We start from the raw sequence: 56,286 nt of genomic DNA, 5'->3' as shown, positions 1-56,286 counted from the left end.
GCACGGGCGATCAGTTCCTTCGCCTCGTTGCTGATCTGGCTCAGCGACTTGCGGTCGGCATTGCGGATGATCGGCGTGATCAGCCCGTCTGGCACCGACACTGCGACCGAGATATCGACATCGTCATACAGGATGGTCGCATCTTCGGTGTAGGACGCATTGACCTTCGGCACCCGCCGCAGCGTGACGGCGACGGCCTTGATCAGCAGGTCGTTGACCGACAGCTTGAACGCCCCCGGCCCTTCCGCCGGCGAGGACGCATTGAGCTGCGCGCGCAGGGCCAGCAGCGCATCCAGTTCCACGTCCATCGCGACGTAGAAATGCGGAATGGTAGATTTCGCCTCGGTCAACCGGCGGGCGATGACCTTGCGTACCGACGAATTCGGCACGGCGGTATGCGGCACGTCGATCGCCACCGCCAGCTGCGGCGCGGGCTTGGGCGCGGCTGGTGCGGCAGCCGGCGCAGCCAAGGCGGCTTCGACGTCACGACGCACGATACGGCCATTCGGGCCGCTGCCCTTCACCGCACCCAGATCGACGCCCTTCTGGGCCGCGATGCGCCGGGCGAGCGGCGAGGCAAAGACCCGCCCCGCCTTGGGCGCGGCCTCGACGACCGGGGCGGGCGCGATTGCCGGCGCGGCCGCTGCCACGGCCGGCGTCGCCGCAGGGGCGGCAGGAGCCGCTTCCGGTGCCGCGGCGGCCGGCGCCGCATCGGGCACCGCCTCGCCTTCCGCCACCAGAATGGCGATCGGCGCATTCACCTTCACGCCTTCGGTCCCGGCCTCGACCAGGATCCGCCCCAGCGTCCCCTCATCGACGGCCTCGACCTCCATGGTCGCCTTGTCGGTCTCGATCTCGGCGATCACGTCGCCGGAGGCGATGGCCTCGCCTTCCTTCTTCAGCCAGCGGGCCAGCTTGCCCTCGGTCATGGTCGGCGACAAAGCCGGCATCAGGATGTTCACGGACATGGCGCGTGTTCCTCAGACCAGCTTGCGGACCGCATCCACCACCCAGGTCGGGTTCGGGAGGGCCAGCTTTTCCAGATTGGCGGCGAAAGGCATCGGCACGTCGGCCCCGGCGACCCGCGCCGGCGGCGCGTCGAGATAATCGAACGCATGTTCGATGACCTGCATCGCCACTTCCGCGCCGATGCCGGCGAAGGGCCAGCCTTCCTCGACACAGACCAGACGGCTGGTCTTCTTCACGCTGGCGACGATCGTCTCGGTATCGAGCGGACGGATGGTCCGCAGATTGATCACCTCGGCCGAAATTCCCTGCTCGGCCAGAATCGCGGCGGCTTCCAGCGCCGTGCCGACCATGATCGAGAAGGCGACGATGGTCACGTCGGTGCCCTCGCGCTCGATCTTGGCGCGGCCGATCGGCAGGATGAAATCGTCATCGACCGGGCACGGGAATTTCTGGCCGTACAGGATCTCGTTTTCCAGCACGATGACCGGGTTCGGATCGCGGATCGCGGCCCGCAGCAGGCCCTTGGCATCGGCCGAGGACCAGGGTGCCACCACCTTCAGGCCGGGCACATGGCCGTACCAGCTCGCATAGCACTGCGAATGCTGGGCACCGACGCGGGCGGCGGCGCCGTTCGGGCCACGGAACACGATCGGGCAGGAAATCTGGCCGCCCGACATATAGCGCGTCTTGGCGGCCGAATTGATGATGTGGTCGATCGCCTGCATCGCGAAATTCATGGTCATGAATTCCACGATCGGCTTCAGCCCCGTCAGCGCGGCGCCGACCGCCATGCCGGTGAAGCCATGTTCGGTGATCGGCGTGTCGATCACGCGCTTCTCGCCGAATTCGTCCAGCAGCCCCTGCGAGACCTTGTAGGCCCCCTGGTACTGCGCGACTTCCTCGCCGATCAGGAACACGTCCTCGTCCCGCCGCAGCTCGGCGGCCATCGCGTCGCGCAGGGCTTCGCGCACGGTAATCTCGACCGTCTCGCCCCATTCCTTTTCGGGCGCAACCGCCGGTGCCGCCGGCGCGGCCTGGGCCGGGGCAGCCTGCTGTGCCACCTGCGGCGCAGCCGCTTTCGGCGCCGCAGGTGCGGCTTCCGTGCCATCCGATTGCAGGTTCGCGATCGGCGTATTCACCGCGACATGCTCCGTGCCTTCCGGCACCAGGATATCGCCCAGCGTGCCTTCATCGACGGCTTCGACTTCCATCGTCGCCTTGTCGGTCTCGATCTCGGCGATCACGTCACCGGCGGCGATATGGTCGCCGGGGGTCTTCAGCCAGCGGGCCAGCTTGCCCTCGGTCATGGTCGGCGACAGGGCGGGCATCAGAATCTGCGTGGTCATCGTTCAGCCCTCCACCAGCACGTCGGTCCACAGTTCCGACGGATCGGGTTCCGGGCTGCTCTGCGCGAAATCGGCCGCATCGACCACAATTGCCTTCACCTTGTCCTCGATCGCTTTCAGTTCCGCCTCCTCGACACCGACGGACAGCAATTCACGGCGCACCCGGTCAATCGGGTCATGGTTCTTGCGCATCTCGTCCACTTCACTGCGCGGACGATATTTCGCCGGGTCGGACATGGAATGGCCGCGATAGCGATAGGTCGCCATTTCCAGCAGGAATGGTCCCTTGCCCGCACGGCAATATTCCACCGCTTCGCGCGCCGCCTGGCGCACGGCCTCGACATCCATGCCGTCGACCTTGCGCCCCGGAATCCCCCAGGGCTCGCCATTGCGCCACAGTTCCTTCGAGGCCGAGGCCCGCTCGACGCTGGTGCCCATGCCGTAATGATTGTTCTCGATCACGAACACGCAGGGCAGCTTGTGCAGCGCCGCCAGATTGAAGCTCTCATAGACCTGGCCCTGGTTGGACGCCCCCTCGCCGAAATAGGCGATCGAGACCTCGTCGGTGCCGCGATATTTGTTCGCGAAGGCCAGCCCGATCCCGAGTGCCACCTGCGCGCCGACGATCCCGTGCCCGCCATAGAAATTCTTCTCGCGCGAGAACATGTGCATCGACCCGCCCTTGCCGCGGGAATAGCCGCCCTCGCGCCCGGTCAGCTCGGCCATGACGCCGCGCGGGTCCATGCCGGCAACCAGCATCTGCCCATGATCGCGGTAGGAGGTGATGAGCTTGTCGCCCTGCTTCAGCTCCATCTGGATGCCGACGACCACGGCCTCCTGGCCGATATACAGATGGCAGAAGCCGCCGATCAGGCCCATGCCGTACAACTGGCCGGCGCGTTCCTCGAACCGGCGGATCAGTACCATGTCGTAAAAGGCGTGCTTCAGTTCGTCCGTGGTGAAGATCGCATTGTTCCGGGCGGGACTGGAAACGCCCGCGTCAGTGCCGGACGGTTTTTTATCGTCCATGGTTTTTCTCCCTTTTTCGCGCACCGCGACGCCGGAGCGGGATGATGTTCCCGCCCTCTGGCGCTCCGGTCTGGTGATGTTCACTCAATTTGCCGTGTTTACGGATCGGGAATGCGGCTTTCCCGATAAACCGACCTGCGACGGCAATGGCGGAATCCGACGGCAGATTTACGATTTTCGCTACCTTTTTATCGTGCTGGGAGCCGTCCTCAAAGGCGGAAAGAGGTGTAAGGTCGGAAACAAACCGAACGCATTTGGTAAACGGAGTGAACGTGAGCGACAGCAGCGGCCGAAAGATGTTCTGCGGCAACAGGGTGCGCGCACTGCGCACCGCGAATGCGATCTCGCAGAGGATGATGGCCCAGCGCCTCGCCATTTCCGCGAGCTACCTCAACCAGATCGAAAACAACGCCAAGCCGGTCCCGACGCGGCTGCTGGTGGCGCTATGCGACATGTTCTCCGTCGCCCCGAGCTATTTTGGCGATGACGGCGAGATCCGAATGCTCCGGCTTCTGCGCGAGGCATCCAGCGACCCGATGTTCCGGTCCTCGCTGCCGGAACGCGAGATCCATGGCGCCATCCGGGACAATCCCGCCTTCGTGAAGATGTTTCTCGAACTCTATCGTTCGGTCAGGACCATGCATGAGCAGGGAAGCGAGATTCAGCCCGACAAACGCACGGAAGCCGAGCGCGCCTCCGCATGGTCCAAACTCTCGTCGGCCTACGAGATCGTCGGCGACTGGGTGCAGGCGGAAAGGAATTATTTCGACACGCTCGACCGCACTGCCGAACATTTGTACGAAACCGCGCGGCTCGATGCGGATACGATCGGAACGGGGCTGGAACGCTATCTTCGCGACCGCTTCGGCGTCACGATCTCCACCACGACCGTCGCGCCCGCCGTCGCCAACAGCAGCCCATGCCACTTCGACAGTGCTGAAAAAACCGCCCGCTTCGTTCCCGGCCTGCCCGGCCCGACCCGGACCTTCTGCATGGCCCGGCTGGTCGCCCATCTGGGATATTCCACGCTGATCGACGAGGCGGCCCGTCACCCGCTCCTGTCCGACGAGAACACACGTTCGATCGCCCGTGCCGCGATGGCCAATTATTTCGCGGGGGGGCTGATCATGCCGTATGAATTGTTCGCGGCAAAAGCCAAGGCGTTCAAGCACGATCTCGACCGCCTGCAAATGAGCTTCTCGGCCAGTTTCGAGCAGGTGTGCCAGCGGCTTTCGTCCCTCCAGCGTCCGGGCGCGGAAGGGGTTCCATTCTATTTCATCAAGGCCGACGTGGCGGGCAACGTACTGAAAAGCTACAGCGCCAACCGCTTCAGCCGCGCCCGCTTCGGGGCGCTGTGCCCACGCTGGAACGTCTTCGAAAGCTTCTCGGCCGCGGGGAAGCTGATCATCCAGATTTCGCAGGATACCGAAGGCGGCCTGTTCATCAGCGTGGCGCGGGCCGTTCCCTCCCACCCCCAGTCATTCTTCGACCGCCAGCCGAAACGCGCGATCGTCCTGGGCTGCTCCGTCGCCCATGCGGACGAAGTCGTCTATTCGTCGATGCTCAACCTGCACGATCCGCGCACATTCATCTCGATCGGCCCTGGCTGCCGGTCGTGCGTCCGGGCCGATTGCGAGCATCGTGCGATGCCGCAGAGCGGCTTCTTCTTTCAGCCGGCGGCAAACGCCTGAACGGGCGTCTTATTGGCGTGCGTCTGCTGGTGCTTACGCCCGCTGATATGTCCCGGAACGTCCACCGGATTTATGGATCAGGCGGACCTGGTCGATGGTCATGTCCCGATCCACCGCCTTGCACATGTCATAAAGGGTGAGCGCGCAGACGCTGACCGCCGTCAGGGCCTCCATCTCCACCCCGGTCTGGGCGGTGGTGCCGACACTGGCCTCGATCTCTATCCCGCTGCCATCTTCGGCAGGCGTCAGTTCGAGGCGTACGGAACTCAGGGCCAGCAGGTGGCAGAGCGGAATGAGGTCTGATGTCTTCTTGGCCGCCATGATGCCCGCGATACGGGCAACCGCCAGCACATCCCCCTTCTTCATGCCGCCGGAGAGAATCAGCCCCAGCGTCTCAGGCCGCATTGCCACCAGCCCCCGCGCGACGGCCCGCCGCCCGGTCACCGGCTTGCCGGCTACATCCACCATCACGGCATGACCGTTCGCGTCGAGATGGGTCAGGTCACCCGCAACCGGCACGGTTCAGGCCGTGCCCAGCAGAATTCGCGCAGCAGCACCCGGCGACGGATTGCGCAGCAGGCTTTCGCCCACCAGGAAACCACTGGCCCCGACGGCATTGAGCCGCATGACGTCATCATGCGTGCGGATGCCACTTTCGGAAACCACGATCCGATCCGGCGGGACCAGCGGCGCAAGCTGGAGCGTCGTCTCAAGATCAGTCTTCAACGTCTTGAGATTGCGGTTATTAATCCCGATCAGCGACGTATCCAGGGCGAGTGCCCGGTTCAGTTCGGCCTCGTCATGCACCTCGACCAGAACGTCCATGTCCAGCCCGCGCGCGATATCCAGCAGTTCCGCCGCCTCGCTGTCGGTCAGCACCGCCAGGATCAGCAGGATGCAATCCGCACCAATGATGCGGCTTTCATGTACCTGCCAGGGGTCGAGGATGAAATCCTTGCGCAGGATCGGCAGCGAACAGGCATCGCGTACCCGCTGGAGGTCTTCCGTGCAGCCATGGAAGCACGATCCCTCGGTCAGCACCGAGATACAGGCGGCCCCCGCCTTCTCGTATTCGGCCGCGATGCCCGCCGGATCGTAGTCGGGGCGCAGAATGCCCGCCGAGGGCGAGGCTTTCTTGATTTCCGCGATCAACCCGATCTGCCGATCCGCCGTCCGCTGTTTCAGCGCCTGGCCAAAACCACGGGTGGGCGTGCTGACTTCACGGGCACGGGCCGTAATCTCTTTCAGAGGCGTCACGGTCGCCCGTTGCGCGACATCGACCCTGGTCCGGGCGCAGATGCGCGCAAGGACGTCCGGAAGCCCATCCGGGTCCGAGGCGGTGCCGCACTCGTTCTGAGCGGGATTCGTCGCGGTATCGTTCATGATCAACCCTGTATGAATTCGTCCCGCACGGACGGCCTGCCGACACGCGCGGATTTCAAGACAGCCAGTGCAGACCCGTCATCCAGAACACGGGCCGCGTCGGCGACCAATGCCCGCAGCAATGCGGGCTGCACTTCCCCTTCTTTCAGAATGTCTCCACGGCCGGCCACATGCAGCGCTGCCGCCGCGTTCAGCAGAACGGTGTCCCGATAGGCCCCTCGGGCACCGGCCAGCAAGTCTTCCAGGGCGGCGGCATTTTCCGCTGGCCCTCCGCCCGTAATCGCCGAAATCGGTGCCGGGCGCAGACCGGCATCGCCGGGTTCCAGCACCAGATCATACAGAACGCCGTCCTGTAACGCCACGATTGCAGTGGGGCCGGCCAGCGTCAGTTCGTCAACGCCCTGCCCTACGCCGCACGCGCCATGGACGGCCCATGCGCGCTCCGAGCTCAGAAGCTGCAACGTCTCCACGACCGGCCGCAGCCAGGCCGGATCGAACACCCCGACCAGTTGGCGCGTCACGCCGGCCGGATTGCACAGCGGGCCGATCAGGTTGAACAGCGTCCGCATTCCCAAGGCCGAACGCGCGGGTGCCGCGAAGCGCATCGCCGGATGGTGCGAGGGTGCCGCCATGAAGGCCAGGCCGCCCTCGTTCAGCCGCGCCGCGATCACGGCCGGATCGTCCGACAGTGCCACGCCCAGCGCCCCCAGCACGTCGGTCGCCCCCGAACGCGATGACAGCGCCTTGTTGCCATGCTTGGCCACCGGCACGCCCAGCGCCGCCAGCACGAAGGCAACGGCGGTCGAGATATTCAGCGTGCCCAGACCGTCGCCGCCGGTTCCGCAGACATCGATCGTGCCCGCCGGTACCGGCGCCACCCGCCGCATGCGCGACCGCACGGCGCGCACGGCGCCCAGCAGTTCGGCCCGCTGCTCGCCCCGCACCCGCAGCGCCATCAGGAACGCCGCAATCAGCATGTCCGGAATGCCGCCATCCATGATCAGGCCGAAAGCCTGTTCGGCATCGGCCTCGTTCAGGGTCTCGCCAGCCGCCAGCCGGCCCAGAATGGCCCGGAAAGCGTCGGTCGGAGCGACAGTCAGGGCCGGTGTGCCATCCATCTTCTATCAGGCCGCCTTTCGCGGCGTATTGAGGCCGCGCGCGATCGCCAGGAAATTGGCCAGAATGGCGTGCCCGTGCTCCGACGCGATGCTTTCCGGATGAAACTGGACCCCGAACACCGGAAGCGTCCGGTGACGAAGCCCCATGATCACGCCGTCCTCGGTATGCGCGGTGGCCACGAGGTCGGGCGGCAGGGTATCGGGGGCGACCGTCAGGCTGTGATAGCGGGTCGCCAGGAAGGGATCGGGCAACCCCTCGAACACACCGCTGCCGTCATGAAAGACGGGGCTGACCTTGCCATGCATGGGAACCGGCGCCCGGACCACGGTGCCCCCGAAAACCTGCCCGATGGCCTGATGGCCCAGGCAGACACCGAAAATCGGTACATGGCCGGCCGCGCGGCGGATCAGGTCGCAGCAGATCCCGGCCTCGTTCGGCGAACGCGGGCCGGGCGACAGCACGATCGCCTCGGGCTTCAGCGCCATCGCCTCATCGACCGTCAGCGCATCGTTGCGGCGCACGTCGCTGCGTTCCCCCAGATCGCCCAGATAATGGACGAGATTGAAGGTGAAACTGTCGTAATTATCGATCAGCAGGATCATGGCGACATGATGGCCTGCTGTTCCAGCCCGGTCAAACAACAGTTCAGAATTTCATCGAAATAATACGTACCGTCTAAAATTGGATCGTTTGTTACGAAAACCAGCCAGGAACGTATAATTTTATGACTAAAATAGACGGAGCGGTCAGTCCGCGTTGCCTCCGCGCGCGAACCGCACCGCCGCTTCGGCCGCACGGAACAACGCGCGGGCCTTGTGCTGGGTTTCCTCGTACTCCGCCTCGGGCACGCTGTCGGCAACCACGCCGCATCCGGCCTGCACGTGCATCTGCCCGTCCTTGATCACGGCCATCCGCAGGCCGATGCAGGTATCCATCTCGCCATTCGCGCCGAAATAGCCGATGCAGCCGGCATAGGTGGCGCGCCGGGTCGGCTCGACCTCGTCGATGATCTCCATCGCCCGGATCTTCGGCGCGCCGGTCAGCGTGCCGGCCGGGAAGCCCGCGATCAGCGCATCCAGTGCCTCCAGCTCCGGCCGCAATTCGCCTTCGACATTCGACGAGATATGCATGACGTGGCTGAACCGCTCGATCACGAATTTCTCCGTCACCTTCACGCTGCCGACCGAACAGACCCGCCCGACGTCGTTGCGGCCCAGATCGATCAGCATCAGATGCTCGGCCAGTTCCTTGGGGTCGGCCAGCAGATCCCGCTCCAGCGCCAGATCCTCCTCCGCCGTGCGGCCGCGCGGCCGGGTGCCGGCCAGCGGCCGCACCGTCATCCGCCCGTCGCGCAGGCGCACCAGGATCTCGGGCGACGACCCGACGAGCGTGAATCCGTCGAAGGCCAGTTGGAACAGGAACGGCGCGGGGTTGATGCGGCGCAGCGACCGATACAGCGCCAGCGGCGGCAGGGTGAACGGGGTCGAGAAACGCTGGCTGGGTACGACCTGAAAGGCATCGCCAGCCGCGATATAGTCCTGGATATGCCGGACCATCGCGCAGAACGCCTCGCGCGTGAAGTTCGAGCGCGCGGGTTCCAGCGGGCCGGTATAGTCCGGCCGGGTCTCATGCAGCGCCAGCGGTTCCGACAGAGTCCGCCGCGCCAGCGCGATCAGGTCTTCCGCCGCCTGCCACACCTGCTCGGGCGCGCGATCCGGGCGCGGGCGCACCGGCGCCGCCAGGATCAGTTCATCCCGCACCGTATCGAAGATGGCGAACAGGCCGGGGCGGATCATCACGCCCTCGGGCAGGTCCAGATCGTCGGGCGGGCAATTGGGCAGATGTTCCATCTGCCGCACCATGTCGTATCCCAGATAGCCGAACAGGCCGGCCGTCATCGGCGGCAGCCCCGCCGGCAGCACCATCCGGCTGTCGCGAATGATCGCGCGCAGCGTGTCCAGCGGCGCCTCCGTGACCGGGGTGAACCCATCGGGATCACGGCCGGGCGCGCCGTTGATCGCCGCCTTCCCGCCATGGCAGCGCCAGATCAGATCCGGCAGCAGGCCGATCACCGAATAACGGCCGCGCGCCACCCCGCCCTCGACGCTTTCCAGCAGAAAGGCGTTGCGCGCCGGCGTGGTATCGGTCGCGCCGGCCAGCCGGGACAGCCGCATATAGGCCGAGACCGGCGTCAGCAGGTCGGCGGCCTCCACGCTCCAGACCACGCTGCCCTCTCCCAGTCGCAGGGCGGACAGCGCCGCCTCGCGCTCCTCAAGGGTCGGCGCGGCGGGAATGGTCTGAACGAGGGTCGTCACGGGCTGGTCTCTCCGGCGCCGCCGGCCCCGGTCACCGAGGACAGGGCCGATTTCAGGGCACCCATATTGGTCTTGGGCTTGACCACCTGCTGAAGGGCCGCGGCGTAGGACATCCCGATATCATCCGCCAGGGCCTGCGACATGGCGCTGCGGATACGGCCGATGCGCATCGCCTGCGTCTCCGGCGCGGGATGGGTTATCGCGGTCAGCGTCGCGACATAAAAGCCGTCGGGGCCGTCCAGCATCATTGTCTGTCCCGCCTTGTCGAAGCGGAAGGCCAGTTGTGCCAGTTCCTCGGGCACGCCCTCGACCGCCTGCCCACGCGCCAGCGGCGCCGGATGCTCGACCTGCTGGCCGGTCGCGGCAGCCGAGACGCCGCCATGGTCCTTGGCAGCCACATACAGCGTGGTGGCCGCGACATTGGCCGCATGGCGGCGGGCCTCGTCGTCCCACGCGGCGCGCACCTGCGCGGCGGCGGCATCGAAGGGCTGGATCTGGGCGGGCACGATACTGTCGACCGCGACCGCGAACCAGCCATTCTCCGGTCCCTGGACCAGGGCGGGATTAGCCCCCTTCGCCTGGCTGAAGATTTTCGCGATGATCGCCTGGCGCAGCGCGGGCGATGCCGGGATCGGCGCGGCCTCCCCGCCCTGGGTCATGCCCTGCGCGTTCAGCGTGCCGGCGATGGCCGCCGCCCCCAGATTGTCGGGAATATGGTCCAGCCCGCCGCCGGCGATCGCATCCTGGAGCTTCTGCACGCGCTGGCCGATCAGTTCCACGGCCTGGCCACGGGCGATCTGCTCGCGCAGTTCCTGCCGGGCGGTGTCGAACGTGGTCACGTGCGGCGGCGTCACCAGCGTGACCTTGAAGACGACCCAGCCGGTATCGACCTGCGCCGGCCCCTGAAGGTCGGCGAGCGGAGCGGCGAAGACCAGCTTGGCCAGACCCGCCGAGGGAATGCCCACCTGGCGGACGCTATCCATCTGCACCGTGGCGGAATCCTTGGCGTCGGCCTGGATGCGGCCCCAGTCGGCGCCGGCTTTCCACTGGTCGGCGATAGCCTGCGCGCGCGCCTGGCTGGGCGCCGTCACGATCTGCACGGTGCGGGTTTCCGGGACGTTATATTTCGTCGCCTCGGCCTCATACAGCCGCTTCAGATCGGCATCGGGGATCTCGACCGACTGCGCCACGCTCTCGCGCGACAGCACGACGATGCGCGCATGGCGATATTCAGGCGTCTGGAACAGCCAGGAATGATTATCATAGAAACGATGCAGTTGCGCCGCGTCGGGTGCCGGCGCCGCCTGGGCGGTCAGCGGAAAGCGGACCAGGTCGATGGTCCGGGTCTGGGCATCGAAATCAAACACATGGCGGATCATGGTTTCCGGCGCGCGGGCACCGTTCTGGACCGGTTCGATCAGCGCGCGCACCGCCAGGTCGGCGCGGATCAGGTCCAGCAGCCGCTTTTCCGTCATGCCGATCTGCTGAAGGCGCGAATCGAACAGCTTGCGATCGAATCGTCCGTCCAGCCCCTTGAAGGCCTGCAGCCCGAACACTTCCTCGCGCAGCGCGTCATCCGGCACGGTCACGCCCAGCCGTTCCGCCGACAGCGTGATCTCGGACTGCATCAGCAGCCGCTGCAACACCTGCTCCGCCGCCTGGCGCCGGGTCGCGACCGGCAACTGCGCCGGGTCGTTCATGCCCGACTGGCGGGCGACCTGCTGCAATTCGTTCTGCACGGCGGAGAGGAAATCCTCGGTGGTCACGGTCTGACCGCCCACCCGCACGATGACATCGGCGCGCTCGCTGCCGATATTCGACAGGACATCGCTCACACCCCAGCCGACAAAGGCCAGGAACAGCAGGCCGGCGATAACGCGCCCCAGCCAGGAATCGACGAAGACGTGACGCAGGAAGGAAATCATGAACGGCAATATCCGGGCGAAGGCGGCACAAGCGACTATGGCGACCGGCTGGCCGCCTTATTCGGCCGGGCACCATAAGGATACGGCCCGCGATTGACCAGAACCCTCTGCGCGGGTGCCGCGTCGGCGCGTGGCCATTGTGCTGGCGCGGCACGCATGGTGTACGGTATCGGCGACCGGGCGGCGCACATGGCCCCACAATACAAGCAAGGGATCAAGCCACATGAGGCAGATGATCGTCGGCAACTGGAAGATGAACGGGCTCAGCGCCCCGTCGCGCGACCTCGTAAGCGCGATCGCACAGGGTCTGGAAGCCATTCCCAACCCGCCGCCGGTCGTGGTCTGCCCGCCCTTCACCCAACTGGCGGCCATAGCTCCCCTGCTGAAGGGCACCGGCATCGCGCTGGGCGCCCAGAACTGCCATCACGCGCCGTCGGGCGCGCATACCGGCGACATCTCGGCCGCCATGCTGGCCGAACTGGGCGTGGAATACGTCATTCTCGGCCATTCCGAACGGCGGCAGGAACATGGCGAGCTTGACGAGACGGTGCGCGAGAAGGCCGTGGCCGCGATGGAAGCCGGCCTGACCCCGATCGTCTGCATCGGCGAGAGCGCCGACCAGCGCGCCGCCGGCGAATATCAGGATGCCGTCGGCTGGCAGATCAAGGGCTCGCTGCCCGACAATTTCAACGGCATCGTGGCCTACGAGCCGATCTGGGCCATCGGCTCGGGCGTGCCGGCCTCGGCGCAGGACATCGCGGACATGATGGGCTTCATCCGCGCCGAGCTCACGCGCCAGTTCGGCGAGGCCGGAAAGACCATGCGGATTCTCTATGGCGGGTCGGTCAATGGGCGCGAGGCCCCCACCATTCTGCCGATCGCGGAGGTCGGCGGCGCGCTGGTGGGTGGCGCCAGCCTGAAGGCGGACGCATTTCTGCCGATTGTCCGCGCCGCCATTGACCTGTAAACGGTCGGTCTGCGTCGCCCTATCGGAAGTCGAGAATGATCACCGTCCTGCTTTTTCTGCACCTGTTCGTCACCCTGGCCCTGATCGGAACCGTCCTGATCCAGCGCAGCGAAGGCGGCGGCCTGGGAATCGGCAGCAGCCAGGGCATGGGCAGCTTCATGTCCGGGCGCGGCACGGCCAATCTGCTGACGCGCACCACCTCGGTCCTGGCCGGCATCTTCATGGTGCTGTCGCTGACCCTGGCGGTCATGAACCGGGGTGCCGCCACCGGTGGCGGCCATGACATCCTGGCCCAGCCACCGGCCCCGGCGGCCGCCACGCCCGCTCCGGCCGCCCCCCCGGCCCTGCCCGCGGCGCCAGCGGCCACGCACTGAAGAACGGGCTGCCTTCCCCACGGAAGGCAGCCTTTTTTTATCTCGGCAAACGCGACGGTTATTCGCTTTGCCCGGCAGGTCGAAACGGTGTAGGGAGGCCATCCATGACGCGGTTTGTATTCATCACTGGCGGCGTGGTCTCCTCTCTCGGTAAAGGCATTGCCTCCGCAGCCCTCGCGGCGCTGCTGCAGGCACGCGGCTACCGGGTCCGGCTACGCAAGCTCGATCCCTATCTCAACGTCGATCCGGGCACCATGAGCCCGTATCAGCACGGCGAGGTCTTCGTAACCGACGACGGCGCGGAGACCGACCTCGACCTTGGGCATTATGAACGCTTTACAGGCGTGCATGCCACAAGGGCCGACAACGCCACCACCGGCCAGATCTACTCGGACGTGATCGCGCGCGAGCGGCGCGGCGATTATCTGGGCGCCACGGTGCAGGTCATCCCCCACATCACGGACGCCATCAAGGAAGCCGTGGTCGCGGGCACGGAAGACCTCGATTTCGTGCTGGTGGAAATCGGCGGCACGGTCGGCGACATCGAAAGCCTGCCCTTCCTCGAAGCCATTCGCCAGTTGCGCAATGACCTGGGCGCCGGGCAGACGATGTTCGTCCACCTGACCCTGCTGCCGTGGATTCCCTCGGCCGGCGAACTGAAGACGAAGCCGACCCAGCATTCCGTCAAGGAACTGCAGAATGTCGGCATCCAGCCCCAGATGCTGCTCTGCCGCTCGGACCGGCCGATTCCCGACGCCGAACGGCGCAAGATCGCCAATTTCTGCAATGTGCGCTCCGAGGCCGTGATCGCGGCGCTGGATGTCGACACGATCTATGCCTGCCCGATCTCCTACCATGCCGAAGGCATGGACAATGAGGTGCTGCGCCATTTCGGCCTGCCCTTCGACCAGGAGCCCGACCTGTCGCGCTGGCACCGGACGCTGGACGCGATTCGCCACCCGGAAGGCGAGGTCCGCATTGCGGTCGTCGGCAAATACACCGCTCTGCTCGATGCCTATAAATCCCTGATCGAAGCCCTGCTGCATGGCGGCATCGCCAACCGGGTACGGGTCAAGCTGGACTGGGTCGAGGCCGAGACGTTCGAAAAGTCGGAAGACGCGCTCGAGGCGCTGCACAACGTGCATGCGATTCTGGTGCCCGGCGGATTCGGCGAGCGTGGCGCGGAAGGCAAGATCCAGGCCGTGCGATTCGCCCGCGAGCACAATATCCCGTTCCTGGGCATCTGCTTCGGCATGCAGATGGCGGTCATCGAGTGCGCCCGCAATCTCGCCGGCCTGCCCGATGCCTCCTCCACCGAATTCGGTCCGACCGACGAGCCGCTGGTCGGCCTGATGACCGAATGGGCTCGTGGCAATGAATTGCTGCGCCGGCGCGAAGGCGGGGAGATGGGCGGGACGATGCGCCTGGGTGCCTACCCCGCCAAGCTGGCGGAAGGATCGCGGGTCGCCGAGATCTACGGCCGGACCGACATCCGCGAGCGCCATCGCCATCGCTACGAGGTCAATGTCCATTACCGCGAGAAGCTGGAGCAGACCGGCATGCGATTCTCGGGCATGTCGCCCGACGATATCCTGCCGGAAGTGGTCGAATATCCCGATCACCCCTGGTTCATCGGCGTGCAGTACCATCCCGAGCTGCTTTCCAAGCCGTTCGATCCGCATCCGCTGTTCTCCGGCTTCGTCGGTGCGGCGGTGAAGAAGATGCGCCTGGTATGACAGCGCCCCGCTCGCTCGCGATCGGCGACCTCGCGGTCGGCAATCACCGGCCGTTCGTCCTGATCGCCGGCCCGTGCCAGATCGAATCCGAAGCCCACACCATGGAAATGGCCGAGGCACTGTGCGCGGTCGCGCGCGAGACCGGGGTCGGGCTGATCTATAAAAGCTCGTTCGACAAGGCCAACCGCACCAGTATCGGCGCGGCGCGCGGCGTCGGCATGGCCAAGGGGCTGGAGATCCTGGCCCGGGTGCGCGAGCGATTCGGCGTGCCGGTCCTGACCGACGTGCATGCGGCCGAACAGTGCGCGGCGGTAGCCGAAGCCGTCGACGTGCTCCAGATCCCGGCCTTCCTGTGCCGCCAGACGGACCTCCTGCTGGCGGCGGGCGAGACCGGGGCCGCGATCAACGTCAAGAAGGGGCAGTTCCTGGCACCGTGGGACATGAAGAATGTCGCGGCCAAGATCGCCTCGACCGGCAACGAGCGGATCATGCTGTGCGAGCGCGGCACCAGCTTCGGCTACAACACGCTGGTCAACGACATGCGCGGCCTGCCGATCATGGCCGAGACCGGCTACCCGGTGGTGTATGACGCCACCCATTCGGTCCAGCAGCCCGGCGGCCTCGGCGGATCGTCGGGCGGCCAGCGTGAATATGCCCCTATCCTGGCCCGCGCGGCGCTGGCGATCGGGGTGGCGGCCGTCTTCATCGAAACCCATCAGGACCCGGACCGCGCGCCCAGCGACGGCCCGAACATGATCCCGATCGGCGAGATGAAGCCCCTGATCGAGCGCCTGGCCAGCTACGACCGCCTGACCAAAAATTCCTGAGCAATCCGGTCGGCACTGCGCGCGGACGGCAATCCCGCGCGCAGTGCCGAAATCCCATCAAGCCAGACTGACCAGCATCGCCAGCCCCAGGCAGGCCATGAAGACGGCGGTCAGCCATAGCCGGAGGGCCAGATAGCCCGAAGGCAGTTCTCCCCGGCGCCACGCGGCTCGCTCCGCGAGGAACAGCCCGAAAAATCCCGCCAGCAGCACGGCCAGCCCGATTGGCACATGGCCGAGGAAGGTTGCATGGCAGGCCAGCCAGCCGACTGGCAGCGGCAATGCACCCGTCATCAGCCGCCGATTGTCCCGCCCCACGTCCAGGCGTGTTCCCGTGATCAGCGTCGGCCGGTCCAGCGCCAGCCCCCAATGCACGGCACCGCTGAAGACCAGCACCAGGGCGGCATATTCCACCAGCCCCATGGTCATGCCCGGCACCGCGTCGGAGGAAAACAGTCCTCCCACCGCAAGGACGATGGCTGGAATCGGGCTGACAATTCCCATCAGAACCGTTGGAAGCGGCAGGCGTTTCATGTTCATCTTCCTCCTGCCCTGCTATTATCGCGTGGCTCGCCGCCTGCCCATGATACCGATCACAGGCGGCAGGAGAATTTTGCCTGGCATGTCGGGATGACCGCGAGGACATCCCGATCGCCGTTGCATGTCGCGGCCGACCTGCAACGGGCCCAATAGTCATAAACCGAGGAAGCAGACCCATGAGTGCTATCGTCGATATCGTCGCGCGCGAGATCCTGGACAGTCGCGGCAATCCGACCGTGGAGGTCGATGTCGAACTGGCGTCCGGCGCGAAGGGCCGGGCTGCCGTCCCGTCCGGCGCATCGACTGGCGCGCACGAGGCGGTCGAACTGCGTGACGGCGACAAGTCCCGCTATGGCGGCAAGGGCGTGCTGAAGGCGCTGGAGAATGTCGAGGGCGAGATCCTCGAAGCCCTGCAAGGCGCCGAATCGGCCGATCAGGTCGCGATCGACGAAGCGATGATCGACCTCGACGGCACTCCCAACAAGGCCCGGCTGGGTGCCAACGCGATCCTGGCGGTCTCGCTGGCGGTGGCCAAGGCATCGGCCGAGGAATTGCAGGTTCCGCTTTATCGCTATGTCGGCGGCGTGTATGCCCGCACCCTGCCGGTACCGATGATGAACATCGTCAATGGCGGCCAGCATGCCGACAACCCGATCGACATCCAGGAATTCATGATCCAGCCCGTGGGCGCGCCCACGCTGGCCGACGCGGTGCGCGTGGGGTCCGAAATCTTCGCCCAGCTCAAGAAGAACCTGTCGGCGGCCGGCCACAACACCAATGTCGGCGACGAAGGCGGCTTCGCCCCCGGCCTGAAATCGGCCGACGAGGCCTTGGGCTTCATCACCAAGGCCGTGGAAGCCGCCGGCTATCGTCCGGGTGAAGACGTCACGTTCGCGCTCGACTGCGCCTCGACCGAATTCTACCGCGACGGCCGCTACGTCATGGAAGGCGAAGGCAAGAGTCTGGATTCGGCCGGCATGATCGGCTATCTGGCCGACCTTGTCGCCCGCTACCCCATCGTGTCGATCGAGGACGGTCTGGCGGAAGACGATTGGGAAGGCTGGGCCGCCCTCACCGCCACCCTGGGCAAGACCGTCCAGCTGGTCGGTGACGACCTGTTCGTGACCAACCCGGAGCGCCTGCGTCGCGGCATCAAGGCCGGCGTCGCCAATTCGCTGCTGGTCAAGGTCAACCAGATCGGCACGCTCAGCGAGACGCTGGAAGCGGTCGAGATGGCGCATCGCGCGGGCTACACGGCGGTGATGAGCCATCGTTCCGGCGAGACCGAGGATTCGACCATCGCCGACCTGGCGGTGGCGACCAATTGCGGGCAGATCAAGACCGGCTCGCTGTCGCGCTCCGACCGGACCGCGAAATACAACCAGCTGATCCGGATCGAGAACGAACTGGCGACCGCCGCCCGCTATGCCGGCCGCACGATCCTGAAGACGGCCTGATGACTTTGGCCCGATTCGGCGGCATGGCGCGGAAAACAGTTTCCCGCCGCCGCCGAATCGGGAATAGTACCGTGTACTGTTTGGCAACCTGCTGAGATGGAAGAGAGACCGACTATGCAGATCGGCCGGATTGTGCGGCGGACCCTCCGTATGGTCGTTCCTCCTTCCCTGTTCATCGGCCTGACCGCCTATTTCGGTGTAAACGCCATGCAGGGCGACCACGGCATTCACAGCTATCAGGCACAGTTGCACCTGCTGGACGAGGCCCGCGCCGCACAGATGGACGCGGTCTCGGAACAGAATGCCTGGACCCGCAGGGTCAGCGGACTGAAGGAAAAGGCGCTGGACCGCGACACGCTGGACGAACGGTCGCGCGCAATGCTGAACCTGGCGCGCCCGGGCGAACTCGTTATCCCCTACGGCCCGCACGATCGGCTCTTTTGAGTCGCCACGAGCGCATCAGAACAGGTTCTGAAACGAAAAAGGCCGGGCACCACAAAGGGTGCCCGGCCTTTTTTCCGACCTATCCCACGCAAAATGCGCGGAATAGAGCGGATTATTTGATCTTCGCTTCGCGGAAGGCCACGTGCTTGCGCGCAACGGGGTCGTATTTCCGCATCTCGAGCTTGCCGGTCTGCGCACGGGCATTCTTCTTCGTGACGTAGAAATACCCGGTGTCTGCCGACGAGACGAGCTTGATCTGAATGGTGTTGGTCTTGGCCATGGAATCCTCAGCACTGCTCCGCCGCTGCTGGAACAATCAGGTGCAGCAGTGGTTCAAGTCGGCGGAAAATGCGCATACAGAGCCCCCAGGTCAAGCGTTAGTCGCACGAATCGAGCAGATATGTGCGCATGACCACCGGATGGGGGAGAATTGGGACCGATGCTGAGTGTCGCCGAAGCCCAGGCGCGTATCCTGGCAGACCTCGTACCCACGGGGCCGGAACTGGTACCCCTGGCCGATTCCTGGGGGCGAATCGCCGCCGCCGACATCACCGCCCGGCTGGACAATCCGCCGGCCGATGTCTCGTCCATGGACGGCTACGCGGTGCGGGCGGCGGATTGCGCACCGGGCGCCGTCCTGTCGCTGGTGGGCGAGAGCCCGGCGGGCCATCCCTTCCCCGGCCGGGTCGGGCCCGGTGAAACCGTGCGGATCTATACTGGCAGTCTGGTGCCCGATGGCGCCGACGCGATTCTGATCCAGGAAAACGCCCACGAGGCTGATGGGGCGGTCGCGGTCAACACGCCACCGGACTCCGGCCAATTCATCCGCCGCCGGGGCCAGGATTTCGCCCAGGGGCAGGTCGTCGTCCCGGCCGGACGGGCGCTGACGGCACGGGATATCGGGCTGGCTGCGGCGGCGAACCACGCCTGGGTTGCTGTTCGCCGTCGCCCGGTCGTGGTCATCCTGTCCACGGGCGACGAAATCGCGCTGCCGGGCGAGCCGATCGCGCCGGGCGGCATCGCCAATTCCAACACCCCGATGCTCGCCGCCCTGGTGCGCGCCTGCGGCGGCGTGCCGGTCATGCTCCCTTCCGCACGAGACACCGCCTCGGATATCGCCCGCCTGGCCCAGGGGATCGAGACCGCCGACCTGCTGCTGACCGCGGGCGGCGCCAGCGTCGGCCGCTACGACCTGGTGCAGCAGGGGCTGGAGCGGATCGGGCTCGCGGTCGATTTCTGGAAGATCGCGATGCGCCCCGGCAAGCCGCTGATGCATGGCCGGATCGGCCGGGTGCCGGTCCTGGGGCTGCCGGGCAATCCGGTGGCCGCCCTGGTCTGCGGCCTGATCTTCGCCCTGCCGGCAATCCGCACGCTGGCCGGGCACGCGGAGCCGCGCCTGCCGGAGGATCTGGCGATTCTGGGCGGCGACCTGCCGGAGAACGACCGAAGGGCCGATTATCTGCGCGCCACGCTCTCCCGCGCTCCCGATGGCAACCTGATCGCGACGGCCTTCAACCGCCAGGATTCGGCGATGCTGCATATCCTGGCCCGCAGCGAAGCCCTGATCATGCGCCCGCCTCACGCGCCCCCCGCACGCGCAGGCGCGCCCTGCCGGATCATCAGGCTGGACACGCTCTCGATCTGACCGCCCGTTTCGATAACCGCAATGATATTGACGGCCGGAGGGGGAACCAATATAGAACACAACAAGGCGGTTTCCTGTTTGTTCCCTTCTGTTGACAACGGATTGGCCGACTGACGGAACGACTGGGTCACGGGGTGCCAATGCTGACGCGCAAGCAACATGAACTGCTGCTGTTCATCGACCGGCACCTGAAACAGACGGGGTTCTCCCCCTCCTTCGACGAAATGAAGGATGCGCTGAACCTGCGATCGAAATCCGGCATCCACCGGCTGATTTCGGCGCTGGAGGAACGGGGTTTCCTGCAACGCCGCCATCACCGCGCCCGGGCGCTGGAGGTGCTGCGCCTGCCGGAAATGGCCTCGCCCGCCACGCCGCAGGAGCCTGCCGGCGCCGCCGTGGCGACCATGCCCGCGCCGGACCCGGTCGATCATGCCTTCGTGCCCAACGTCATCAAAGGCGATTTCGCCGGCCGGCTGGCAGGCGCACCCATCGCGACCGATGCCGAGGCGGTCAGCCTGCCTTTCTATGGCCGTATCGCCGCCGGCCAGCCGATCGAGGCATTGCGCGAGACCGGGGCTCAGGTCTCGGTACCGCTGAACCTGCTGGGCCGTGGCGACCACTACACGCTGGAAGTCGCCGGCGATTCGATGATCGAAGCCGGAATTCTCGATGGCGACACCGTCATCATCCGCCGGGGAGATACAGCCGATAATGGACAGATCGTGGTCGCGCTGATCGACGATCAGGAAGTTACGCTGAAACGGCTCCGCCGGCGCGGCAGCACCATCGCCCTGGAGCCCGCCAACGCGCGCTATGAATCACGTATCGTGCCGTCCGACCGCGTGCGCATCCAGGGGTCTCTGGTCGGGTTGCTGCGCCGTTACTGACAACGGCGTCAAAAGCCCTCCGGGACTTCAACCGACTTCGAAGCGGCTGACCTCGATCCCCGTTCCAACGGGCAGCAGAACGCTGGACATCCCCGGCAGGGCGCGAATCGCGCGACCGTAGCGTTTCACGTCCTCCGTTCCCGGCCGGATCATGTTGTCGGCGACGATGATCGCACCAGAATTGAGGCGCGGGTAGAACGCCTCGAGACACGGCACGTAAAGATCCTTCCACAGATCGACAAAGACGAAATCGACCTTTCCGGACATCTCCCCGATCATCCGCACGGCATCCCCGACCCGGAAATCGATCCATTCGGCCAGCCCGGCCTGTTCGGCCATCTGCCGGGCATAAGCGGATTTGTAATCGTGCAGTTCCATCGTGATCAGCCTGCCGCCGGTCGCGCGGGCGGCCTCGGCCAGCCAGATGCCAGAATAGCCGAAGGAGGTGCCGAGTTCGAGAATGGTCGGGCTATCCAGACTGCGGGCGACGATGTTCATCAATTGCCCGGTCTCGGGCCCTATGGCCCGCATGCGCTGGTCCTGCCCGCCATCGCGGCCGCCGGGCGCCTCCATTCGGGGCTGGCTGCGTTCCTCGCGCATCCGGGCATGATAGAGGTCGAGAACCGCGGAAATCCTGTCATCCATCGTCAGGTTCCCTGATCCGCCAGGACCTGCCGCACGAGGCGGCAGGTCCTGTCTGCGTCAATAAGGAGCCGGCCCCATGGGCCCTGCCCCGTAGCCGGGACCGTAACCCCCGGCCCCGTAGGAATTGGCGATCACATTGGCGATAATGCCCGTCGCCAGCGCCGCCAGCAGGAACTGGTTCCCGTACTGGACCCAGTAATATCCCGGCGGCGGGGCGTAGAGGCCGCGATAACGCCGCCAATCCTGCACCTGCCACATGCCCGAACGCGGGCCGTCATAGCGGTCCCCACGTCTCCAGACCCGGCCACCGCCGCCGCCGCCGTACTGCGGACCGCCACGGTTATAGCCGGGCCCGCCGCCCGGTCCGCCACCGGGGCCACGATTATCGCCACGGTTGTCCTGACCGCCACGCCCATCATGCACGCCAGATCCTCCGCCGTGGCCCCCGGGGCCGTCAGGGCCCCGCTGGGCATCAGCAGTACCCGCGGCGCCCACAATCAGACAGCCCAGGACCAGGCCGGTCATCAGTTTTGTTTTCACCTGATTCTCCTTTTACAGACGCGGATCATGTTGCCGACTTGTGGCGAAATCCAGACGCAAACCCGCATCCTGAGTGACAAAATGTTCAGAAAAAGGAGCGGCATAGATATATCGACCGGCCGTCACATCATGCCAAACGTCCGATAAGCGGCAAGGATCGTCCCGCCGATCGAAATCCCGATATCAAAGGGCCTCGAACGGCGGCAGCAGCCGGGCCAGTTCCGCCACCTGCTCCGGGCCGATCCGCTCCAGATGGGGAAATTCCGCCAGCACCCGCGCGCCGCCGAAGAGGCTGACGGCGCGTCGCGCCTCGGGGGATGGCGGTCCGTTCAGCACCACGCCGGCAACGGCAATTCCCCGCTGACGCAGGGCCTGCAAGGTCAGCAGCGTATGGTTGATCGTCCCAAGCTGGCTGCGCGCCACCAGCACCACCGGCAGCGCGAAGCGGGCGATCAGGTCGATCATCATGCAATCCGGCGCAACGGGCACCATCACCCCCCCCGCCCCTTCCACGACCAGCGTCCGTTCCCCACGCGCGGCGGGCAGGCCCAGCCCGGCGGTATCGAGCACGATATTTTCCCGCTCGGCGGCGTCGAAGGGCGAAAGCGGAGCCGCCAGCACGGCGGCGGGCGGATGCAGGCGCGCCGGCTCAAGCCCGGCCAGCGCCGTCACCGTCACGCTGTCCGCAACATCTTCGGCAATCCCGGTCTGGAACGGCTTCCAGTATTCCGCCGCCCAGGCGCGAACCAGACAGGCGGAAACCAGCGTCTTGCCGACACCGGTATCGGTCCCCGTCACAAAGACCCCCTTGCGTGCGGGCGCCCGAAACAGGCCGTAGCCGACGCGATACGTCATCGTCACGCCCGACGGCGTTTCCAGATCGCGCAGCAGGCGGCGCATCACGCCCGGCGCAACCGGGCGCGTGCCCTCGCGCGGCAGCGAGGCGCCGATCTGGCGCAGTTCGCGCACGAAGGCCAGCGCCGTTTCCGGGCGGTCGAGAATCGTCTCGGCCTCCCAGAGCCCCTGTCCCGCACGCGGCCACTCGTCTTCCAGCCGTGCCGGGGCGGGATAATCCGGAATTCCGCAATCCATGCCCGCCGCCGCATGGACAAGCCGCCATTCGCCAAAGCTGCCCGCGCAGAGGGTGGAGAACGCCATCATTCCGCCGGGCGCCAGCATGGCGGCCAGCCGCGCCAATGTCGCCGCGCGGTCCGTGAACCATTGCATCGACAGGCTGGAACAGATCAGGTCGTATTCCCCGCCCGCCGCTTCCGGCGCCTCGGCGTCCAGCACCAGGGCCCGTACATCGCCCAGCCCTTGCAGGCCCTCCAGCCGGCGGCGCGCGCGGTCGCGCATCTGCGGCGCCAGATCGCTCACCGTCAGGTCCGCATCCGGAAACAGGCGGCGCAGATGCTGGCTCAGGAACCCCGTGCCGCATCCCAGTTCCAGGATGCGCGCGGGGGCCATGCCGGCAGCGGCAATCCGTTCGGCCAGCCGGGCCGCGACCAGGCACTGCACACGCGCCGCATCGTCATAGGTCTCGGCCGCACCAAACCGGGCGGCGATCCGCTGCTTGCGCGCACTCATGGCCGGCCCGGTCCCGCCATCAGGCGGGTGATCGCGGCGGCACATCGGTCGGGATGGGTCAGCGGCAGCAGATGCCCGCCATCCTCGATCCATTCGACCGGCACGCGGTCGCGGAAACCGGCCTCGACCATCGCGGGCGGGGCAATCGGGTCCTCCCCTCCGGCCAGCACGCGGACCGGCGGCAAAGCGGTGCCCGCCGCCGCGTCCCATACGCCGCGCGCATCGGCATCCCGCAGCAATTCGAGCGCCCAGTCCAGCCGCCCGGCCCGCGCCGGGCCAGGTGCCGGCGTCGCGATTCCCGCACGGCCGCGAAAGGTGGCGACCACATCGTCCGGATGCTGCTCCAGCCCGCGCATCATGCGCTCGATTACACGAGGCGGAATGCCCTGAGGATAATCGGAAGTGGCGCCAAACCGGGCGAAACCGTTGATCAGCAGCATGCCTGCGCAATCGGCCGGCGGATTCAGCAGCAGCCACAGGGCCCCCAGCGAATGGCCGACCGCCACATGCCGCCCCACCGGCCGCGCCGTCATGTTTTCGGGCCCGAAGAAGCCGAAATCCAGCATCGTCGTCTCGACCCCGCCCAGCCGCGCGCGGACAGGCTGCCAGAAATCAGGCGTGAACCCCCAGCCATGGACAAGGAACAGCGCCGTCGGCGCCGGATCATCGGACAATGCCATGCTCCCTTGCCCCTTCGTCGAGTGCCCGCAGCAGATGGCCGAGCATCCCCTCATTATGCGCCGCACTCAACGCCAGCCGGATACGGGCCGTTCCAGGCGGGACCGTCGGCGGCCGGATTGCGCCGCCCAGGACACCCCGCGCAGCCAGCGTGCGGGCCAGGGCAAGCGCCTGTCCGGCATCCCCCACCATCACCGGCACGATCTGCGTGGAGGACAAACCGGTGGACCAGCCCCGGTCGCCCAGTTCCGCCCGCAGATGCGCCGCCAGCGCCGCCAGATGGCTGCGTTCCGCATCCAGCGTCGGCACCAGGTCCAGCGCCGCGTCGATCGCCCCCAGCAGGGCGGGCGGCAGCGCGGTGGTATAGATAAAGCCCGAGCACGTACTGACCAGCCAGTCGCATAGCGCGCGCGAACCCGCGACATAGGCGCCGAACCCACCGAGCGCCTTGCTGAAGGTGCCCATCACCAGATCCACGCCGCCCGCCTCGGCGGAAAGGCCCCTGCCCTGCGGCCCCAGCACGCCGGTTGCATGCGCCTCGTCCAGATACAGGAACGCCTCATGCCGGCCGGCCAGCGCCTTCAGGGCCGCGACATCCGCCCGGTCGCCATCCATGCTGAACACGCTTTCGGTCACGATGAAGCGCAGGCCCTTCTGCTCGCGATGGCGCTCCAGCATCCGTTCCAGATGGCCGAGATCGTTATGGGCGAAGCGGATCTGGCGGATACCGGCCGCCTGGCAACCATGATGCAGGCTGGCGTGATTCAGCCGGTCGGTAAACACCACGGCCGGCGCGCCTGTCGCTTCCACCGACAGGCGGAACAGGGCCGGCAGGATCGCGGCATTGGCCTGCCACCCCGATGCCAGCAGCAAGGCCGCCTCGCACCCCTTGAACCGCGCGAGTTTGTCCTCGACCAGCCGATGCTGCTCGCTGGTACCCGTCACCAGGCGCGACGCCCCGCTGCCGGTGCCGAAACGCCGCGTCCAGTCGATGGAGCGCGCCTTCAGCGCCGGATGGACGGACAGGCCCAGATAATCGTTGGACGAGAAATTCAGCAGCGTGGCGCCGTCACGCCGGACCAGCACCGGGCCGTCGCGCTCCAGCGGCCGCAGATCGCGCCGCAGATGATTGCGGGACAGTCCCTCCAGCGCGGTCTGGAAAAATGCATCGAAACGGGTCATGAAGCGATGGTTTGTGCCGGACCCCACGGACCCGGTCAATTCCAGTCTGCCGTCCCGTCCCCGCAAGGAGAACCTGCCCCATGACCGGACCGGACTGGTTCGACGCCGGCCTGCCGCATATCTGGCTGCCCTACACCCAGATGCAGACGGCCGCGCCCCCCATCCCCGCCATCGCGACAGACGGATGCCGGATTCGCCTCGCCGATGGGCGCGAACTGGTGGACGGGATCGCCTCCTGGTGGACCGCCTGCCATGGCTACAATCACCCCTATATCCGTCAGGCGGCCGTCGACCAGCTCACGCGCATGCCGCATGTCATGTTCGGCGGCCTGGTGCATGAGCCCGCTCTGCGCCTGGCGCGCCGGCTGGCGGACCTGCTGCCGGGCGATCTGGAGCGCGTCTTCTTCTCCGATTCCGGCTCGGTCGCAGTCGAGGTCGCGATCAAGATGGTGATGCAATACTGGCTGAACCGGGGCCAGACGGGGCGGACCCGCCTGGTCGCGTTTCGCGGCGGCTATCATGGCGACACGCTGGCCACCATGGCGGTGTGCGATCCGGAGGAAGGCATGCACAGCCTGTTCGCCGGCATCCTGCCCCAGCATTTCATCGCCGACCTGCCGCGCGACGACCATTCAACGGCCGCGCTGGAACGGCTGATGGAAACCGAAGGCCCGCATGTGGCCGCGATCCTGGTCGAACCGCTGGTCCAGGGCGCGGGCGGGATGCTGTTCCATGATCCCGCGACCCTGCGACGGCTGCGCGATATCGCCGACCGCCACGGCGTGCTGCTGATCCTGGATGAAATCTTCACCGGCTTCGGCCGTACCGGCACGATGTTCGCGTGCCAGCAGGCGGACATCGTGCCGGATATCGTCACCTTGTCGAAGGCATTGTCCGGCGGCACGGTACCGCTGGCCGCCACCGTGGCGCGGCGCCACGTCTTCGCGGCCTTTCTGTCCGACGACCCGATGCATGCGCTGATGCACGGCCCGACCTTCATGGCCAACCCGCTGGCCTGCGCCTGCGCCAACGCCTCGCTGGACCTGTTCGAACGCGAACCGCGCCTGGAACAGGTCGCGGCGATCGCGGCACAGATGCGCGATGAACTGGAAGCCTGCCGCCACTTGCCGGCCGTGCGTGACGTGCGGGTGATGGGCGCGATCGGCGTGGTCGAACTGGACCGCATAAACGACATGAACCGTCTGAAAGCCAAGCTGGTCGAACAGGGCGTGTGGGTGCGCCCGTTCCGCTCGATCGTCTATCTCACGCCAGCTTTCACGGTGACGAAGGAGGAACTGACCAGCCTGACGGGCGCGATCCGCACCGTGCTGGCCGAGGCCCCCTGACAGCCTGAAGGCACGAACCGGCGGTAAACGCCGGTTCCCTGGATCAATCAGGCTTCGACCGGAGCCAGTTCCGAATCCGATGCCGGACGGTTTTTTTCGACCGTCGCTTCCTCGCCGCCATCCTCGGCCGCTTCGTCACCATCCGTCACCGCCATCGGGCGCTGGCGGACATGCCGCTCCTGGCGTTCCTGCTGGTTCTGCTGCGCCGCCTGGGTCATGGCGTTCAGGATGCGGAAATAATGTTCGGCATGCTGGAAATAGGCCTCGGCCATGACGCGGTCGCCCGAGCCGCTGGCATCGCGTCCCAGTTGCAGGTATTTTTCAAACAATTGCTGGGCGGTGCCACGAATACGCAGATCCGGCCCATTACTGTCGAACACATGGTTACGATTAAGGGGGATCTGGCCGTTCTGCTGGCGTACACTTCCGCCGTTGCTGCCGCCCGAACGATGGTGCCGGCCCCGCATGCGTTTCATGTTCATAAGCTGTCGCAGCACTTTCCTGTTAACGGTCGCTCTTTGCCTGCGACCGCCGGGGCCAACCATCCCCTATTGTCATTCTGAGTGCCTGGCGTGCAGCCCGGCATCTGATCCTGCACGCACCCGTGCGGTCATTTCTGTTTTCATGCATTCAGGATCGGTATGCGGCATCTCGGAAAGGTAAAAACCCCCGTCCGCATTCCGCCGGTAATCTATGCCCTTATATCCGGTCTGCCAAATGGTTTTTTACTCCGTCGCGGGTGAGAAAGCCGGCCTGTCGCCGCATCGGTGCGCATTTCTCGCGCGCCGGTGCGTGCTTCCCCCCAGGCCGCCCCGCGCCGGCCCCCGAAAACACGGAATGAACAAGCCATTGCGCGGCATTCCCGCCCGGCAGACCGTCTTTCAGACTGCCGCTCACGCCCGCCGATGCCGCATCACGACCGCACGCGGAATCCCCCCCAGATCGGCGCGGACATCGACGATTTCCAGCCCGGATTCCTGCGCCAGGGCCGGCATGCTGTGTTCCTGGCCGATCCCGATCTCGAAAACAGCAACCCCATCATGCGCCAGCAGCAGGGGTAAGGCGCCGGTCAGCAACCGATAGGCATCCAGCCCATCCATACCGCCATCCAGCGCGCGCGCCGGCTCATAGTCCCGCACATCCGGCATCAGGCCGGCCAGATCGCCCTGCGGAATATAGGGCGGATTACTGAACACCACGTCGAATACGCCCCGAATCGACGCGGCCCAGTCGCCCGCCAGCATGGCGCATCTCGTCTCCAGCCCCGCCCGCCGGGCATTGCGCGCGGCCAGGCGGGCAGCATCGGGCGCGATATCCACCCCCACCCCCCAGGCCGCGCGATACTCGCTCAGCGCCGCCAGCAGCAGGCAGCCGGTCCCGGTTCCCAGATCGAGCACGCTGCGGACCCGCTCGCGGTCGGGGCAATGATCCAGCAGGGCCTCGATCAGCGTTTCGCTGTCGGGGCGGGGGATCAGGGTGGCAGGCGAGGTTTCCAGTTCCAGCGACCAGAAACCGGCGCGCCCGGTAATGTGCGCCATCGGCTCGCGCGCCGCCCGGCGCCGCACGGCCGCCAGGAAACCGGCCCGCTCGGAATCGGTCACCCGCGCGCGCGCCAGCAGGCCCGCCAGGTCGGTGCTGAGAGCATGGGCCATCAGCAGCCGCGCCTCGCGACGCGGATCGTCCACGCCGGCGTCGCGCAACCGCGCCCCACCCCAGCCGAGGCATGTCCGCAGATCCGCGTCATCATCCGGCGCTGCCAGCGCGTCCTCTTTCATTTCAGGCGAAATCCGTCCTACTCTGGCACCATGATGCCGCAGTCTCGTTCATGGAAAATCCTTATCTTTCTGGGCGCGGGCGCAATCCTGGCGACAGCGCCCCGGCCGGCCCTGGCAGGCACCTTCACCGTCGTCGACGGTCGCGCGGACAACGAGATTTCCGAAATCTCCCGCCTCTATATCGACGAACAGCTTGCCGCCACGATCCGGCTCGATGCATCGGTGCCGCAACAGGCCGTTCGCGTCGAAACCCCGGCCGGGCGCGTCAACCACACCTATGCGTTGTGCGGCGAAATTACCATACGCACGCCAGACGGCCGGACGGAAACGCACGAGGTCAATGGCGGCGGCATCCTGCACCATCCGGAAGGGCGCACGCTGAACGCGCTGGGCACCCGTAACTTCACCGAATTCTATCTGGCCGACCCGGACGACCCCTCTGCGGTCGAACGCCAGCCCGGCCGGTCCGAAATCTGCTCCGTACCCACCTCCTGAGAGTCAGGCTGGACCAGCCCGCATTTCCAGCCAGATTTCTCGACTGATGCGTTACAAGCCTTCGGCGGCCAGCAGGCTGGCCTGCTCGTCCTGAATCAGGGTATCGATGAATTCGTCGAACTCGCCCAGCATCACGCGGTCGATCTTGTAGGCCGTCAGGTTGATCCGGTGGTCGGTCACCCGGCCCTGCGGGAAATTATAGGTGCGGATACGCTCTGACCGGTCGCCGGTACCCACCTGCGACTTGCGATCGGCGGCACGGCTGGCATGGGCGGTGGCACGTTCGCGCTCGTACAGCCGCGACATCAGGATCTTCATCGCCTTGGCACGGTTCTTGTGCTGGCTCTTTTCCTCCTGCATCGCCACCACCACGCCGGTCGGCAGATGGGTGATGCGCACCGCGCTCTCGGTCTTGTTGACATGCTGCCCACCGGCGCCCGATGCCCGATAGACATCAATACGCAGGTCGCTGTCATTGATCTGGACGTCGACCTCGCCCGCCTCGGGCAACATGGCCACCGTCACGGTCGAGGTATGAATGCGGCCCTGGCTTTCGGTCGCCGGCACACGCTGCACGCGATGCACGCCCGATTCATATTTCAGGCGGGCGAACACGCCCCGTCCCGCGATGGTGGCCATCCCCTCGCGCAGGCCGCCCAGTTCCGATTCGTCGAATTCCATCACTTCGAAACGCCAGCCACGCAGGGCGGCATAGCGCCGATAGGCATCGAATAACTGGGCCGCGAACAGGGCGGCCTCGTCGCCACCGGCCGCAGGGCGAATTTCCAGGATGGCGCTGCGCTCGTCGGCCTCGTCGCGTGGCAGCATGGCAATGCGGATGTCCTGGCGCAGTTCCGCGATCCGGCCGCGCAGGTCGCCCAGTTCGGCCTCGGCCAGTTCGCGCATTTCCGGATCGGCCAACAGCGATTCGGACTGAATCGCTTCCCGCTCCGCCTGACGCAGCGCGCTGATCCGGCTGACGATGGGCTCCAGTTCGGCATATTCACGCGATGCCTTGCTGAACGCCTCGCCCACCAACCCCTGGGCGAGCATATCCTGCAATTCTTCCGACCGGCCAACGATCCGGTCCAGCCTGTCGTCAAGACTCATGCTTAGCGGCCAACCGTCCCGGCCAGATAAGGCGCAACCGCGTCCAGCGCCAGTTCGTTCTGCGACCCCTCGTCCAGCGCCTTCACCTGGGCCACGCCGCGCGCCACTTCGTCATCGCCGATCAGCACCGCATGGGTGGCGCCGATGCGGTTCGCCCGTTCCATCCGGCGCTTGGCATTGCCGCGATAGGCGATTTCCGCGCGCACGCCATGGGCGCGCAGGGCCTGCAACAGCGTCACCGCCGCGCCGGTCGCGCCCTCGCCCAGCGGCACCACCGCCACGGGGCGCGGCGCCGCCGGCGCGCTGTCCAGCAGCAGGGCCAGCCGTTCGATCCCGCCGGCCCAGCCGATAGCCGGCGTGCGCGGGCCGCCCATCTCGGCCACCAGCCCGTCATAACGGCCGCCGGCCAGCACCGTGCCCTGGGTGCCCAGCTTCTCGGTCACGAATTCGAAGGTCGTGTGCCCGTAATAATCCAGCCCGCGCACGATGCCCGGATTCTCGCGGAACGGCACACCCAGCAGATCCAGCGCCGAGCGCAGATCGTCCCAGAAGGTCCGGGCTTCGTCGGTCAGGAAGGCGCCGATCAGCGGCGCATCGGCCACCAGGGCCCGATCCTGCGGCGCCTTGCTGTCGAGGATGCGCAGCGGATTGCGCTCCAGCCGGGCACGGCTGTCATCGGACAACTGGTCCTTGAATTCGGTGAAATAGGCGATCAGCGCGGCACGCCAGGCGGCGCGGCTCTCGGTATCGCCCAGCGTGTTCAGTTCCACCACCGTATCGTCGGCGATGCCCAGCGCGTTGAGGATGTCCCGCCCCATGGCGATCACTTCGGCATCGGCCAGCGCCTCGGCCGCGCCGATCAGTTCGGCGCCGATCTGGTGAAACTGCCGATACCGCCCCTTCTGCGGGCGCTCGTAGCGGAACATCGGCCCCGCATAGAACACTTTCTGCGGCAGGGACTGGGTCAGGCCGTTGGTCACCAGGGCGCGGCACACGCCCGCCGTTCCCTCGGGCCGCAGGGTCAGGGATTCGCCGCCCCGGTCCTCGAACGAATACATCTCCTTCGACACCACGTCGGACGTATCGCCCAGCGAGCGCGCGAAGACCCGCGTATCCTCGAAGATCGGGGTGGACCATTCATCGAAGCCGTACAGGCCCGCGATGCGCCGCGCGGTATCCACCACATGGGCATGGCGCCGCTGCCCCTCGCCGATCAGGTCATGGGTACCACGGACGGGTTGCAGGCTGCTCACGGATCGATGTTCCTGTTTTCTGAATCACATATGTGTTCCGCCCCGAACGGAGCGGAACACAATATCAAGGACGGCAATTTCCCGCCCGGTCCCGCCGGGCGCGTCCTTACTGGGCGGCGACGACTGCTTCCGCGGCCTTCGCGGCCTCCTCCTCGGCACGCAGGATCTCGGCCTTCTTCTCGACCATCTCCACGATGTGCTCGATCATCGAATCCGCCGCGATCGTATGATCCTGCCGGCCGGCGGCATAGACCATGTGGCGGCCCGAGCCACCGCCGGTCACGCCGATATCGGTCATCAGCGCCTCGCCGGGTCCGTTGACCACGCAGCCGATGATCGACAGCGTCAGCGGGGTCTGGATATGCGCCAGGCGATCTTCCAGCGTCTGCACGGTCTGGATCACGTTGAAGCCCTGCCGCGCGCAGGAGGGGCAGGAAATGATCTTCACGCCGCGATGGCGCAGGCCCAGCGACTTCAGGATATCCCAGCCGACCAGCACTTCTTCCTCGGGCTCGGCCGACAGCGACACGCGCATGGTGTCACCCACGCCGGCCCACAGCAGGTTGCCCAGCCCGATCGAGGATTTGACCGTGCCGGCCCGCTTGCTGCCCGCCTCGGTGATGCCGATATGCAGCGGGTGGTCGCACACTTCGGCAAGCTGCTGATAAGCGGCCACGGCCATGAAGACGTCCGACGCCTTCACGCTGATCTTGAATTCGTGGAAATCGTGGTCTTCCAGGATCTTGGCGTGCTCCAGCGCGCTTTCGACCAGCGCTTCGGGGTTGGGCTCGCCGTATTTTTCCAGAAGATGCTTTTCCAGCGACCCGGCATTCACGCCGATACGGATCGAGCAGCCATAATCCTTGGCCGCCTTCACCACCTCGCGCACGCGCTCGGGGCTGCCGATATTGCCCGGATTGATGCGCAGGCAGGCCGCGCCGGCCTGTGCGGCCTCGATCGCGCGCTTGTAGTGAAAATGGATATCGGCGACGATCGGCACGTTCACCTCGCGCACGATCTCGGCCAGCGCGGCGGTGCTTTCCTCATCGGGGCACGACACGCGGACGATATCGACACCGGCCAGTTCCGCCCGCCGGATCTGCGCGATCGTCGCCTCGGCGTCGGTCGTCAGCGTGTTGGTCATGGTCTGGACGGAAATCGGCGCGTCGCCGCCCACCGCCACCTTGCCGACATGGATCTGCCGCGACTTGCGCCGTTCGATATACTGATAGGGACGATAGCTGCTCATTGTCTGCCCTCCGGATGAGGCGATGATAACATTGTTCTATCCGCCGGCATGACGGCGCGCCGCCTTTCCGTGCATGCTTCCTGCCAAAAACCGGTCCATTTGGCCAGACCGGACGCGACCGGCTCCGGCCCTTTCACTGCCCGCCCGCCGCAGGCGGCGGCTTCGGCGCCTGGGCCTGCCCCGCGCTTTCAACCCGCTGGGGGGGCGTGGATGGCGCCGGCTGCGCCGCCGGCGCAGGCACCGACGCCACGATCGCGCCGCTGCGGACGGCATCGCGCGTCAGCGGCAGGTTGCGCCTTACCGCGCCATTCCGGCCCAGTGGCTGCGTCGTCACGCCATCGGCGCTGACCACCAGCCCGCCGGCATTGCCGACCGTCAGCAGAAGATCGGTCTTGTCCTGCGGCGCGGACCAGCTCTCGCCCGCCTGTAGGATATGGTCATAAATCACTGGCCCGCCAGCAACCCTGACCTGCACCCATGTCTGGGCCGAGGCCGTCAGAATGATCTGGCCAGGCGCTGTTCCCGCTGCCGGCGCGGCAGGAACGGGAGCCGGGGCCGGGGCGGCCGGCGCCACGGCTGCCGGGGTCGTGCCCGGAGCCGCGGGTTGCGCCACGGACGGCACACCCGCGGGCACCGCCGCATCATTACCCGCGCTGTCGGCCATCGCGGCCGGCGCGCCCGGCTCGGCATGGCTATCCGGCACTGGCGTGGGGTCAGCGGGAAGATCCCCATCGGTGATTGCCGATTTCTCGGCTCCCGAGAGCGGCCGTGGCGGACCGGGCGCGCGTTCCGGCGGCAGGACCGAGGCCACCTGCGGCGAGGTCGGCGCCTGGCGCGTCATGCCGGGAATGGCCGAAAAAACGGAAGGAACGGGCTGCGGCGGCGCGGACTGGCCGCCCGTCATGCGGTACCAGCCGACATAGGCCAGCACGATGATCACCACACCCAGCAGCACCATGACGCCGACCGGCATCGCACCGCTGGCGGCCGGAGCCGGAAAGGACAATTCGGGCTTGCAGTCGATTCTGCCCCGCGCTTCGGTCTTGAAGCGCGCGACCAGCGCCTCGGCATCCAGGCCGAGCGCCTGGGCATAGGTGCGCAGGAAGCCGAGCGTATAGACATTCCCCGGCAGGTCCTTCACCCGGTCGTCTTCCATCGCTTCGAGAAAGGACAGACGAATCCGCAGCCACGCCGCCACATCAGGCAACGCCCAGCCCAGCTGCTCGCGCCGCGCCCGCAGCGTCGGGCCGACGCTCCCGGCACCCGCCGCTGCCCGCGCGCCGGAATCGTTCAGCGTCGTCCGGCTGTCCTCACCACTCACGACTCACCCGTTACCCTGTCACGCCGAACGAGGGCATCGACGGCCTGCTCGACCAGTTCGGCGATGATGTCGGCAACCGGCTGGACCGAAGTGATCATCCCGACCGACTGCCCGGCCATGACCGACCCGTTTTCCACATCGCCCTCGATCACCGCCCGGCGCAGCGAACCGGCCCAGAAATGCTCGATATCGAGCTGGGCGGCCTCCTTCGTCAGTTCGCCGTCCAGATAGCGGCGAATCGTCTCCGCCTGATGGCGCAGGAACGCCCGCCCGCCCTCGTTCGAGAGGCCGCGCACGGGAATGACGGGAAAACGCTCGTCCAACTGCACCGACGTCACCGCATCCCGCGCGTTGGCGCGAACGAAGGCGGCCTTGAAGCGTTCATGAGCGATGCTTTCCGCCGACGCGGCAAAACGGGTGCCGAGCTGAGCACCGGCCGCCCCCTGCTCCAGATAGGAAAGGATGGCCTCGCCCCGCCCCAGCCCGCCGGCCACGAAAACCGGGACCGAGCGGATATGCGGCAGCACTTCCTGCGCCAGCACGGTCAGCGAGACCGGCCCGACATGCCCGCCGGCCTCGGCGCCCTCGATCACCAGCGCGTCGACGCCCATGCGCACCAGCCGCTTGGCCAGCACCAGCGCTGGCGTAAAGGCGATGACTTTCGCGCCCCCGTCCTTCAGCGCGCGGATCGCGGGGCCCGGCGGAATGCCGCCGGCCAGCACTACATGCGACACCCCGGCCGCCAGACAGACCTGCACCAGATCGTCCAGACGGGGATGCATCGTGATCAGGTTGACGCCGAAGGGGCGGCTGGTCAGGGCCTGGGTCGCCGCGATTTCCTCGGCGAGGCGATCGGGCTCCATCGCACCGCAGGCCAGCACGCCGAAGCCACCGGCATTGGAAATGGCCGAGACCAGATTCCGTTCGCTGACCCACGACATGGCACCGGCCATGATCGCGACCTCGCTCCCGAGGAAGGCCGTGCCGGCCGCCCACAGGCGGTCCAGACGGGCGCGGGCGGCCGCCCGTTCCGTCACGTCGCCCGGCGACTGCGTCACGAGGGTCTCCATCACCATCATGCCGCCGCGTCGAGGCCGTAGGCCGTATGCAGCGCCCGCACGGCCAGTTCGGTATATTCCGCCGCGATCAGCACCGAGACCTTGATCTCGCTGGTCGAGATGACCTGGATATTGATGTTGCGGTCGGACAGGGTGCGGAACATCAGGTTCGCCACGCCCGCGTGCGAGCGCATGCCGATACCGACCACGCTGATCTTCACCACGTCGTCATCCGTCACCAGCTCGCCATACTGGATGACATCGCGCGAGGCTTCCAGCGACTGGATGGCACGGGCCAGATCGGTCTTCGACGTCGTGAAGGTCATGTTCGTCAGGCCGTCGGCGCCGGTGCTCTGCACGATCATGTCGACATTCACGTTCGCGGCCGTCAGCGGGCCGAAGATCGCGGCCGCGATTCCGGGGCGGTCCGGAATCCGCCGCACCGACAGCTTCGCTTCGTCGCGCGAATAGGCAATGCCGGCGACCAGTTCCTTTTCCACGATCTCGTCCTCATCCACCACTAATGATCCGGGCAGGTTGTCTTCCGACGGGGCGGGGCCATCGACGAAGCTCGACAGCACCTGTACGCGCACCCGCTCCTTCATGGCCAGTTCGACGCTGCGGGTCTGCAACACCTTGGCCCCGACCGACGCCAGTTCCAGCATTTCCTCGTAGGTGATCTTATCCAGCTTCCGCGCCCTCGCAACAATGCGCGGGTCCGTGGTGTAGATTCCGTCGACATCGGTATAGATGTCACACCGGTCGGCCCCGATGGCGGCCGCAATGGCCACGGCCGAGGTATCGGAGCCGCCGCGCCCCAGCGTCGTGATCCGCCCGTCGGCGGCAACACCCTGGAAACCGGCGATCACCGGCACCTGGCCAGCCTGCATGCGCGCAATCAGCGCCTCACCGTCGATCGAGGCAATGCGGGCCTTGCCATGTGCCGCATCGGTGCGCAGCGGGATCTGCCAGCCCAGCCACGACCGCGCCTCGACCCCGATGGTCTGCAACGCGATGGCCAGCAGGCCGCTGGTGACCTGCTCGCCGGTCGAGACCACGGCGTCATATTCCCGCGCATCGTGCAGCGGCGACAGCGCCTGGCAATAGCCGACCAACTGGTTGGTCACGCCCGACATGGCCGAGACGACCACCGCGACCTCGCACCCCGCCTCGACCTGTTTGCGCACTTTTTCCGCCACCGCGCGAATTCGGTCCAGGTCGGCCACAGAGGTGCCACCGAATTTCATGACGATCCGCGGAGTGTGACGGGACATCGAAAGGGCTCTCCAGTTCGGCGCGGTGGCCGTTCCAGCCCATCCGGGGCCGCTGGGGCGTCGGACGGGGCATTGCGGTTATCTGCAAGGCGCGTCACATACCCTTCCGCCGCTGCGCCGTCCAGCGGCAGAAGCCAGATGGAGAGGTCCAGACGCCATGCAGCTTAACGATTCGGTCCATTCTGACGGCCCGTCCGTCGTCCCGGACGAAATCGCCCGCTTCAGCGCCCTTGCCGATCGCTGGTGGGACCCTTCGGGCCCGATGCGGCCGCTGCATGCCATGAACGGCCTGCGCCTGGACTGGGCCAGGCGCCATCTCCCGGCCCCGCGCGCCGGAGAATCCGCGTCCGTGACACGCCTGCTGGATATCGGCTGCGGCGCCGGCCTGGCCAGCGAGGGCCTGGCCCGCATGGGCTATGACGTGCTGGGCCTGGATGCGTCCGATGCCGCCATCGCGGCCGCCCGCGCGCACATGCAGGCCCATCCGCTGCCGCCGGGCGCGGGCCCGCTCGCCTACCGCACCGGCAGCGCCGAGGACCTGCAAGCCGAGGGCGCGCGCTTCGATGCGATCTCGGCGCTCGAAGTGATCGAGCATGTCGCCGATCCCGCCGCCTTCCTGCGCCTGCTGGCTGGCATGGTCGAACCCGGCGGCGTCATCATCGTCTCGACCCTCAACCGCACGCTGCGCTCGCTGGCGACGGCCAAGATCGGGGCGGAATATATCCTGCGCCTACTGCCGGTCGGCACCCACGAATGGCGCAAATTCATCACGCCGGCCGAACTGGGCACCTATGCCGGCCAGGCCGGATTGCGGGTATCCGACATCGCCGGCATGACCCCGGGCCTCAGCGGCTGGCGCGAAAGCCATGACCTCGGCGTCAACTACATCGCCAGCCTCGCCGTACCGGGTTAAGCCCTCAAAGCTGAAGAAACGCGAAAGTCGTAGGGCTGCCCACGGCGGTGAAATGCCAGGTAAAATCCAGCGCGCCGGTTTCGGGATCGACCCGGAACGACGTCACGGAATCGCTGCGCTGGTTGGCACAGAACAGAAACGTGCCGGACGGGTCGAACATCATGGCCCGTCCATAATCGGCATGCATCCACACTTCATCGATCAGCGTCAGCAACCCGTCCGGCCCGACGCGGAAGACGGCCAGCGAATCCCCCAGCCTGTTCGATGCGTATACATACCGCCCGTTGGGTGACAGCAGGATTCCTGCCGCCAGCGTACTGCCCTGGAAATAGGAGGTGACGGTGCTGACCCGCTGCTGCGGCGTGATCGTGCCGGTCGTGGGGTCGAACCTGGCCACGACGACCTTGGAATCCTGTTCGCACAGGATGTAGAGCGTCCGCCCGTCGTGGCTGAACGAGAAATGGCGTGGCGCCGATCCCGGCATCAGGGACAGGAAAGGCGTCGCGGCCGGCTTGAGCTTGCCCGTCGCCAGATCCAGCGTCCAGACATAGACCCGGTCCAGCCCGGCATCGCAGGCCAGGACGAATTTGCCCGACTGGTCGCTGGCCACCATATGGACATGCGGCCCGGAATGGTCGCTGACCGCGAAATTGCCGGGCGGGTTATCCTCGGCCCGTTCGGGCATGCGCGGGCCGGAATTCTTCACAATGTCCGTCGGCTCCCCCAGGCTGCCATCCGGCCGGATGGGCAGCACGCCGACGCTGCCGCCGACATAGTTGGCGACCAGGACATACCGGCCGGAATGGTGGACGCTGAGATGCGCCGGCACCGCCCCGCCCGACGACACGACACTCAGCCGGGTCAGTTCCCCCGACAGCCGATCGACCGCGAACGCGGTTACGCTGCCGTCATGCCGGCCGTTGAAATCGTCGATCTCGCTGAGCGCGTACAGAAAGCGGTTATCGGCGGAGAGGGTGATGAAGGAGGGACTGGCAATGTCCGTAAAGGTCGAGACCGGTGCCAGCGCGCTGGTCGTGGGGTTCATCTCGAACAGGGCGATGCCCTGCCCGTTCCCCGCTCCGCCGGGCGGCGCATGTTTGTTGTAGCCGCCGATATAGCACAATGTCCGCGCCCTGGCCGGGATCGCGGCCCTGACGGGCCAGGATGCGGCAAGAGGAATACCCGACGCGGCCAACCCGGCCATCAGGCCGCGTCGTGAGATGAGGTGGGTCATGTCGCTCACGAATTCAGTTGAAGGAAAGCCGGCTCACTGCATCTGGCAGCGCGCTCCGATCGTGCCGTCATAGCGTGTCCATGTATGGGTTTCGCCAAACAGGGGAATGCCCACATAGCCCCGGAGTTTCAGCACCCCATCGCGCGGCGACCAGATCTGGGCCTGGTAGACCTTGCCGCTGTCGGGATCGAGGATATGCCCGTTCCAGCGGCCGGCATCGTCCGAATCGGGAACGAATCCGGTCAGCATCAGTAGGCCGCATTCCGATGTTCCGTCCTTGGCCTTCGGAATTTCGCCGGTATAGCGCATGCCGACCAGCCGGCCGCAGAGTTCGCCGCCGCAGGCCCTGATCTCAAAGACGCCGTCGCGCTCGCGGGTCACCCATTGCCCCAGCACGGGCGAGGCATCCCGCGCGGCGGCAGTCTCCGCCGCATCCGCCGGAAGCGGATTGCCCGCCAGCAGGCCCAGCAACCCCATAACGGCGCCCAGCGACCGCACGCCCCGGCGCCGCCCCTGCGGGAACAGGGTCTTGTCGGCCCGTCGGCTTGTTCTGTCATGCATGCGTTCCACCTCGACTTTCGGCCTCCGGCCCGGTCCCCTTCCCTGCGCGCTCAACCGTCCGCGCGCGGGACCCATGGTATGGCCATGATCTCGACGCCCTCCTCGGCCAGGCGATCGCAATCCTCTTCCGATGCGTGTCCGTAAATGCCGCGCTCTTCGCCATCGCCATGATGGATCTTCAACGCTTCCTCGGCGAATTTATCGCCCACATTCTCGCATCGTTCCTCGACATACTGCCTCAGGCGCTGCATCGCGGCCATCATCGCGGCGGGAATGGCAGCCCCGGCCTCGGGGCTCGGCCGCGCCGCTTCGGGCACCCGCGCCGGCGCGGTCCGCACGGCCGGGGCCATCAGCGCCCGTACGACATCCGATGTGCCGCATTGCGGGCACGAGAGCAGATTGCGGCGCGCCTGGTCGTCGAAGGCGGCGCTACCGGGAAACCAGCCTTCGAATTCATGCCCCGCTTCGCACCGCAACTGATAACAGATCACGCCCGCCCCCGATGCCCGATCAGGCCGCGTGCAGCAGCGGATCGAGTTTTCCCTGCCGTTCCAGCGCCATCAGGTCATCACAGCCACCGATATGCTGCCCGTTGATGAAGATCTGCGGCACGGTCGTCCGGCCGCCCGAACGCTCCCGGGCCTCGGCCCGCTCGGGCGTGCCGTGCAGGGCGCGGATTTCGGTGAACGGCGCGCCCTTCTGCTGCAGCAGGCGCACGGCGCGCACGCAATAGGGGCAGCCTGGCTGGGTATAGATTTCGATGCTGGGCATTCCGACCCCCGAAAAAGAAAAGTAACCGATTCTGAAGACATAGCGCATTTGGGCCGTGGCACTATACCGTTACCGTCATCCGTCGGGCGTGCCCCTGCCATCCGACCCGGTCCGTGCCGGATCGGGCGCGCGGGCAGCCACCAGCACATCCACGGAAATCGCCCCGGCCGCCAGCACCGCCCGCGCGCAGGCCCCCAATGTCGCCCCCGTCGTCATCACGTCATCGACCAGGAGCACCCGCCGGCCGGTCAGGCGCTCCCGACGCGACGGGCGGGCGACGATCGCCCCGCGCAGCACCTCCTGGCGCGCCCCCGCCCCCAGTCGGGCCAGCGCCGGCGTCCTGCGCACGCGCAACAAGGCATCCGGCACCACCGGCAGATGCGCGATCCGCCCGATCGCCACCGCCAGCAACCCGGCCTGGTTGTAGCGGCGACGGAACAGCCGCCCCCTGTGCAGCGGCACCGGCACCAGCAGATCGGCCTCGGCCAGCAGGTCGCGCCCCGCCCGCACCATATGCCGGGCCAGCAGCGGCGCCAGATCGGTGCGGTCGGCATATTTCAGCCGCAGGATCAGCACGCGCGACCGTTCGTCATAGACCAGCGCCGCCCGGCCGGATTGCCACGGCGGAGGCGCGTCCAGGCACGGCGCGCAGATCCGCCCCGCGCCGCCGGGAGCCGCCGCCGCGAAGGGCTGGCCACATCGCGCACAGCACGGCTCGGCGATAAAGCGCATGGCGCGGAAGCAGTCGGGGCACAGCAGCCCGGCACGATCGACCGGCTGATGACAGGCGGGGCAGTCGGGTGGCAGAAGAAGGTCGAGCACGCGCGCCGCCACGCGCCGTGGCAGGCCGGCCGCCTCGCCATGCGCCGATCGGGTTTCCCCTGCGTCCCGTGTCGTGCCAACCATCACGCAATGGTGCCATTGGCATCGCCCATCCGGAAGGGCACATGCGAGCCATGAACGATCCCGTGATTTTCGACCGCGCCGCGGTGCGCCGTCATCGCGATCGCGCCGCCCCGCTGGTGCATGCGGTCGCACCGATCCTGCAGGAAGCCGCTGACCGCCTGCTGGACCGGCTGGACGACACGACCTACCGCTTCAGCGCGGCGCTGGATATCGGCGGCCGCGGCGTGGTCGCCCCCCGGTTGCGCGCACGCGGCATCGAAGGCGTCGTGTCATGCGACCTGTCGCCCGAAATGGCGCGGGTGAACGGCGGAACGGTCCTGTGCGCCGACGAGGAATGGCTGCCCTTCGGCCCCGGCACCTTCGATCTGGTGGTCGCCAATCTGTCGCTGCACTGGGTCAACGACCTGCCCGGCGCGCTGGCGCAGATCCGCCACGCGCTCAAGCCCGACGGGCTGTTCCTCGCCAGCGTGCCCGTCCTGCCGACCCTGGCGGATCTGCGCCGCGCCCTGACCGAGGCCGAATGCGCGCTCACCGGCGGCGCCGCCCCAAGGGTCTCTCCCTTTCCCGACCTGAAGGACTGTGCCTCCCTGTTGCAGCGCGCGGGCTTCGCCCTGCCGGTCGCGGATGTGGAAACACTGACCCTGGCCTATCGCTCGCCCATGGGCCTGCTGCGCGACCTGCGCGCCGCCGGCGAGACCAATGCCCTGAAATTGCGCAGTCGGCAGAACCCCACGCCCGACCTGTTCACCGCCGCCCTCGCCAGCCTGGCCCCGGAGACGGACGATGCCCTTCTCTCCGTTCCCCTGCGCATTGCGATCATGACCGGCTGGGCCCCGGCAGACAGCCAGCCCCAGCCGCTCCAGCCCGGTGCCTTTTCGATTTCACTTGAGGATGCGATCAAGAAAATGGAATAACGAAATGAATTTAAAATAAACTTCTATCCGCCGGTCACGCTCATATGCCGGCGCATGGCGGCGGGATCGTCCGCGCGCCGCCCGATGACGAAATCATGGCCCTTCGGCTTGCGCAGGATGGCCGACTGCACGAGGCCCAGCAGTTCGGCATCGCTAGCCCCCTCCCGCAGCGGCTGCCGCAAATCCGTCGCCCCTTCATTGCCCAGACATGGATAAAGCTGCCCGGTGCAGGATAGGCGCACCCGGTTGCAGCTTTCACAGAAATTATGGGTCATGGGCGTGATCAGCCCCAGCCTGCGCCCGGTTTCGCGCACGCGCAGATAGCGCGCCGGCCCGCCCGTGCGCTCGGCCAACGGCTCCAGCGTCCAGCGCCGCGACAGGTCGGCCCGCACGGCGGAGAGCGGCAGATAGCGATCGGAGCGATCCTCGCCCGTCTCACCCATCGGCATGGTTTCGATCAGGCAGAGATCGGCACCGATTTCACCGCACCACGCCAGCAGCGTGTCGAATTCGTCGTCATTTACCCCGGCCATCGCCACCGTATTGATGCGGATCGCCAGCCCCGCCATCCGGGCCGCGCGCACCCCCGCCAGAGTCTGGTCGAGATTTCCGCGCCGGGTGATGCGACGAAATTTTTCAGAATCAAGGGAGTCCAGGCTGATATTGACACGCCGTACACCCGCGCCGGCCAGCATCCCGGCATGCTCGGCCAGCCGGGAGCCATTGGTCGTCACGGTCAGCTCGTCCAAGTGCCCGTCCGCACCCGGCCGGTTCAGCCATTGCCCCATGGCCTGGAAAAAATCGCCGATATCCCGCCGCACCAACGGTTCGCCACCAGTCACGCGCAGCCGCGTCACCCCGCTGCGGATGAAAGCGGCACACAGCCGCTCCAGTTCCGCATAGGTCAGGATCTCGGCCTTGGGCAGGAACGACATGCTTTCCGACATGCAGTACACGCAACGCATGTCGCACCGGTCAGTGACCGAAACCCGCAGATAGGTCACGGCCCGGCCGAGGGAATCGAGAAACGGCGTACCCATGCCAACCCTTCAGGAAACGACCGTCAGCATGACGACCGACGCATCGATCAGCATCTTGCCCTGATCCTCGAAATTGACCGTCACCCGATGGGCAATAGCCGACTGCACCTGCCCCAGTCCCCATTCCGGATGGTCGGGATGGCGGACGAATTGCCCGGGCTCCAGAAACGAACGGAAAGGCAGCGCATCGGCCATGCGGCAAAAGCCTCCGGAAACCAGCCGCCAATACAGCCGGAAGGCATGCATGGCGGCGCAAATGGCCATGCAGGATATCAGCCTGAACCAGGATATTCAAAGGCCACCTGGAACGCACGGCCGGTTCAGTGCTCCTCGCCCGAAAAATCGGGCGCCGCCACGCCCGATCGTTCCAGTTGCGCGGTCAGGGCCGCCTTCAGCCGTTCCAACCCTTCAGGGCTGGCGCTTTCCGCCCGCGCCACCAGCATGGCCTGGGTATTGGAGGCCCGCAGCAGCCACCACCCATCCGCGTCCTTCACCCGCACGCCGTCGATCGTCGCCATGTCGGCGCCTTCGTCGGCCAGCCGAGCCGCGACCTCCTCGATCACCACGAATTTGCGGGCATCGGCGCAGTCAAACCGCAATTCGGGCGTGCTGACCATTTTGGGCAGTGCGTCATGCGCGGCGGACAACGTCGTCTTCATCCGCGCAACAACACCGAGCAGGCGAACCGCCGCATACAGCCCGTCATCGAACCCATACCATCTGTCGGCGAAGAAGAAATGGCCCGACATCTCGCCGGCCAGGGGGGCACCGGTTTCCGCCATCCGCGACTTGATGGGCGAATGGCCGCTGCGCCACATCAGTGGCTGCCCTCCCGCCCTGCTCACCTCGTCGAACAGAACCTGGCTGGCCTTCACATCGGCAATGATCGTGCTGCCGGGCAGCGCCTCCAGCACATCACGCGCTAGCAGGGTCAGAATCTGGTCACTCCACCAGATCGCGCCCCGATCATCCACCACGCCGATCCGGTCGACATCGCCATCGAAGGCAATCCCGATATCGGCGCCGATGTCCCGCACCGTGGCGATCAGTTGCGTCAGGTTCCGGGGGATCGTGGGGTCCGGATGATGGGCCGGAAAACGCCCGTCGATCGCACCATTCAGGATGGTATGCTCACCGGAGATATGCCGCACCAGTTCGGCCAGAACCTCGCCGGCGGCGCCATTGCCATTATCCCAGACGATTTTCAGCCGCCGCTCGCCACCATCCCAGTCCCGCGCCAGCCGGGCGACATAGGCCTCCCGGATATCGACATCGCGCACGCTGCCGACACTCTCGGGCACCACGTCGCCGCGCGCGGCCTGTTCGCCCAGTTCGCTTATACGCGGACCGAAGAAGGACTGGCCCCCCAGGATCATCTTGAATCCGTTGTGATCGGGCGGATTATGACTGCCGGTGACCATGACCGCCCCGTCAGCTTTCATGCTGGCGGAGGCGAAATACAGCATCGGCGTCGGCCCACGACCGACACGCAGCACCTCAACCCCGGAGGCGACAGCCCCATCGACCAGGGCGCTTTCCAGTTCGGGCGAGGATAATCGGCCATCATACCCGACAGCGACGGTGCGCCCGCCCTCGCGGACCACCACGCTGCCAAAGGTCCGGCCAATCGCATAGGCATCACGCGGGCCGAGTGTCCTGCCCACGATCCCCCTTATGTCGTATTCGCGCAGACTTGTCGGATCAAAGCCATGCGCGAACGCCACCATCAACCGGTGTAGTTCTTCAGGAACCCGCGTACCGCTTCCCCGAGATCGGGCCGGTCGATCGACATCGCGATCTGCGCCTCCAGATAGCCCAGCTTGTTGCCGCAATCGAAGCGCTGCCCCTCATAGCGCAGCCCGTGGAACGGAACGTGCCCGATCATCTTGGCCATCGCATCGGTCAACTGCACCTCGCCACCCGCACCACGCTCCAGCTTGGACAGATGCGGCATCACGTCGGCCGTCAGGACATAGCGCCCGATGATGGACAGGTTGGACGGCGCATCCTCGGGCTTCGGCTTTTCGACCAGTCCCGTCACCTCGACCACGCGGCCATCGTCCTTGCCGGTCTTCAGGATGCCGTAGCGGCTGGTGTGCTCGCGCGGAACCTCGGTGATCGCGACGACATTTCCGCCGGTCTGGTTATAGGTATCCACGAGCTGCTTCACGCACGGCACATCGCTCTTCACCAGGTCGTCGGGCAGCAGGATCGCAAACGGATCATCGCCGATGAAGCTGCGGGCGCACCAGATCGCATGGCCCAGGCCCAGCGGCTCCTGCTGGCGGACGGCAATCAGCGCGCCGGCCTCGATGGTGCTGGGCGCCAGGGCATCCAGGGCATCCTGCTTGTTGCGCTCGCGCAGCGTCGTTTCCAGCTCGAAGGCAACGTCGAAATAATCGATCAGCGAATCCTTGCCGCGCCCGGTAATCAGGCAGAATTCCTCGATCCCGGCGGCGCGGGCCTCGTCAATGGCGTACTGGATCAGCGGCTTGTCGACGACCGTCAGCATTTCCTTTGGCATGGCCTTGGTTGCCGGGAGGAAACGGGTGCCGAGACCGGCGACCGGGAGTACGGCTTTGCGCAAGGGTTTGATCACAAGCGTCACCTTCGATCCATCGTTGAAAATCAGAACGTCCGAACACGTCACGAATGCACGCGGCGCATGAAACAACGACCGCGCTCGCCTTTCGTTCTAACCGATATAACAAGAAAAAAAATGACTTAAGTGAGGCAAAAGAACATGATGGGTCAAAAGGATGCCGGTGACGATGTGCGCGCAAGCCCCGTTCGGCCACCCATTCCATCGCCTGCATCGGCGTAAAATCAGCGCGAGCACCCGGCCCCGGAGAATTGGACCAGTGTTCGATTCATCCTGATTTTCAGAAAAAAGCCAATCGTGCCGGCCTGGCCGGCCTGTCGATTGGTGCGGTCGAGAAGACTCGAACTTCCACGGGGTTGCCCCCACAAGCACCTCAAGCTTGCGCGTCTACCATTCCGCCACGACCGCACCGTGACATCGGTTACCGCCTGAGCGATACCGTGTTGACGGAAGGCCGTATAGACGATGCAGGTTCGAGGGGCAATGACCGAAAAGACAATTCTGTGGAATTCAAGCCGGGTGCCGGTTCCCTACCCCGACGCGATCGCCGGGATGGAGCGACAGGTGGCGGGAATCCGCGACGGCAGCCTGCCCGAGCGGGTCTGGCTGCTGGAACACCCCCCCACCTACACGGCCGGCACATCGGCCAGGGACGCGGACCTGTTCAATCCATCCGGCTTCCCCACCCACGCCGCCGGCCGGGGCGGGCAATGGACCTATCACGGGCCGGGCCAGCGGGTGGCCTATGTGATGCTGGACCTCACCCGGCAGCAGGGCACGGTCCCGCCGCGCGACCTGCGGGCCTATGTCCACGCGCTCGAGGAATGGCTGATCCGGACATTGCGCCATTTCGACGTCACGGGCGAACGGCGCGCGGACAGAATTGGCGTCTGGGTGGTCGACCCCCTCACCGGGGCCGAGAGCAAGATCGCGGCCCTGGGCGTGCGCGTCACGCGCTGGACCTGCTGGCACGGCGTGGCACTGAACGTGGCGCCGGACCTGAGCCATTTCGAGGGAATCGTGCCCTGCGGCATCCGCGAGCACGGCGTGACCAGCCTGCACGCGCTGGGCCGTGAGGTAGACATGGCAGCGGTGGATGAAGCCCTGCGCGCCGAGTGGCAGGGCCTCTTCGGCAGCACCCCAACCCCGATCAGTGTCATCTGATACCGACCGGACGCGCTGCCTACAGCGGCGCGTCCAGCGAAAAGAAACCGGGCGGAAAATCCGTGCCGGTCCGCACATCGGTCAGGTGCAGGCGCGTGCTGTTGTGCCGCGCGTCCAGCAGGTCGATCGCCACCAGCGACAACTGCCCGGCGAAATCGGCAAATCCCAGCGTCAGCAGCCCCTGCGATGGATTGTCGCTGCGCGCCATCGAAATCTGCAGCACATTGGCGCCGTGCCGAACCGCCGTAACCACCACGGCGCCCCCCAGATGCACCGGCGTGGACAGCAGCAGCCCCAGCGGCTGGTGCGACAGGTTCATGCGCGTCACCGACTGGCGCTGCGCGTCGCGAAACACCAGGTGCCCACCCGCCGCGACCAGCCGCATCGGGTGCGGCGTCCGGTAGTCCAGGCGCAGGTTGCCCGGCTCGTAGGAAAACGTGCCCTCCCCGACGCCGCCATCGGGCCAGGTCTGGACAACCCGGGCGGTCAGGCCGCGCGTGGTGTTCAGATACCGTTCGACCCGCGCCACGTCATGCCCGTCCACGGCGCCCGGCGATACCTGGCAGGCCGCAACGGCCAGGGGCGCAGACAGGAACAGCCGGCGCGAAAGCGTGCCGCTCCGGCTCATGCGCCCGCGATCCGGGCCTGTTCGGCGGGTGTGCGCAATGTCAGCGACAGCGCATGCAGGCCCGAGGCGAATTCCGGCGCCAGCAGGTCATGCACCAGCCGCGAACGCTGGACCCGCGCCTGCCCTTCGAACGCGGCGCTGACCACCAGCACATTGAAATGCGTCTCGCCCCCGGCGGCGGCACCCCGCATCCCGGAATGACCGGCATGACGACCGCTATCGTCCTCGATTTCGATCAGGCTGGGGGCCAGATGCGTGCGGATCGCGCGGGCGATCCGGTCCACCCGTCTCTCCTCGGCCAGAGAAGGTGCGGCCTCTGCATGGTCTGTGCTGCTCACTGTTCCCGTTCCCTCTTGCTGCGAACTCGCTTGGCTCTTGCACGAATACGGTTCGAACGCACATAACGCCAGATGATGACCCGAAAGAACACACGTCACCGGGCTTTCGACCCCGATCCGGATGCGCCGGCCCGGTGCTGCGACATGGCCGGCTGTGACGAGAGCGCCGGCTATCGCGCACCGAAATCACGTGACGCGCTGAACGAATATTTCTGGTTCTGTCTGCCCCATGTGCGCGAGTACAACGCACGGTGGGATTATTATAAAGGCATGTCGCCCGGTCAGATCGAGGCGCATATCCGCGATGACGTCTCCTGGAACCGCCCCTCCTGGCGGCTGGGCCAGCGCGCGGGCCGCCTGGGCCCGGATGATTTCATCGACCCGATGGACCTGATGGACGGGGCGCGCCGAGCCGGGCCACGGGCCAGCACCCCTGCCCGCCCCGACATGCCCGAGGCCCTGCGCCAGCCGCTGGACATGATGGGCCTGGACTGGCCGCTGTCGATGGACGAGCTGAAAATGCGCTACAAGGACCTGGCCCGGCGGCACCATCCCGACGCCAATGGCGGCGACCGCCAGTCGGAAGAGCTGCTGAAAAGCATCAATGTCGCCTACACCACCCTGCGCGCCCACCTGGTCTCGGCGCGGGAAGCCGATCTGGAACGCACCGCGTAGGCATGGCCTTGCCGGCGATAGCGTCTATAGTGACACCGGAAACGTCGAGAGAACGCCTCAGGCACCACAGACCGGGTGCCGAAGACAGGACGCCAGAGACCAGAACAGGATGCGGGACGACGCCACATCATGGCGTGTCCGGACCCACCAGCCGTGACGGATGCACCCCCAATGAATGACCTTGCCACCCTGACAGCCGGAGCCGTGGACGAGAATGGAGAGGCCCTGCCGCCGATCTCGGCCCTGTCCGGCGCGCCCGACCTGATGGTTTCGGCCCGCGAACTCTTCGGCATCGACAGCGACCTGCAGGTTCCCGCCTTCTCGGTCCGCACCGACCACGTGCCGGACGCCGATCCCACCTACCGTTTCGATCATGACACCACGCTGGCGATCCTGGCCGGCTTCGCGTTCAACCGCCGCGTCATGATCCAGGGCTATCACGGCACCGGCAAGTCATCGCATGTCGAGCAGGTGGCCTCGCGCCTCAACTGGCCGTGCATCCGCATCAATCTCGACAGCCACATCTCGCGCATCGACCTGATCGGCAAGGATGCGATCGTGCTGCGCGACGGCAAGCAGGTGACGGAATTCCGCGAGGGCCTGCTGCCATGGGCCCTGCAACGCCCCTGCGCCCTGGTGTTCGACGAATATGATGCCGGCCGCCCCGACGTGATGTTCGTGATCCAGCGCGTGCTGGAAATCGAAGGCCACCTGACGCTGCTGGACCAGAACCGCGTCATCCGCCCGCATCCCTATTTCCGCCTGTTCGCCACCGCCAATACGGTCGGTCTGGGCGATACGACGGGCCTGTATCACGGCACCCAGCAGATCAATCAGGGCCAGATGGACCGCTGGAACATCGTGACCACGCTCAACTACCTGCCCCACGCCCAGGAAACGGCGATCGTGCTGGCCAAGATGGGGATCGACCCCAACGACGCGCCGGCCCGCAAGCGGGTCGAGAGCATGGTGGCGCTTGCCGACCTCACGCGCTCGGGCTTCATCGCGGGCGATATCTCCACCGTCATGTCGCCGCGCACGGTCATCAGCTGGGCGGAGAATTACCGGATCTTCCAGAACCTGGAATTCGCGTTCCGGGTCACCTTCCTCAACAAGTGCGACGAGGCGGAGCGGCAGACGGTGGCGGAATATTACCAACGCTGCTTCAACGTCGACCCCACCGGCGCCACGCCGCGCGCGCGCTGATCGGCCAGCGCCATGCGCGACCGCAAGAACGACGCCATGTCCGCCCGCCAGGCCGCCGCAGAACGGACGGATGCGTTCAAGCGCGCGACCGTCGGCGTGCTGCGCGCGCTCGGCGGTCGCGCCGACGCCGACGTGATCTTCCAGAGCGGCCCGATTCCAACCGCCGCCGCCGTCAACGGCGAGCATGTGCGCCTGCCCCAGCCCGGTTCGAACCTGCAGGAAGCCGATATCGATCGCGTCCGTGGCGCCGCCGACGCAGCGGCATTGCGGCTGCGCCATCACGACGCCACGCTCCATGCCGCCACCCGACCCGAACCGGCCGATGCACGGGCGGCCTACGAGGCGCTGGAACAGGCCCGCGTGGAAAGCGTGGGTGCCCGCCACATGGCCGGCGTCGCCGCCAATCTGCGGCACAAGGCCGAGCGTGAGTATCGCGACAGCGGCTATGACCGCGCCGACCGGCGCGACCAGGTTCCACTCCCTGTCGCGCTGTCGCTGCTGGCGCGCGAGACCCTGACCGGCGAGCCGGTGCCCGAATCCATGCGCGCGATCGCCGACAAATGGCGTGAGCATCTGGGTCCCTCCGCCCAGCGCGCCCTCACCGACATGGCGGCCGCCCAGGACGACCAGCGCGCCTTCGCCCGGGCAGCCCGCCGGCTGCTGGTGGCTTGCGACCTGATCGAGGGCGAAGCCGAGATCGAGGAAGACCCGGACGGCAGCGACAACGCATCGTCCGACGAAAATGACGACCAGCCCTCCGACGCGGCCGAGGACCAGGCGCCGCAGAAGAAGGAGGATTCGTCCGGACTGGAAGAGGACGACTCCGGCCTGCAGCCCCAGTTGGCGCAGGGCACCGGCATGGGCGACGAGGACGCCGACGATGCCGACCCCGGCGAGGCGGCCGGATCGGAGGAAGCCGGCGGCCCGCGTGGCGCCGAAGACCACACGGCCGAGGACGCCGCGAGCGCCTATCACGCCTTCACGACGCAATTCGACGAAGAGATCCCGGCCGAGGATCTGTGTGACCCCGAGGAACTGACGCGGCTGCGCCAGCAGCTCGACCAGCAACTGGTGAGCCTTCAGGGCGTGGTGTCGCGTCTGGCCAACCGCATGCAGCGCCGCCTGCTGGCCCAGCAGACCCGCGCGTGGGAATTCGACCTGGAGGAAGGCATCCTCGATGCCGGCCGCCTGTCGCGGATCGTGGTCAACCCCACCCTGTCCCTGTCGTACAAGCACGAACGCGACACCGATTTCCGCGATACGGTGGTCACGCTGCTGATCGACAATTCGGGCTCGATGCGCGGCCGCCCCATCTCGGTGGCGGCGATGTGCGGCGACATCCTGGCCCGCACGCTGGAGCGCTGCGCGGTGAAGGTCGAGGTCCTCGGCTTCACCACCCGCGCCTGGAAAGGCGGGCAGAGCCGCGAGCGCTGGGTGGCACAGGGCAAGCCCCCCAATCCCGGCCGACTGAACGATCTGCGGCACATCATCTACAAATCGGCCGACATGCCGTGGCGCCGATCGCGCAAGAATCTGGGCCTGATGCTGCGCGAAGGGCTGCTGAAGGAAAATATCGACGGCGAGGCCCTGCTCTGGGCATGGAAACGCCTTCAGGGCCGACCGGAAAGCCGCAAGATCCTGATGGTGATTTCCGATGGCGCCCCGGTCGATGACAGCACGCTCTCGGTCAATCCGGGCTCGTATCTGGAGACGCATCTGCGCCAGGTCATCGCCCAGATCGAAAACCGCAGCGGCGTCGAACTGGTGGCCATCGGCATCGGCCATGACGTCACGCGCTATTACCGGCGCGCGGTCACGATCTCCGATGCCGAGGAACTGGGCGGCACGATGATGCAGGAACTCTCCGACCTGTTCGACGAACGCGCTCCCACCCGCCGCCGCGCCTGATAGCGCGGCCGGCGATAGGGCCTATGCCGACCCGGCCGGCCCGGTATAGGCACCCGGCGGCGGCCGGTCGATCGGCGGCGCCACCATCAGCGCCTCGTGCCCCGCCAGAGACGAGACATGGGCCAGCCGCTCGCGCGGCAGCGCCTCCGGGCATTCGTCACGCAGAAAGACGATGATCTTCTCGCGGATCTCGCACCGCAGGTCCCAGCTCCGCATCGCCGACCGCGCGCTGGCGATGACCCGGATGGTCATGACATGGGCGCTGCAATCGGCCACCTGAACGTCGAACACCTTGCCGTCCCATAACGCGCTGCCATGCACGATCTCATGCAGCCGCGCACGGATACGGTCCATGGGCGCATGGAAATCGACATACAGGAACACCACCCCGATCAGCGCCGCCGAATTATGGGTCCAGTTCTGGAACGGATTTTCCAGGAACCATGAAATCGGCACGATATGCCGCCGCCAGTCCCATACCCGCAGCACGACATAGGTGGCGGTGATTTCCTCCACCCACGCCCAGTCGCCATTGATGATGATCAGGTCTTCCATGCGGATCGGCTGCGTCATGGCGATCTGCATGCCCGCGATCAGGTTCGTTAGCAGCGGTCGGGCGGCAAGGCCCACCACCACCGAGGCCGCCCCCGCCGAGGCAAACAGGCTCAGCCCATATTCCCGCACCGATTCGAACGTCATCAGCGCCGAACCGACCGTCAGCAGCCCCACCAGGATATCCGCCATGCGCCGCAGCACGCGCACCTGCGTCATGTGGGTCCGCAGCAGGATATCGTCGCGGTCGTCCGTGCCGGTAATCCGCGCCAGATAGGCATCAGACAGGATCCGCATGGCCACGATCGCGGCATAGCCCACCATCAGCACGAACAGCACCAGCAGCGCGTGACCACCCCACTGGATGGTGCTGTACGAAAAGCCCGAGGCCGGCAGCGCCGTCGCCACGAACACGATCGCCAGCATCACCCGCGCCGGGCGCTGCATCGCCATCGTGAACAACCGGATGAACGCGCCCTTCTTCTGCCCGGGAATGCGCAGGACCAGCTTGGTCATGATCCGGCTGCAGACCTCGGCCATCAGCACGGCCGCGCACAGCACCACAACCGAGGCCATGGTGCCGGGAAGCCAGTCAAAGGAGATACGAATCTGGGTCAGAAGGTCGATGAAGGCGTTTTTCACGAATCCGGGTTCACTCTTTCCATGGGGGCGACGCGCGCTGCCGAAGGCATGAATGGCGCCATATCAATGGGGACGAGGTGCTTCTTTAACCACGATGGGAAGCCTCACTTCAAACGTCATCCGTGGGTTGACTTTGCCCGGACGGGGCGATATCTCCCACGTCACCGACGCGATGGCGGCGTAGCTCAGCGGTAGAGCAGGGGAATCATAATCCCTTGGTCGGCGGTTCAAATCCGTCCGCCGCTACCATCGGTCGGTTTTCCCCTTTCTTTCGATGCTGTTCCAAGGCGCCAGTGGCGCCTTCCCGCATGGCGTCGGCCCCTCGGCCTTTCAAAGCGCGGGATATGTACCCGATGTGCCGGACCCGCGCATGGCGGGCCCGGCAGGCATGGTCGCGGCGCCTGCCCCGCTCAGGGCGAAACGGCTCCCCGGGCGGCGGCAACGTCCTGGGCCGTCACATGGCCCTCCCGATTCCCGAAATGGCCGATGGCATAATTCGCGATGTCGGCCAGATCCTGGTTGCGATATTCAGGCCCGAACGCCGGCATGATCATCGCGCCATGCGCGCTTTGCAGCGTCGCCCCCTCCACCATGGTCCGGACCAGGTTCCGCCCATCGGTCTCGCCCAGGCTGCGCGCGCCCCACAGGGCGGCGAAATCGACCTGCCGCCCATGCCCGTCCGTCAGATGGCACCCGGCACAGGCCCCGGCGAACAGCCGCCCGCCATTGCTGTGGTTTGGGGCCGCCTGAGCCAGCGTCTCGGGCGAAACGACCCCGATGGTCTCGTCCGACCGTCGCGCCGGCAGACTGCGGAGATAGGTCACCATCGCCGCGACATCCTCCAGCGTCAGGTAGCGCAGACTGTGGCTGACCACTTCCGCCATCGGCCCCACGGCCGTACCGCGCCCGTCGGCATGGCCCGTGGACAGGTACGCCGCCAGTTGCGGGTCGCTCCACGCACCGATGCCGCTATCGACATCCGACGAGATATTATAGGCCAGCCACCCATCGATCGTGGCCCCGGCATAGGATTTCGTCACCGACAACGCCTGGAGCATATTTCGGGGCGTATGGCACTCGCCGCAATGGCCGGCGGCATCGACCAGATAGCGCCCCCGGTTCCAGGCCGCCGACCGTCCCGGATCGTCCGGCAGAGGGCCGGACGGGCGATAGAGCAGGTTCCACCCGATCATCGCCATGCGGATATTATAGGGAAACCGCACCTGGTTGGCCGGTGCCGGCGCATGGACCGGACGCAGGCTCATCAGATAGGCGCGAATGGCGCGCACATCCTCTTCCGTCATCTTCGCGTAGGACGCATAGGGCATGACGGGATAGAGATGCCGCCATCCCGGCCCCACGCCGCGTCGCACGGCCGAATCGAACTGCGCGTCGGTATAGCGCCCGATTCCGGTTTCGGCATCGGGGGTGATGTTCGGGGCATAGATGGTGCCGATCCCCGGCAGGTCGAACGCCCGCCCGCCGGCGAAGGGCACGCCCCCCTGCTTCGTGTGGCAGACCTCGCAATCCGCCGCCTGTTCCAGATAGGCACCGCGCCGCACCAGATCGGCGTCCTGCGCCCGCGCGGCCCCGGCCAGCACGATCCCGGCCAGCACGGCCATGCCGGCCACCCGGCGTCCGAAACGCATCATGACCGGGCGACTCATGCCTGCGGCCCCGTCAGCGGCAACCGGCGATAGCGCCGGCCGGTGGCGGCCGCCATCGCATTGGCCAGGGCCGCCGCGGCCGCGGCCGTTCCGGTCTCGCCAATTCCACCGGGGTCCTCGGTGCTGTCGATCAGATGCACCTCGATGGCCGGGGATTCGTTCATCCGCAGGATCCTGTATGTATTGAAGTTCTTCTCCTGCACCCGCCCGTTTTCCAGCGTCACCTCGTTGAACAGGGCGGCACTCAGGCCGAAGATCAGCCCGCCCTCGATCTGCGACACCACCTGATCGGGATTGACCACCCGCCCGCAATCGACGGCGACCACGGCACGGCGCACCCGCACGGTGCCCATCGCCGACATTTCGACCTCCATCACCGTGGCGAGGTACGAGCCGAAGACATATTGCAGCGCTACGCCGCGCCCGACGCCCTCCGGCAGTTTCGTCCCCCATTCCGCCTTCTCGGCCGCCAGGTCCAGGACTGCGCGCGCACGCGGATGGTCACCCGTCATCCGGCGACGGAACGCCACCGGATCGATTTTCGCGCTGGCCGCCAGTTCGTCGATGAAGCTCTCGATGACGAAGACCCCGCGCGTGCCGCCAACCCCACGCCACCAGGCCGTCACCACGCCCGGAGTCTCCCGCCGCGCATAATCCAGGAACATCGCGGGGATGGCGTAGGGCGTCTCGACCGTGGCGACCAGCAGGTCGTCATCCACGCCATTCGGCAGCAGCGCCTCGGGCGCCCAGCGGGCAACGACCGCGGGCCCCACGATACGGTGCGACAGCCCCACCAGATTGCCGTGCGCGTCCAGCCCGCCGACCAGATGATCGACATAGGCCGGACGATACCGGTCCATCGTCAGATCCTCCTCGCGGCTCCAGATCACCTTGAGCGGATAGGACACCTGGCGGGCGAACTGCACTGCCTGCGTGACATATTCATGCTCCAGCCGCCGCCCGAATCCGCCGCCGATATACTGGTTGTGCAGAAAGATTTTCTCCTTCGGCAGACCCGTCACCTCGGCCGCCGAATCGCGGGCCCGCATCGGCACCTGGGTCCCGACCCAGACATCGCAACGCTCGGGCATTACATGCACCGTGCAATTGATCGGCTCCATCGGCGCATGCGCCAGCAGCGGCTGCTGATACACGGCCTCGACCCGCGTCGCCGCATGGGCAATGGCCGCCTTGGCATCGCCCTTGCTGTTGGCGACGATCGCGGGTCCCTGCAGCGCCTCATGCAACTGCCGATAGACCGTTTCCGTGGACACGGTGGAATTGACGCCCTCGTCCCAGGTGATCGCCAGGGCTTCCAGCCCCTTGCGCGCCGCCCAGTAATGGTCGCCGACCACGCAGACCGCGTTGCCGATCGTCAGCACGTCGCGCACGCCCGGCACCTGCCGCGCCGCGCTGTCATCGACATGCAGCAGCACACCGCCCATCACCGGGCAGGCCGCGACGGTGCCGATCTTCATGTCCGGCTGCTGGATATCAATGCCGAAGGTCGCCGTGCCGTTTACCTTGGCCGGTCCGTCCAGCCGGTGCTGGGCATGGCCGATCAGGCGAAAGGTCGAGGGATCGCGCAACGCGACCGGGCCGGAAGGAACCGGCAGAGCCGCCGCCTCCACCGCCAGTTCGCCATAGGTCAGCGTGCGCCCGGTGGGCACGTGCTTCACCACCCCAGCCTCGGTCTGGCATGAAGCCGGATCGACCACCCAGCGATCGGCAGCCGCCCGGATCAGCAGCGTACGCGCCACCGCGCCGGCCTCGCGCAGGCTGGTCCATGTCGCGATCGTTGAAGTCGAGCCGCCGGTCGCCTCGGTTCCCAACGCCTTGGTGACATAGGCATCGTCGGCCGGCGCGGCCTCGATCTGGATCTGATCCAGCCCGACATCCAGTTCCTCGGCGATCAGCATCGCCTCGCCGGTATAGATCCCCTGCCCCATCTCCACATTCGGCAGGATCAGGGTGATGCTGCCATCCGGCGCAATCCGCACGAAGGCGTTGGGCGCGAAGGGGCCGGTCTGGTCCTCCACGATCCGCGTCACCGTCGCCGCGCGCGACCGCGCGTGCGGCAGCATCGCCGCCATCAGCAATCCGCCGGCCCCGGCCAGGGCCCGGCGGCGCGAAACCGCAATCGTCGTCATCGCCATCAAACCGCTCCGGCCACGTTGCGAATGGCCGCCCTGATCCGCCGATAGGTGCCGCAGCGACAGATATTGCCCGACATCGCCTGGTCGATCTCGTCGTCGGAAGGATGCAGGTTGCCTTTCAGCAGGGCGATGGCCGCCATGATCTGGCCCGGCTGGCAATAGCCGCACTGGACGACATCGATCTCCAGCCAGGCTTTCGTCACCTCCGCCGCCACTTCGTCCTCGGCCAGTCCCTCGATCGTCGT

The 56,286-nt window shown here is 66.6% G+C and carries 56 protein-coding genes and 2 tRNA genes (2 of these 58 cut by a window edge); 18 read left to right on the top strand and 40 right to left on the bottom strand.

From position 1 onward, the window contains the following. The 3 genes in view from ACMAUO_RS01960 to pdhA are tightly spaced (at most 12 nt apart) and all read right to left on the bottom strand, a layout consistent with a single transcriptional unit that may run on beyond the window. Positions 1-968, bottom strand: the 5' portion of a protein-coding gene (locus ACMAUO_RS01960) for a pyruvate dehydrogenase complex dihydrolipoamide acetyltransferase (RefSeq protein ID WP_420355317.1). It extends 295 nt beyond the left edge of the window; only the first 968 of its 1,263 coding nucleotides appear in the window; the start codon lies at positions 966-968; its stop codon lies off the left edge, out of view. Between the two features lie 12 nt (positions 969-980). Then, positions 981-2,315 carry a pyruvate dehydrogenase complex E1 component subunit beta gene (locus ACMAUO_RS01955; protein ID WP_420355316.1) on the bottom strand — a complete coding sequence of 445 codons (1,335 nt, stop codon included), beginning with the start codon at positions 2,313-2,315 and terminating at the stop codon, positions 981-983. 3 nt (positions 2,316-2,318) lie between these two features. Then, complete coding sequence (gene pdhA / locus ACMAUO_RS01950) at positions 2,319-3,344, bottom strand: pyruvate dehydrogenase (acetyl-transferring) E1 component subunit alpha (RefSeq protein ID WP_420355315.1); 1,026 nt, start codon at positions 3,342-3,344, stop codon at positions 2,319-2,321. Between the two features lie 272 nt (positions 3,345-3,616). On the opposite strand from pdhA, the gene ACMAUO_RS01945 reads away from it, so the two are divergent. Beyond that, the gene (locus ACMAUO_RS01945) at positions 3,617-5,035 is read left to right on the top strand and encodes a helix-turn-helix domain-containing protein (RefSeq protein WP_420355314.1); all 1,419 of its coding nucleotides are present in this window, start codon (positions 3,617-3,619) and stop codon (positions 5,033-5,035) included. A 33-nt stretch (positions 5,036-5,068) separates the two neighbouring features. Here the strand turns inward: ACMAUO_RS01945 and moaC are convergent, their stop codons facing one another. From moaC to ACMAUO_RS01915, 6 genes are all read right to left on the bottom strand, one after another. Beyond that, on the bottom strand, positions 5,069-5,554 hold the full coding sequence (gene moaC / locus ACMAUO_RS01940; RefSeq protein WP_420355313.1) for a cyclic pyranopterin monophosphate synthase MoaC: 486 nt from the start codon (positions 5,552-5,554) through the stop codon (positions 5,069-5,071). Positions 5,555-5,557: 3 nt separating this feature from the next. Beyond that, positions 5,558-6,418 (bottom strand): indole-3-glycerol phosphate synthase TrpC, encoded by an 861-nt coding sequence (gene trpC, locus ACMAUO_RS01935; protein ID WP_420355312.1) that lies wholly within the window; start codon positions 6,416-6,418, stop codon positions 5,558-5,560. Between the two features lie 2 nt (positions 6,419-6,420). Further along, the gene (gene trpD / locus ACMAUO_RS01930; protein WP_420355311.1) at positions 6,421-7,536 is read right to left on the bottom strand and encodes an anthranilate phosphoribosyltransferase; all 1,116 of its coding nucleotides are present in this window, start codon (positions 7,534-7,536) and stop codon (positions 6,421-6,423) included. Between the two features lie 6 nt (positions 7,537-7,542). Beyond that, positions 7,543-8,139, bottom strand: coding sequence for an anthranilate synthase component II (locus tag ACMAUO_RS01925; RefSeq protein ID WP_420357174.1), 597 nt, complete (start codon positions 8,137-8,139; stop codon positions 7,543-7,545). A gap of 144 nt (positions 8,140-8,283) precedes the next feature. Further along, positions 8,284-9,852, bottom strand: a complete 1,569-nt coding sequence (gene trpE / locus ACMAUO_RS01920) for an anthranilate synthase component I (protein WP_420355310.1) — start codon at positions 9,850-9,852, stop codon at positions 8,284-8,286. Next, a complete protein-coding gene (locus ACMAUO_RS01915; protein WP_420355309.1) occupies positions 9,849-11,777 on the bottom strand; it encodes a peptidylprolyl isomerase in 1,929 nt (642 codons plus the stop codon). The genes trpE and ACMAUO_RS01915 overlap by 4 nt, the downstream gene beginning before the upstream one ends. Before the next feature lie 223 nt (positions 11,778-12,000). On the opposite strand from ACMAUO_RS01915, the gene tpiA reads away from it, so the two are divergent. From tpiA to kdsA, 4 genes are all read left to right on the top strand, one after another. Beyond that, a complete protein-coding gene (gene tpiA / locus ACMAUO_RS01910; RefSeq protein WP_420355308.1) occupies positions 12,001-12,744 on the top strand; it encodes a triose-phosphate isomerase in 744 nt (247 codons plus the stop codon). A gap of 35 nt (positions 12,745-12,779) precedes the next feature. Continuing rightward, positions 12,780-13,118 carry a preprotein translocase subunit SecG gene (gene secG / locus ACMAUO_RS01905; protein WP_420355307.1) on the top strand — a complete coding sequence of 113 codons (339 nt, stop codon included), beginning with the start codon at positions 12,780-12,782 and terminating at the stop codon, positions 13,116-13,118. A 104-nt stretch (positions 13,119-13,222) separates the two neighbouring features. Next, the gene (gene pyrG / locus ACMAUO_RS01900) at positions 13,223-14,854 is read left to right on the top strand and encodes a CTP synthase (protein WP_420355306.1); all 1,632 of its coding nucleotides are present in this window, start codon (positions 13,223-13,225) and stop codon (positions 14,852-14,854) included. After that, positions 14,851-15,681 carry a 3-deoxy-8-phosphooctulonate synthase gene (kdsA, locus tag ACMAUO_RS01895; RefSeq protein ID WP_420355305.1) on the top strand — a complete coding sequence of 277 codons (831 nt, stop codon included), beginning with the start codon at positions 14,851-14,853 and terminating at the stop codon, positions 15,679-15,681. The genes pyrG and kdsA overlap by 4 nt, the downstream gene beginning before the upstream one ends. Positions 15,682-15,738: 57 nt before the next feature. Here the strand turns inward: kdsA and ACMAUO_RS01890 are convergent, their stop codons facing one another. After that, positions 15,739-16,212: a DUF3429 domain-containing protein gene (locus ACMAUO_RS01890; RefSeq protein WP_420355304.1), complete on the bottom strand. Its 474-nt coding sequence runs from the start codon at positions 16,210-16,212 to the stop codon at positions 15,739-15,741. 182 nt (positions 16,213-16,394) lie between these two features. On the opposite strand from ACMAUO_RS01890, the gene eno reads away from it, so the two are divergent. Next, a complete protein-coding gene (gene eno, locus ACMAUO_RS01885) occupies positions 16,395-17,675 on the top strand; it encodes a phosphopyruvate hydratase (RefSeq protein WP_420355303.1) in 1,281 nt (426 codons plus the stop codon). A 114-nt stretch (positions 17,676-17,789) separates the two neighbouring features. Beyond that, a complete protein-coding gene (locus ACMAUO_RS01880; RefSeq protein ID WP_114728319.1) occupies positions 17,790-18,119 on the top strand; it encodes an FtsB family cell division protein in 330 nt (109 codons plus the stop codon). A 112-nt stretch (positions 18,120-18,231) separates the two neighbouring features. On the opposite strand, the gene rpmG is transcribed toward ACMAUO_RS01880, so the two are convergent. Then, positions 18,232-18,399: a 50S ribosomal protein L33 gene (gene rpmG, locus ACMAUO_RS01875; RefSeq protein ID WP_114728317.1), complete on the bottom strand. Its 168-nt coding sequence runs from the start codon at positions 18,397-18,399 to the stop codon at positions 18,232-18,234. 159 nt (positions 18,400-18,558) lie between these two features. Between rpmG and ACMAUO_RS01870 the strand changes: the two genes are divergently transcribed. Together ACMAUO_RS01870 and lexA are read left to right on the top strand one after the other, a co-directional pair. Beyond that, the gene (locus ACMAUO_RS01870; protein WP_420355302.1) at positions 18,559-19,764 is read left to right on the top strand and encodes a molybdopterin molybdotransferase MoeA; all 1,206 of its coding nucleotides are present in this window, start codon (positions 18,559-18,561) and stop codon (positions 19,762-19,764) included. 140 nt (positions 19,765-19,904) lie between these two features. After that, positions 19,905-20,651 (top strand): transcriptional repressor LexA, encoded by a 747-nt coding sequence (gene lexA / locus ACMAUO_RS01865; protein WP_420355301.1) that lies wholly within the window; start codon positions 19,905-19,907, stop codon positions 20,649-20,651. A gap of 27 nt (positions 20,652-20,678) precedes the next feature. Here lexA and ACMAUO_RS01860 read toward each other — a convergent pair whose 3' ends face one another. The 5 genes from ACMAUO_RS01860 to ACMAUO_RS01840 all read right to left on the bottom strand — a co-directional run bounded on the left by ACMAUO_RS01860 (position 20,679) and on the right by ACMAUO_RS01840 (position 25,283). Next, a complete protein-coding gene (locus ACMAUO_RS01860) occupies positions 20,679-21,302 on the bottom strand; it encodes an O-methyltransferase (protein WP_420357173.1) in 624 nt (207 codons plus the stop codon). A gap of 51 nt (positions 21,303-21,353) precedes the next feature. Continuing rightward, positions 21,354-21,719, bottom strand: coding sequence for an RcnB family protein (locus ACMAUO_RS01855; protein ID WP_420355300.1), 366 nt, complete (start codon positions 21,717-21,719; stop codon positions 21,354-21,356). A gap of 300 nt (positions 21,720-22,019) precedes the next feature. After that, a complete protein-coding gene (gene bioD, locus ACMAUO_RS01850; protein ID WP_420355299.1) occupies positions 22,020-23,423 on the bottom strand; it encodes a dethiobiotin synthase in 1,404 nt (467 codons plus the stop codon). Next, positions 23,420-24,103, bottom strand: a complete 684-nt coding sequence (locus ACMAUO_RS01845) for an alpha/beta fold hydrolase (protein ID WP_420355298.1) — start codon at positions 24,101-24,103, stop codon at positions 23,420-23,422. Before ACMAUO_RS01845 ends, bioD begins: the two co-directional genes overlap by 4 nt. Then, the gene (locus ACMAUO_RS01840) at positions 24,087-25,283 is read right to left on the bottom strand and encodes an aminotransferase class I/II-fold pyridoxal phosphate-dependent enzyme (protein WP_420355297.1); all 1,197 of its coding nucleotides are present in this window, start codon (positions 25,281-25,283) and stop codon (positions 24,087-24,089) included. The genes ACMAUO_RS01845 and ACMAUO_RS01840 overlap by 17 nt, the downstream gene beginning before the upstream one ends. 80 nt (positions 25,284-25,363) lie before the next feature. Between ACMAUO_RS01840 and ACMAUO_RS01835 the strand changes: the two genes are divergently transcribed. Further along, entirely contained in the window at positions 25,364-26,629 is a 1,266-nt protein-coding gene (locus ACMAUO_RS01835) for an adenosylmethionine--8-amino-7-oxononanoate transaminase (RefSeq protein ID WP_420355296.1), read from the top strand. Between the two features lie 47 nt (positions 26,630-26,676). Here the strand turns inward: ACMAUO_RS01835 and ACMAUO_RS01830 are convergent, their stop codons facing one another. Further along, complete coding sequence (locus ACMAUO_RS01830) at positions 26,677-27,111, bottom strand: DUF4167 domain-containing protein (RefSeq protein ID WP_420355295.1); 435 nt, start codon at positions 27,109-27,111, stop codon at positions 26,677-26,679. Positions 27,112-27,522: 411 nt separating this feature from the next. Continuing rightward, on the bottom strand, positions 27,523-28,404 hold the full coding sequence (gene prmC, locus ACMAUO_RS01825) for a peptide chain release factor N(5)-glutamine methyltransferase (RefSeq protein WP_420355294.1): 882 nt from the start codon (positions 28,402-28,404) through the stop codon (positions 27,523-27,525). Positions 28,405-28,434: 30 nt separating this feature from the next. Here prmC and ACMAUO_RS01820 point away from each other — a divergent pair, with 30 nt between their 5' ends. Then, positions 28,435-28,899, top strand: coding sequence for a hypothetical protein (locus tag ACMAUO_RS01820; protein WP_420355293.1), 465 nt, complete (start codon positions 28,435-28,437; stop codon positions 28,897-28,899). A gap of 51 nt (positions 28,900-28,950) precedes the next feature. Here the strand turns inward: ACMAUO_RS01820 and prfA are convergent, their stop codons facing one another. The 6 genes from prfA to ACMAUO_RS01790 all read right to left on the bottom strand — a co-directional run bounded on the left by prfA (position 28,951) and on the right by ACMAUO_RS01790 (position 36,164). Beyond that, on the bottom strand, positions 28,951-30,009 hold the full coding sequence (gene prfA / locus ACMAUO_RS01815) for a peptide chain release factor 1 (RefSeq protein ID WP_420355292.1): 1,059 nt from the start codon (positions 30,007-30,009) through the stop codon (positions 28,951-28,953). 2 nt (positions 30,010-30,011) lie between these two features. Further along, complete coding sequence (gene hisS, locus ACMAUO_RS01810) at positions 30,012-31,262, bottom strand: histidine--tRNA ligase (RefSeq protein WP_420355291.1); 1,251 nt, start codon at positions 31,260-31,262, stop codon at positions 30,012-30,014. 106 nt (positions 31,263-31,368) lie between these two features. Next, positions 31,369-32,511, bottom strand: coding sequence for a flavodoxin-dependent (E)-4-hydroxy-3-methylbut-2-enyl-diphosphate synthase (gene ispG, locus ACMAUO_RS01805; RefSeq protein ID WP_182964523.1), 1,143 nt, complete (start codon positions 32,509-32,511; stop codon positions 31,369-31,371). A gap of 133 nt (positions 32,512-32,644) precedes the next feature. After that, positions 32,645-33,832, bottom strand: a complete 1,188-nt coding sequence (locus ACMAUO_RS01800; protein ID WP_420355290.1) for a helix-turn-helix domain-containing protein — start codon at positions 33,830-33,832, stop codon at positions 32,645-32,647. Continuing rightward, positions 33,829-34,890, bottom strand: a complete 1,062-nt coding sequence (locus tag ACMAUO_RS01795) for an NAD(P)H-dependent flavin oxidoreductase (RefSeq protein WP_420355289.1) — start codon at positions 34,888-34,890, stop codon at positions 33,829-33,831. The genes ACMAUO_RS01800 and ACMAUO_RS01795 overlap by 4 nt, the downstream gene beginning before the upstream one ends. A 17-nt stretch (positions 34,891-34,907) precedes the next feature. Continuing rightward, positions 34,908-36,164 carry an aspartate kinase gene (locus tag ACMAUO_RS01790; protein WP_420355288.1) on the bottom strand — a complete coding sequence of 419 codons (1,257 nt, stop codon included), beginning with the start codon at positions 36,162-36,164 and terminating at the stop codon, positions 34,908-34,910. Between the two features lie 157 nt (positions 36,165-36,321). Between ACMAUO_RS01790 and ubiG the strand changes: the two genes are divergently transcribed. Continuing rightward, on the top strand, positions 36,322-37,077 hold the full coding sequence (ubiG, locus tag ACMAUO_RS01785) for a bifunctional 2-polyprenyl-6-hydroxyphenol methylase/3-demethylubiquinol 3-O-methyltransferase UbiG (protein WP_420355287.1): 756 nt from the start codon (positions 36,322-36,324) through the stop codon (positions 37,075-37,077). 4 nt (positions 37,078-37,081) lie between these two features. Here the strand turns inward: ubiG and ACMAUO_RS01780 are convergent, their stop codons facing one another. The 5 genes from ACMAUO_RS01780 to ACMAUO_RS01760 form a co-directional block, all read right to left on the bottom strand. After that, positions 37,082-38,311 carry a lactonase family protein gene (locus ACMAUO_RS01780; RefSeq protein WP_420355286.1) on the bottom strand — a complete coding sequence of 410 codons (1,230 nt, stop codon included), beginning with the start codon at positions 38,309-38,311 and terminating at the stop codon, positions 37,082-37,084. A gap of 33 nt (positions 38,312-38,344) precedes the next feature. Beyond that, positions 38,345-38,872 (bottom strand): DUF2147 domain-containing protein, encoded by a 528-nt coding sequence (locus ACMAUO_RS01775; protein ID WP_420355285.1) that lies wholly within the window; start codon positions 38,870-38,872, stop codon positions 38,345-38,347. Between the two features lie 50 nt (positions 38,873-38,922). Beyond that, the gene (locus ACMAUO_RS01770) at positions 38,923-39,363 is read right to left on the bottom strand and encodes a DUF1178 family protein (protein ID WP_420355284.1); all 441 of its coding nucleotides are present in this window, start codon (positions 39,361-39,363) and stop codon (positions 38,923-38,925) included. Between the two features lie 19 nt (positions 39,364-39,382). Further along, complete coding sequence (grxC, locus tag ACMAUO_RS01765) at positions 39,383-39,643, bottom strand: glutaredoxin 3 (protein ID WP_420355283.1); 261 nt, start codon at positions 39,641-39,643, stop codon at positions 39,383-39,385. A 75-nt stretch (positions 39,644-39,718) separates the two neighbouring features. Beyond that, complete coding sequence (locus ACMAUO_RS01760) at positions 39,719-40,549, bottom strand: double zinc ribbon domain-containing protein (RefSeq protein ID WP_420357172.1); 831 nt, start codon at positions 40,547-40,549, stop codon at positions 39,719-39,721. 41 nt (positions 40,550-40,590) lie between these two features. On the opposite strand from ACMAUO_RS01760, the gene ACMAUO_RS01755 reads away from it, so the two are divergent. Further along, positions 40,591-41,463, top strand: coding sequence for a methyltransferase domain-containing protein (locus ACMAUO_RS01755; RefSeq protein ID WP_420355282.1), 873 nt, complete (start codon positions 40,591-40,593; stop codon positions 41,461-41,463). 23 nt (positions 41,464-41,486) lie between these two features. On the opposite strand, the gene moaA is transcribed toward ACMAUO_RS01755, so the two are convergent. The 5 genes from moaA to ACMAUO_RS01730 form a co-directional block, all read right to left on the bottom strand. Then, entirely contained in the window at positions 41,487-42,503 is a 1,017-nt protein-coding gene (gene moaA / locus ACMAUO_RS01750) for a GTP 3',8-cyclase MoaA (protein WP_420355281.1), read from the bottom strand. Between the two features lie 9 nt (positions 42,504-42,512). Next, on the bottom strand, positions 42,513-42,698 hold the full coding sequence (locus ACMAUO_RS01745) for a DUF3553 domain-containing protein (protein ID WP_114728273.1): 186 nt from the start codon (positions 42,696-42,698) through the stop codon (positions 42,513-42,515). A 125-nt stretch (positions 42,699-42,823) separates the two neighbouring features. Then, on the bottom strand, positions 42,824-44,227 hold the full coding sequence (gene pgmG / locus ACMAUO_RS01740) for a phosphoglucomutase/phosphomannomutase PgmG (protein WP_420357171.1): 1,404 nt from the start codon (positions 44,225-44,227) through the stop codon (positions 42,824-42,826). Between the two features lie 2 nt (positions 44,228-44,229). Then, positions 44,230-45,102: a UTP--glucose-1-phosphate uridylyltransferase GalU gene (gene galU / locus ACMAUO_RS01735; RefSeq protein WP_420357170.1), complete on the bottom strand. Its 873-nt coding sequence runs from the start codon at positions 45,100-45,102 to the stop codon at positions 44,230-44,232. Between the two features lie 325 nt (positions 45,103-45,427). Continuing rightward, positions 45,428-45,513: transfer RNA gene (locus tag ACMAUO_RS01730), tRNA-Leu, on the bottom strand. Positions 45,514-45,570: 57 nt separating this feature from the next. Between ACMAUO_RS01730 and lipB the strand changes: the two genes are divergently transcribed. Beyond that, positions 45,571-46,269: a lipoyl(octanoyl) transferase LipB gene (lipB, locus tag ACMAUO_RS01725; protein ID WP_420355280.1), complete on the top strand. Its 699-nt coding sequence runs from the start codon at positions 45,571-45,573 to the stop codon at positions 46,267-46,269. Between the two features lie 19 nt (positions 46,270-46,288). On the opposite strand, the gene ACMAUO_RS01720 is transcribed toward lipB, so the two are convergent. Continuing rightward, positions 46,289-46,897 (bottom strand): LolA family protein, encoded by a 609-nt coding sequence (locus tag ACMAUO_RS01720; protein ID WP_420355279.1) that lies wholly within the window; start codon positions 46,895-46,897, stop codon positions 46,289-46,291. After that, a complete protein-coding gene (locus ACMAUO_RS01715) occupies positions 46,894-47,235 on the bottom strand; it encodes a BolA family protein (protein WP_420355278.1) in 342 nt (113 codons plus the stop codon). Before ACMAUO_RS01715 ends, ACMAUO_RS01720 begins: the two co-directional genes overlap by 4 nt. Positions 47,236-47,307: 72 nt before the next feature. Between ACMAUO_RS01715 and ACMAUO_RS01710 the strand changes: the two genes are divergently transcribed. The 3 genes from ACMAUO_RS01710 to cobT all read left to right on the top strand — a co-directional run bounded on the left by ACMAUO_RS01710 (position 47,308) and on the right by cobT (position 51,024). Beyond that, the gene (locus ACMAUO_RS01710) at positions 47,308-47,910 is read left to right on the top strand and encodes a J domain-containing protein (protein WP_420355277.1); all 603 of its coding nucleotides are present in this window, start codon (positions 47,308-47,310) and stop codon (positions 47,908-47,910) included. A 171-nt stretch (positions 47,911-48,081) separates the two neighbouring features. Next, on the top strand, positions 48,082-49,116 hold the full coding sequence (cobS, locus tag ACMAUO_RS01705) for a cobaltochelatase subunit CobS (protein ID WP_420355276.1): 1,035 nt from the start codon (positions 48,082-48,084) through the stop codon (positions 49,114-49,116). 12 nt (positions 49,117-49,128) lie between these two features. Beyond that, positions 49,129-51,024 carry a cobaltochelatase subunit CobT gene (gene cobT / locus ACMAUO_RS01700; protein WP_420355275.1) on the top strand — a complete coding sequence of 632 codons (1,896 nt, stop codon included), beginning with the start codon at positions 49,129-49,131 and terminating at the stop codon, positions 51,022-51,024. Positions 51,025-51,045: 21 nt separating this feature from the next. Here the strand turns inward: cobT and ACMAUO_RS01695 are convergent, their stop codons facing one another. Further along, entirely contained in the window at positions 51,046-52,218 is a 1,173-nt protein-coding gene (locus ACMAUO_RS01695; RefSeq protein ID WP_420355274.1) for a mechanosensitive ion channel family protein, read from the bottom strand. 174 nt (positions 52,219-52,392) lie between these two features. Between ACMAUO_RS01695 and ACMAUO_RS01690 the strand changes: the two genes are divergently transcribed. Then, positions 52,393-52,467 (top strand) — tRNA-Met (locus tag ACMAUO_RS01690). Between the two features lie 161 nt (positions 52,468-52,628). Here ACMAUO_RS01690 and ACMAUO_RS01685 read toward each other — a convergent pair. The 3 genes in view from ACMAUO_RS01685 to ACMAUO_RS01675 are tightly spaced (at most 14 nt apart) and all read right to left on the bottom strand, a layout consistent with a single transcriptional unit that may run on beyond the window. Then, a complete protein-coding gene (locus tag ACMAUO_RS01685) occupies positions 52,629-53,867 on the bottom strand; it encodes a c-type cytochrome (RefSeq protein ID WP_420357169.1) in 1,239 nt (412 codons plus the stop codon). 14 nt (positions 53,868-53,881) lie between these two features. Further along, positions 53,882-56,035: a xanthine dehydrogenase family protein molybdopterin-binding subunit gene (locus ACMAUO_RS01680; protein WP_420357168.1), complete on the bottom strand. Its 2,154-nt coding sequence runs from the start codon at positions 56,033-56,035 to the stop codon at positions 53,882-53,884. Between the two features lie 5 nt (positions 56,036-56,040). Next, positions 56,041-56,286 carry the 3' portion of a (2Fe-2S)-binding protein gene (locus tag ACMAUO_RS01675; RefSeq protein ID WP_420355273.1) on the bottom strand. Its footprint extends 210 nt past the window's final position, so only the last 246 of its 456 coding nucleotides appear in the window; the start codon falls outside the window, past its right edge; the stop codon is at positions 56,041-56,043.

Origin of the sequence: Gluconacetobacter brunescens (assembly GCF_048695475.1) — a bacterium.
Taxonomy (GTDB): domain Bacteria; phylum Pseudomonadota; class Alphaproteobacteria; order Acetobacterales; family Acetobacteraceae; genus Gluconacetobacter.
The sequence above is the reverse complement of the archived record's forward strand: the minus strand, read 5'-3'. Positions and strand labels throughout refer to the sequence as shown.

Bases quoted from the DNA above. Each gene is read 5' to 3' on its own strand.
- ACMAUO_RS01955 (WP_420355316.1), bottom strand. From the start codon at position 2,315: ATGACCACGCAGATTCTGATGCCCGCCCTGTCGCCGACCATGACCGAG.
- ACMAUO_RS01845 (WP_420355298.1), bottom strand. From the start codon at position 24,103: ATGGCATTGTCCGATGATCCGGCGCCGACGGCGCTGTTCCTTGTCCAT.
- tpiA (WP_420355308.1), top strand. From the start codon at position 12,001: ATGAGGCAGATGATCGTCGGCAACTGGAAGATGAACGGGCTCAGCGCC.
- prfA (WP_420355292.1), bottom strand. From the start codon at position 30,009: ATGAGTCTTGACGACAGGCTGGACCGGATCGTTGGCCGGTCGGAAGAA.
- pdhA (WP_420355315.1), bottom strand. From the start codon at position 3,344: ATGGACGATAAAAAACCGTCCGGCACTGACGCGGGCGTTTCCAGTCCC.
- rpmG (WP_114728317.1), bottom strand. From the start codon at position 18,399: ATGGCCAAGACCAACACCATTCAGATCAAGCTCGTCTCGTCGGCAGAC.
- ACMAUO_RS01685 (WP_420357169.1), bottom strand. From the start codon at position 53,867: ATGCGTTTCGGACGCCGGGTGGCCGGCATGGCCGTGCTGGCCGGGATC.
- secG (WP_420355307.1), top strand. From the start codon at position 12,780: ATGATCACCGTCCTGCTTTTTCTGCACCTGTTCGTCACCCTGGCCCTG.
- trpD (WP_420355311.1), bottom strand. From the start codon at position 7,536: ATGGATGGCACACCGGCCCTGACTGTCGCTCCGACCGACGCTTTCCGG.
- ACMAUO_RS01680 (WP_420357168.1), bottom strand. From the start codon at position 56,035: ATGACGACGATTGCGGTTTCGCGCCGCCGGGCCCTGGCCGGGGCCGGC.
- cobT (WP_420355275.1), top strand. From the start codon at position 49,129: ATGCGCGACCGCAAGAACGACGCCATGTCCGCCCGCCAGGCCGCCGCA.
- trpC (WP_420355312.1), bottom strand. From the start codon at position 6,418: ATGAACGATACCGCGACGAATCCCGCTCAGAACGAGTGCGGCACCGCC.
- lexA (WP_420355301.1), top strand. From the start codon at position 19,905: ATGCTGACGCGCAAGCAACATGAACTGCTGCTGTTCATCGACCGGCAC.
- eno (WP_420355303.1), top strand. From the start codon at position 16,395: ATGAGTGCTATCGTCGATATCGTCGCGCGCGAGATCCTGGACAGTCGC.
- ACMAUO_RS01745 (WP_114728273.1), bottom strand. From the start codon at position 42,698: ATGGCCGATGCGCTGCCTTTCCGTTCGTTTCTGGAGCCCGGGCAATTC.
- ispG (WP_182964523.1), bottom strand. From the start codon at position 32,511: ATGAGCAGCTATCGTCCCTATCAGTATATCGAACGGCGCAAGTCGCGG.
- cobS (WP_420355276.1), top strand. From the start codon at position 48,082: ATGAATGACCTTGCCACCCTGACAGCCGGAGCCGTGGACGAGAATGGA.
- ACMAUO_RS01780 (WP_420355286.1), bottom strand. From the start codon at position 38,311: ATGACCCACCTCATCTCACGACGCGGCCTGATGGCCGGGTTGGCCGCG.
- ACMAUO_RS01925 (WP_420357174.1), bottom strand. From the start codon at position 8,139: ATGATCCTGCTGATCGATAATTACGACAGTTTCACCTTCAATCTCGTC.
- ubiG (WP_420355287.1), top strand. From the start codon at position 36,322: ATGCAGCTTAACGATTCGGTCCATTCTGACGGCCCGTCCGTCGTCCCG.
- moaA (WP_420355281.1), bottom strand. From the start codon at position 42,503: ATGGGTACGCCGTTTCTCGATTCCCTCGGCCGGGCCGTGACCTATCTG.
- ACMAUO_RS01915 (WP_420355309.1), bottom strand. From the start codon at position 11,777: ATGATTTCCTTCCTGCGTCACGTCTTCGTCGATTCCTGGCTGGGGCGC.
- ACMAUO_RS01775 (WP_420355285.1), bottom strand. From the start codon at position 38,872: ATGCATGACAGAACAAGCCGACGGGCCGACAAGACCCTGTTCCCGCAG.
- ACMAUO_RS01790 (WP_420355288.1), bottom strand. From the start codon at position 36,164: ATGTCCCGTCACACTCCGCGGATCGTCATGAAATTCGGTGGCACCTCT.
- ACMAUO_RS01840 (WP_420355297.1), bottom strand. From the start codon at position 25,283: ATGACCCGTTTCGATGCATTTTTCCAGACCGCGCTGGAGGGACTGTCC.
- ACMAUO_RS01710 (WP_420355277.1), top strand. From the start codon at position 47,308: ATGATGACCCGAAAGAACACACGTCACCGGGCTTTCGACCCCGATCCG.
- ACMAUO_RS01830 (WP_420355295.1), bottom strand. From the start codon at position 27,111: ATGAACATGAAACGCATGCGGGGCCGGCACCATCGTTCGGGCGGCAGC.
- ACMAUO_RS01835 (WP_420355296.1), top strand. From the start codon at position 25,364: ATGACCGGACCGGACTGGTTCGACGCCGGCCTGCCGCATATCTGGCTG.
- ACMAUO_RS01890 (WP_420355304.1), bottom strand. From the start codon at position 16,212: ATGAAACGCCTGCCGCTTCCAACGGTTCTGATGGGAATTGTCAGCCCG.
- ACMAUO_RS01760 (WP_420357172.1), bottom strand. From the start codon at position 40,549: ATGGTTGGCACGACACGGGACGCAGGGGAAACCCGATCGGCGCATGGC.
- kdsA (WP_420355305.1), top strand. From the start codon at position 14,851: ATGACAGCGCCCCGCTCGCTCGCGATCGGCGACCTCGCGGTCGGCAAT.
- bioD (WP_420355299.1), bottom strand. From the start codon at position 23,423: ATGAGTGCGCGCAAGCAGCGGATCGCCGCCCGGTTTGGTGCGGCCGAG.
- ACMAUO_RS01820 (WP_420355293.1), top strand. From the start codon at position 28,435: ATGATGCCGCAGTCTCGTTCATGGAAAATCCTTATCTTTCTGGGCGCG.
- lipB (WP_420355280.1), top strand. From the start codon at position 45,571: ATGCAGGTTCGAGGGGCAATGACCGAAAAGACAATTCTGTGGAATTCA.
- pyrG (WP_420355306.1), top strand. From the start codon at position 13,223: ATGACGCGGTTTGTATTCATCACTGGCGGCGTGGTCTCCTCTCTCGGT.
- ACMAUO_RS01880 (WP_114728319.1), top strand. From the start codon at position 17,790: ATGCAGATCGGCCGGATTGTGCGGCGGACCCTCCGTATGGTCGTTCCT.
- ACMAUO_RS01755 (WP_420355282.1), top strand. From the start codon at position 40,591: ATGCGAGCCATGAACGATCCCGTGATTTTCGACCGCGCCGCGGTGCGC.
- grxC (WP_420355283.1), bottom strand. From the start codon at position 39,643: ATGCCCAGCATCGAAATCTATACCCAGCCAGGCTGCCCCTATTGCGTG.
- ACMAUO_RS01870 (WP_420355302.1), top strand. From the start codon at position 18,559: ATGCTGAGTGTCGCCGAAGCCCAGGCGCGTATCCTGGCAGACCTCGTA.
- prmC (WP_420355294.1), bottom strand. From the start codon at position 28,404: ATGAAAGAGGACGCGCTGGCAGCGCCGGATGATGACGCGGATCTGCGG.
- ACMAUO_RS01720 (WP_420355279.1), bottom strand. From the start codon at position 46,897: ATGAGCCGGAGCGGCACGCTTTCGCGCCGGCTGTTCCTGTCTGCGCCC.